53 protein-coding genes and 1 riboswitch (1 of these 54 cut by a window edge) are annotated in these 56,236 nt (G+C 73.8%); of the genes, 8 read left to right on the top strand and 45 right to left on the bottom strand.

Annotated features, from left to right (window positions below; genetic code table 11):
- From argB to FXF52_RS21110, 13 genes are all read right to left on the bottom strand, one after another.
- On the bottom strand, positions 1-295 hold the beginning of the coding sequence (gene argB, locus FXF52_RS21170) for an acetylglutamate kinase (protein WP_148799206.1). 593 nt of this gene lie to the left of the window's left edge; the window shows 295 of its 888 coding nt (coding positions 1-295); its start codon is at positions 293-295; its stop codon lies off the left edge, out of view.
- Positions 292-1,464: a bifunctional glutamate N-acetyltransferase/amino-acid acetyltransferase ArgJ gene (gene argJ / locus FXF52_RS21165; protein WP_148799204.1), complete on the bottom strand. Its 1,173-nt coding sequence runs from the start codon at positions 1,462-1,464 to the stop codon at positions 292-294. Before argJ ends, argB begins: the two co-directional genes overlap by 4 nt.
- Positions 1,465-1,519: 55 nt before the next feature.
- Positions 1,520-2,521 (bottom strand): N-acetyl-gamma-glutamyl-phosphate reductase, encoded by a 1,002-nt coding sequence (gene argC, locus FXF52_RS21160; RefSeq protein ID WP_148799202.1) that lies wholly within the window; start codon positions 2,519-2,521, stop codon positions 1,520-1,522.
- A gap of 87 nt (positions 2,522-2,608) precedes the next feature.
- Complete coding sequence (locus FXF52_RS21155) at positions 2,609-3,805, bottom strand: low temperature requirement protein A (protein WP_148799200.1); 1,197 nt, start codon at positions 3,803-3,805, stop codon at positions 2,609-2,611.
- 59 nt (positions 3,806-3,864) lie between these two features.
- Positions 3,865-5,088 (bottom strand): M50 family metallopeptidase, encoded by a 1,224-nt coding sequence (locus FXF52_RS21150; protein ID WP_148799198.1) that lies wholly within the window; start codon positions 5,086-5,088, stop codon positions 3,865-3,867.
- A complete protein-coding gene (locus FXF52_RS21145; protein WP_148799196.1) occupies positions 5,085-6,134 on the bottom strand; it encodes a thiopeptide-type bacteriocin biosynthesis protein in 1,050 nt (349 codons plus the stop codon). The genes FXF52_RS21150 and FXF52_RS21145 overlap by 4 nt, the downstream gene beginning before the upstream one ends.
- Positions 6,131-8,908 (bottom strand): lantibiotic dehydratase, encoded by a 2,778-nt coding sequence (locus FXF52_RS21140; RefSeq protein WP_148799195.1) that lies wholly within the window; start codon positions 8,906-8,908, stop codon positions 6,131-6,133. The genes FXF52_RS21145 and FXF52_RS21140 overlap by 4 nt, the downstream gene beginning before the upstream one ends.
- A gap of 38 nt (positions 8,909-8,946) precedes the next feature.
- Positions 8,947-10,632: a nitroreductase family protein gene (locus tag FXF52_RS21135; RefSeq protein ID WP_148799192.1), complete on the bottom strand. Its 1,686-nt coding sequence runs from the start codon at positions 10,630-10,632 to the stop codon at positions 8,947-8,949.
- Between the two features lie 10 nt (positions 10,633-10,642).
- Positions 10,643-12,610, bottom strand: a complete 1,968-nt coding sequence (locus tag FXF52_RS21130; protein ID WP_148799190.1) for a TOMM precursor leader peptide-binding protein — start codon at positions 12,608-12,610, stop codon at positions 10,643-10,645.
- Between the two features lie 100 nt (positions 12,611-12,710).
- The gene (locus FXF52_RS21125) at positions 12,711-12,896 is read right to left on the bottom strand and encodes a thiazolylpeptide-type bacteriocin (protein WP_046564718.1); all 186 of its coding nucleotides are present in this window, start codon (positions 12,894-12,896) and stop codon (positions 12,711-12,713) included.
- A gap of 76 nt (positions 12,897-12,972) precedes the next feature.
- Positions 12,973-13,191 carry a thiazolylpeptide-type bacteriocin gene (locus tag FXF52_RS21120; RefSeq protein ID WP_255472186.1) on the bottom strand — a complete coding sequence of 73 codons (219 nt, stop codon included), beginning with the start codon at positions 13,189-13,191 and terminating at the stop codon, positions 12,973-12,975.
- Between the two features lie 186 nt (positions 13,192-13,377).
- Entirely contained in the window at positions 13,378-13,560 is a 183-nt protein-coding gene (locus FXF52_RS21115; RefSeq protein WP_046564715.1) for a hypothetical protein, read from the bottom strand.
- A gap of 54 nt (positions 13,561-13,614) precedes the next feature.
- A complete protein-coding gene (locus FXF52_RS21110; RefSeq protein ID WP_148799188.1) occupies positions 13,615-15,714 on the bottom strand; it encodes a TOMM precursor leader peptide-binding protein in 2,100 nt (699 codons plus the stop codon).
- Positions 15,715-16,239: 525 nt separating this feature from the next.
- On the opposite strand from FXF52_RS21110, the gene FXF52_RS21105 reads away from it, so the two are divergent.
- From FXF52_RS21105 to FXF52_RS41740, 3 genes are read left to right on the top strand one after another with little or no spacing between them, the layout of a single operon-like run.
- Positions 16,240-17,160: an ABC transporter ATP-binding protein gene (locus tag FXF52_RS21105; RefSeq protein ID WP_255472185.1), complete on the top strand. Its 921-nt coding sequence runs from the start codon at positions 16,240-16,242 to the stop codon at positions 17,158-17,160.
- Positions 17,157-17,999, top strand: coding sequence for an ABC transporter permease (locus FXF52_RS21100; RefSeq protein ID WP_148799184.1), 843 nt, complete (start codon positions 17,157-17,159; stop codon positions 17,997-17,999). Before FXF52_RS21105 ends, FXF52_RS21100 begins: the two co-directional genes overlap by 4 nt.
- 22 nt (positions 18,000-18,021) lie before the next feature.
- Positions 18,022-18,255: a hypothetical protein gene (locus tag FXF52_RS41740; protein ID WP_187413612.1), complete on the top strand. Its 234-nt coding sequence runs from the start codon at positions 18,022-18,024 to the stop codon at positions 18,253-18,255.
- Positions 18,256-18,384: 129 nt separating this feature from the next.
- On the opposite strand, the gene pheT is transcribed toward FXF52_RS41740, so the two are convergent.
- From pheT to FXF52_RS21050, 10 genes are all read right to left on the bottom strand, one after another.
- Entirely contained in the window at positions 18,385-20,934 is a 2,550-nt protein-coding gene (gene pheT, locus FXF52_RS21095; protein ID WP_148799182.1) for a phenylalanine--tRNA ligase subunit beta, read from the bottom strand.
- A gap of 37 nt (positions 20,935-20,971) precedes the next feature.
- Entirely contained in the window at positions 20,972-22,060 is a 1,089-nt protein-coding gene (gene pheS / locus FXF52_RS21090) for a phenylalanine--tRNA ligase subunit alpha (protein WP_148799180.1), read from the bottom strand.
- A gap of 179 nt (positions 22,061-22,239) precedes the next feature.
- Complete coding sequence (locus FXF52_RS21085; protein ID WP_148799179.1) at positions 22,240-23,115, bottom strand: RNA methyltransferase; 876 nt, start codon at positions 23,113-23,115, stop codon at positions 22,240-22,242.
- Between the two features lie 32 nt (positions 23,116-23,147).
- Positions 23,148-23,540, bottom strand: a complete 393-nt coding sequence (gene rplT, locus FXF52_RS21080) for a 50S ribosomal protein L20 (RefSeq protein ID WP_046564689.1) — start codon at positions 23,538-23,540, stop codon at positions 23,148-23,150.
- A gap of 32 nt (positions 23,541-23,572) precedes the next feature.
- Entirely contained in the window at positions 23,573-23,767 is a 195-nt protein-coding gene (gene rpmI / locus FXF52_RS21075; RefSeq protein ID WP_148799177.1) for a 50S ribosomal protein L35, read from the bottom strand.
- A 19-nt stretch (positions 23,768-23,786) separates the two neighbouring features.
- On the bottom strand, positions 23,787-24,392 hold the full coding sequence (gene infC, locus FXF52_RS21070) for a translation initiation factor IF-3 (RefSeq protein ID WP_148799175.1): 606 nt from the start codon (positions 24,390-24,392) through the stop codon (positions 23,787-23,789).
- 403 nt (positions 24,393-24,795) lie between these two features.
- Positions 24,796-25,260 (bottom strand): PH domain-containing protein, encoded by a 465-nt coding sequence (locus FXF52_RS21065; RefSeq protein WP_187413611.1) that lies wholly within the window; start codon positions 25,258-25,260, stop codon positions 24,796-24,798.
- 76 nt (positions 25,261-25,336) lie between these two features.
- Positions 25,337-26,308, bottom strand: coding sequence for a DMT family transporter (locus FXF52_RS21060; protein WP_255472183.1), 972 nt, complete (start codon positions 26,306-26,308; stop codon positions 25,337-25,339).
- Positions 26,296-27,141 (bottom strand): ATP phosphoribosyltransferase, encoded by an 846-nt coding sequence (gene hisG, locus FXF52_RS21055; protein ID WP_148799173.1) that lies wholly within the window; start codon positions 27,139-27,141, stop codon positions 26,296-26,298. Before hisG ends, FXF52_RS21060 begins: the two co-directional genes overlap by 13 nt.
- 46 nt (positions 27,142-27,187) lie before the next feature.
- The gene (locus tag FXF52_RS21050) at positions 27,188-27,511 is read right to left on the bottom strand and encodes a phosphoribosyl-ATP diphosphatase (protein ID WP_222870599.1); all 324 of its coding nucleotides are present in this window, start codon (positions 27,509-27,511) and stop codon (positions 27,188-27,190) included.
- Positions 27,512-27,613: 102 nt separating this feature from the next.
- On the opposite strand from FXF52_RS21050, the gene FXF52_RS21045 reads away from it, so the two are divergent.
- The 3 genes from FXF52_RS21045 to FXF52_RS21035 are packed head-to-tail and all read left to right on the top strand — an operon-like array spanning position 27,614 to position 30,079.
- A complete protein-coding gene (locus tag FXF52_RS21045) occupies positions 27,614-28,492 on the top strand; it encodes an ABC transporter substrate-binding protein (protein ID WP_148799169.1) in 879 nt (292 codons plus the stop codon).
- Positions 28,489-29,334 (top strand): amino acid ABC transporter permease, encoded by an 846-nt coding sequence (locus FXF52_RS21040; protein WP_148799167.1) that lies wholly within the window; start codon positions 28,489-28,491, stop codon positions 29,332-29,334. The genes FXF52_RS21045 and FXF52_RS21040 overlap by 4 nt, the downstream gene beginning before the upstream one ends.
- Before the next feature lies 1 nt (position 29,335).
- Positions 29,336-30,079 carry an amino acid ABC transporter ATP-binding protein gene (locus tag FXF52_RS21035; RefSeq protein ID WP_148799164.1) on the top strand — a complete coding sequence of 248 codons (744 nt, stop codon included), beginning with the start codon at positions 29,336-29,338 and terminating at the stop codon, positions 30,077-30,079.
- Positions 30,080-30,194: 115 nt separating this feature from the next.
- Here the strand turns inward: FXF52_RS21035 and ribH are convergent, their stop codons facing one another.
- From ribH to rpe, 7 genes are all read right to left on the bottom strand, one after another.
- Positions 30,195-30,695, bottom strand: coding sequence for a 6,7-dimethyl-8-ribityllumazine synthase (gene ribH, locus FXF52_RS21030; protein WP_148799162.1), 501 nt, complete (start codon positions 30,693-30,695; stop codon positions 30,195-30,197).
- A 2-nt stretch (positions 30,696-30,697) separates the two neighbouring features.
- Positions 30,698-31,963: a bifunctional 3,4-dihydroxy-2-butanone-4-phosphate synthase/GTP cyclohydrolase II gene (locus FXF52_RS21025; RefSeq protein WP_148799160.1), complete on the bottom strand. Its 1,266-nt coding sequence runs from the start codon at positions 31,961-31,963 to the stop codon at positions 30,698-30,700.
- Entirely contained in the window at positions 31,960-32,655 is a 696-nt protein-coding gene (gene pnuC / locus FXF52_RS21020) for a nicotinamide riboside transporter PnuC (RefSeq protein ID WP_148799158.1), read from the bottom strand. Before pnuC ends, FXF52_RS21025 begins: the two co-directional genes overlap by 4 nt.
- Entirely contained in the window at positions 32,655-33,272 is a 618-nt protein-coding gene (locus FXF52_RS21015) for a riboflavin synthase (RefSeq protein ID WP_148799156.1), read from the bottom strand. Before FXF52_RS21015 ends, pnuC begins: the two co-directional genes overlap by 1 nt.
- Positions 33,273-34,334 (bottom strand): bifunctional diaminohydroxyphosphoribosylaminopyrimidine deaminase/5-amino-6-(5-phosphoribosylamino)uracil reductase RibD, encoded by a 1,062-nt coding sequence (ribD, locus tag FXF52_RS21010; protein ID WP_148799154.1) that lies wholly within the window; start codon positions 34,332-34,334, stop codon positions 33,273-33,275.
- A 166-nt stretch (positions 34,335-34,500) separates the two neighbouring features.
- Positions 34,501-34,672, bottom strand: a riboswitch (FMN riboswitch).
- 81 nt (positions 34,673-34,753) lie between these two features.
- Positions 34,754-35,818, bottom strand: coding sequence for a response regulator (locus FXF52_RS21005; protein ID WP_187413610.1), 1,065 nt, complete (start codon positions 35,816-35,818; stop codon positions 34,754-34,756).
- Positions 35,712-36,392: a ribulose-phosphate 3-epimerase gene (gene rpe, locus FXF52_RS21000; RefSeq protein ID WP_148799149.1), complete on the bottom strand. Its 681-nt coding sequence runs from the start codon at positions 36,390-36,392 to the stop codon at positions 35,712-35,714. The genes FXF52_RS21005 and rpe overlap by 107 nt, the downstream gene beginning before the upstream one ends.
- 424 nt (positions 36,393-36,816) lie before the next feature.
- Between rpe and FXF52_RS20995 the strand changes: the two genes are divergently transcribed.
- Positions 36,817-37,704, top strand: coding sequence for a septum formation family protein (locus FXF52_RS20995; protein WP_148799147.1), 888 nt, complete (start codon positions 36,817-36,819; stop codon positions 37,702-37,704).
- A gap of 52 nt (positions 37,705-37,756) precedes the next feature.
- On the opposite strand, the gene FXF52_RS20990 is transcribed toward FXF52_RS20995, so the two are convergent.
- From FXF52_RS20990 to FXF52_RS20970, 5 genes are all read right to left on the bottom strand, one after another.
- On the bottom strand, positions 37,757-39,493 hold the full coding sequence (locus FXF52_RS20990; protein ID WP_148799145.1) for a M28 family peptidase: 1,737 nt from the start codon (positions 39,491-39,493) through the stop codon (positions 37,757-37,759).
- A 271-nt stretch (positions 39,494-39,764) separates the two neighbouring features.
- Complete coding sequence (locus FXF52_RS20985) at positions 39,765-41,441, bottom strand: RsmB/NOP family class I SAM-dependent RNA methyltransferase (RefSeq protein WP_255472181.1); 1,677 nt, start codon at positions 41,439-41,441, stop codon at positions 39,765-39,767.
- Positions 41,438-42,364 carry a methionyl-tRNA formyltransferase gene (fmt, locus tag FXF52_RS20980; RefSeq protein ID WP_148799144.1) on the bottom strand — a complete coding sequence of 309 codons (927 nt, stop codon included), beginning with the start codon at positions 42,362-42,364 and terminating at the stop codon, positions 41,438-41,440. The genes FXF52_RS20985 and fmt overlap by 4 nt, the downstream gene beginning before the upstream one ends.
- A 4-nt stretch (positions 42,365-42,368) precedes the next feature.
- On the bottom strand, positions 42,369-42,929 hold the full coding sequence (def, locus tag FXF52_RS20975; RefSeq protein WP_148799141.1) for a peptide deformylase: 561 nt from the start codon (positions 42,927-42,929) through the stop codon (positions 42,369-42,371).
- Between the two features lie 193 nt (positions 42,930-43,122).
- Positions 43,123-44,106 carry an AAA family ATPase gene (locus tag FXF52_RS20970; RefSeq protein WP_148799139.1) on the bottom strand — a complete coding sequence of 328 codons (984 nt, stop codon included), beginning with the start codon at positions 44,104-44,106 and terminating at the stop codon, positions 43,123-43,125.
- A 28-nt stretch (positions 44,107-44,134) separates the two neighbouring features.
- On the opposite strand from FXF52_RS20970, the gene FXF52_RS41735 reads away from it, so the two are divergent.
- A complete protein-coding gene (locus tag FXF52_RS41735) occupies positions 44,135-44,278 on the top strand; it encodes a hypothetical protein (RefSeq protein ID WP_187413609.1) in 144 nt (47 codons plus the stop codon).
- A 113-nt stretch (positions 44,279-44,391) separates the two neighbouring features.
- Here the strand turns inward: FXF52_RS41735 and FXF52_RS20965 are convergent, their stop codons facing one another.
- From FXF52_RS20965 to carB, 10 genes are all read right to left on the bottom strand, one after another.
- A complete protein-coding gene (locus FXF52_RS20965) occupies positions 44,392-46,533 on the bottom strand; it encodes a primosomal protein N' (protein ID WP_148799137.1) in 2,142 nt (713 codons plus the stop codon).
- Positions 46,534-46,592: 59 nt separating this feature from the next.
- The gene (gene metK, locus FXF52_RS20960; protein WP_148799135.1) at positions 46,593-47,798 is read right to left on the bottom strand and encodes a methionine adenosyltransferase; all 1,206 of its coding nucleotides are present in this window, start codon (positions 47,796-47,798) and stop codon (positions 46,593-46,595) included.
- Between the two features lie 85 nt (positions 47,799-47,883).
- A complete protein-coding gene (coaBC, locus tag FXF52_RS20955) occupies positions 47,884-49,092 on the bottom strand; it encodes a bifunctional phosphopantothenoylcysteine decarboxylase/phosphopantothenate--cysteine ligase CoaBC (RefSeq protein ID WP_148799133.1) in 1,209 nt (402 codons plus the stop codon).
- Positions 49,093-49,107: 15 nt separating this feature from the next.
- The gene (gene rpoZ / locus FXF52_RS20950) at positions 49,108-49,374 is read right to left on the bottom strand and encodes a DNA-directed RNA polymerase subunit omega (protein ID WP_013285517.1); all 267 of its coding nucleotides are present in this window, start codon (positions 49,372-49,374) and stop codon (positions 49,108-49,110) included.
- 45 nt (positions 49,375-49,419) lie between these two features.
- Entirely contained in the window at positions 49,420-49,953 is a 534-nt protein-coding gene (locus tag FXF52_RS20945) for a guanylate kinase (RefSeq protein WP_148799131.1), read from the bottom strand.
- A gap of 24 nt (positions 49,954-49,977) precedes the next feature.
- A complete protein-coding gene (mihF, locus tag FXF52_RS20940) occupies positions 49,978-50,295 on the bottom strand; it encodes an integration host factor, actinobacterial type (protein ID WP_046564635.1) in 318 nt (105 codons plus the stop codon).
- 179 nt (positions 50,296-50,474) lie between these two features.
- On the bottom strand, positions 50,475-51,311 hold the full coding sequence (gene pyrF / locus FXF52_RS20935) for an orotidine-5'-phosphate decarboxylase (protein WP_148799129.1): 837 nt from the start codon (positions 51,309-51,311) through the stop codon (positions 50,475-50,477).
- Between the two features lie 75 nt (positions 51,312-51,386).
- Positions 51,387-52,661, bottom strand: coding sequence for an adenosylmethionine--8-amino-7-oxononanoate transaminase (locus tag FXF52_RS20930; protein ID WP_148799127.1), 1,275 nt, complete (start codon positions 52,659-52,661; stop codon positions 51,387-51,389).
- 124 nt (positions 52,662-52,785) lie between these two features.
- Positions 52,786-53,805, bottom strand: a complete 1,020-nt coding sequence (locus FXF52_RS20925) for a quinone-dependent dihydroorotate dehydrogenase (RefSeq protein ID WP_148799125.1) — start codon at positions 53,803-53,805, stop codon at positions 52,786-52,788.
- A gap of 102 nt (positions 53,806-53,907) precedes the next feature.
- Positions 53,908-56,236, bottom strand: a 2,329-nt coding sequence (gene carB / locus FXF52_RS20920) for a carbamoyl-phosphate synthase large subunit (RefSeq protein ID WP_148799123.1), incomplete at its 5' end; no start/stop codon positions are given.

Raw genomic sequence — 56,236 nt, 5'->3', positions numbered from 1 at the left:
TCGCCTCCGGGGTGGTGACCCGCAGGCCGCCCTTGAACTCGCTGGCGATGCCGAGCCGGCCCAGCATGGCGGAGATCTGCGGCCCGCCGCCGTGCACGACGACCGGCTTGAGGCCGGCGTAGCGAAGGAAAACCATGTCGGCAGCGAAGGCGCGCTGCAGCTCAGGGTCGACCATGGCGTTGCCGCCGTACTTGACCACGATGGTGGCGCCGGAGAAGCGGGCCAGCCAGGGCAGGGCCTCGATCAACGTCTCGGCCTTGGCCTGGGCCCGGGTGAGGTCCGCGGTGAGGCTCATGTCGAGTACGCCGAGTTCTCGTGCACGTACGCGTGCGACAGGTCGTTGGTCCAGATGGTCGCGGCGGCGTCGCCGGCGTGCAGGTCGATCCGGATGGTGACGTCCCGGCCGGTGAGGTCCACCTTGGCGCGGTCCTCGGCGGCGGCGCCGCCCCGGCACACCCACACCCCGTTGACCGCGACGTCGACCCCGTCCGGCTCGAACGCGGCGGCGGTGGTGCCGACCGCGGCGAGGATCCGCCCCCAGTTGGGGTCGTTGCCGAAGAGCGCGGTCTTGACCAGGTTGTTCCGGGCCACCGACCGGCCGACCTCGACCGCGTCGTCCTCGGTCGCGGCGCCGACCACGTCGATGGCGATCTGCTTGGTGGCGCCCTCCGCGTCAGCGATGAGCTGCTGGGCCAGGTCGTGGCAGGCGGCGGTGACCGCGGCGGTCAGCTCCGCCGCGGTGGGCGCGATGCCGGACGCGCCGCTGGCCAGCAGCAGCACCGTGTCGTTGGTGCTCATGCAGCCGTCCGAGTCGATCCGGTCGAAGGTGACCCGGGTGGCGGCCCGCAGCGCGGCGTCGAGGGTCTCCGGCCCGGCCACCGCGTCGGTGGTGAGCACGCAGAGCATGGTGGCCATCGCCGGGGCGAGCATGCCGGCGCCCTTGGCCATGCCGCCGACGGTCCAGCCGCTGCCGGCGGCCACCGTGGTCTTGGGTCGGGTGTCGGTCGTCATGATCGCTCCGGCGGCCGGCTGCCCGCCGTCGCGTGACAGGCCGCGCACGGCGTTGCGTACGCCGGGCAGGAGCTTGTCCATGGGGAGCCGCTCGCCGATCAGGCCGGTGGAGCAGACCGCGACCTCACCGGCGCCGAGCATCAGTCGGGGGCTGCCCGCGGTGAGCGCGGCGGCGGTGTGCTCGGCGGTGGCGTGGGTGTCCTGGAAGCCGGCTGGACCGGTGCAGGCGTTCGCCCCGCCGGAGTTGAGCACCACGGCGCGGACCACGCCGCCCCGGACGACCTGCTGGGTCCAGAGCACCGGGGCGGCCTTGACCCGGTTGGCGGTGAAGACACCGGCCACCCCGGCGTCGGGGCCGTCGTTGACGACCAGGGCGACGTCGCCGGCGCCACTGGCCTTAAGCCCGGCGGCGACACCGGCGGCGCGGAAGCCTCGGGGGGTGGTGACGGTCACGGTGCCGTCCTTTCGTTCGCGACTGCGGGGCTCCGCTTCGCTGCGCTCCTCGCGCTCACGGTGCCACGCCAAACACGGAGAGTCCGGTGGTCTCGGGGAGACCGAGCATCAGGTTGGCGTTCTGCACGGCCTGGCCGGCCGCGCCCTTGCCCAGGTTGTCGATGGCGCTGACCACGATCACCCGGCCGGAGTCGACGTCGACGGTGGCCTGGAGGTGGCACGAGTTCGAGCCGGCGGTGGCGGCGGTGTGCGGCCACGCCCCCTCGGGCAGCACGTGCACGAAGGGTGCGTCCGCGTACGCCCGCGCCAGCACGTCGCGGGGGTCGGCGTCGCCGGTGGGTACGGCGGTGACCGTGGCGAGGATGCCTCGGGGCATGGGGGCGAGCACCGGGGTGAAGGAGAGGCTGGTCGCCCCGGTGGCCTGCTTGATCTCGGGCACGTGTTGGTGGGCGCCGACCTTGTAGGGCGACAGGTCGCCCATCACCTCGCTGCCGAGCAGGTGGGCCTTCGCGGCCCGGCCGGCGCCGGAGGTGCCGGAGGCCGCGACCACCACCACGTCGGTGGGGTGGACCGCGCCGGCGGCGATCAGCGGGGCGAGCGCCAGCGTGGTGGCCACCGCGTAGCAGCCGGTGTTGGCCACCCGGCTCGCCGCGGCGATCGCGGCCCGCTGGCCGGGCAGCTCCGGCAGGCCGTACGTCCAGGCCCCGGCGTGCGGGCCGCCGTAGTACCGGGACCAGGCGTCCGCGTCACCCAGCCGGTGGTCGGCGCCGAGGTCGACCACCTTGACGGTCGCGGGGAGGGCCACGGCGAGGGCCGCCGACGCACCGTGCGGCAGGGCCAGGAAGACCAGGTCCGCGTCGGCCAGGGCGGCCGGGTCGGTCGCCCCGAACACCAGGTCCAGCCCGGCGAGCTGCGGGTGTACGGCGGCGACGGGCCGGCCGGCCTGCGAGTGGGCGGTGGCCGCGACGAGGTCGAACTCGGGGTGCCCGGCGAGCAGGCGCAGCAGCTCACCACCGGCGTACCCACTCGCCCCAGCGACCGCAACCCGGATACCCATACTCACCTCCGCATGACTATGCAAAGAAGGCTAGCAGGATCGACGGTGCCGCTGCAAGTTCATACAGGCGACTGCATGAACCTTCCCTCATGCCCTCGGCGGCTGTTGAGGCGGCGCCGCCTCCCTCGGGTACAGCCGCCAGCTGATCACGTTGGCGGTGGCGATGCCGGCCAGCACCAGGGCAGCGGCCAGGGCCACCAGCAGGGGCGGCAACGCGTGGGCCACCGGGATCAGGACCGCGAGCAGCACCAGCCCGATCGGCCGCGACCAGGAGACGCGACTGAAGGCGGCGTAGTCGAGCATCGCCCGGCCGGCCAGGAACAGCGCCGGCCCGCCGAGGATGACCAGGATCCGCGACAGCTTGGTCTCGCCGAAGGGTTCCGCGATGATCAGCCGGTCACCCACGGCGCTGACCGCGACGCCGATCACCATGAGCAGGTGCGCGTACGACGCGAGCTCACCGACGTAGGCCGGGGCCCGGGACGACGCGATGGCGGCGGGGAGCATCTCGCCCGCCCGGTAGTAGTAGATCTGCCAGAGCAGCACGGTGATCAGGAACGCCACCAGCAGCGCGGCCGTCCGCTCGCGCTGGAAGCCGAACGGGCTGATCTGGATGCCGGAGGTCAGGATGGTTTCGCCGAAGGCGATGATGAGCACCTGCCGGTAGCGCTCCGTCAGGTGCTCCTCGGCGATCGGCTGGCCCCGCAGGCCGGCGCGGCCCAACCAGGGGGTCGGGAAGTCGAGCAGCCCGCCGGCGTAGTCGATGAGGACCGCCACGGTCCACCAGGCCAGTCGCGGGCCGTCCTGGGCGACGATCCCGGCGAGCCACGGGACCGCCGAGATGCATGCCCAGAAGAGGATCCGGATGCTGACCCCCCGCGCGTAACCGTCCCCGGCGAACAGCACGAGCCAGAGATGCCGAAACACCTGGACGGCGACGTAGACCCCCGCGAAGACGGCCCCGTAGGCCTCGAAGGCCGTCGGCAACGCGGCGGCCATCAACAGCGCGCCGAGCATGGTCACGATGACCATGACCTGGATCATCGGGCGGGTGGGGTCGTACCGGTTGGTCGTCCAGGCCATGCGGTACCAGAGCCACCAGATGGCCAGGGTGAGCACCAGCGCCGAGTAGAAGCCGTGCCAGTCAAGTTGATGGACCAGCCGGTCGGAGAGGCGGGTGAGGGCGAAGACGAGCACCACGTCGAAGAGCAGTTCGACGAAGCCGGCCCGCTGCGGGGGCTGACGGCTCCCCGGCAGCTCAGCCGCCCCACCCCGGATGGCCATATAGATCTGCCCTACTTTTCCCCTTTGGGGCAGTATTCCACGTCGTGGTGCAGGGGGCGTCAGGTCGGGGGATTCCGTGGGCGCCGGCGGGCCACCCGGGCGGCCAGGGCCAGCAGCACCACCGCCTCCGCGACCAGGATGGCGACGGCCCACCCGGGGCCGACCCAGCGGGCCAGCGAGACGTACCAGTAGTGCACCAGCAGCGCCAGCACCGTCACCGCGAACGCCAGGGAGGCCAGCCCGTAGAGGGCGTACGCCACCCGGTCGCGGGGACGGTAGCCCCGCACCGCGCCGGGCCCGTGCCGCAGCAGCCGACCGTAGAACCGGTAGCTGTCGGCCCGCAGGTCGCCGAGGTTCAGCGCGTGGCTGAGCATGTAGTAGCCGTCGAGCCGGAGGAAGGGCACCAGGTTGAGCGTGGCGGTCGCGGTGCCGAAGAGCAGCATCGTGCCGGCCAGGTCGGACAGCGCCCCGGGCGGACCCCAGAGCCGGATGGCGGCGAACGGCACCAGGGCCAGCATGCTGACGAACACCCCGGCGAACGCGGTGGCCACCCGCCGGCGCGGCGTGAACAGCACGATGTCGTCGACCTTGCAGTACGGGGCGAGCAGCGGGAAGCGCCACATCACCCCGATCTCGGTGCCGTGCCCGCCGAAGTGCCGGCAGGTCAGCCCGTGGGCGCACTCGTGCAGGAGGACGATCACCCAGGTGATCACCACCGCGGCCAGGATCGCGGCGAGCGGGCGGTCGCCGCGGGCCACCACGGCGAGCAGCGCCGGCAGGTGCAGCGCCACGTACCCGGCGACCGCGAGCACCAGCAGCAGCGCCGGCAGGACGAACCACCAGGTGAACAGCGGGGCCAGCCGGGGCAGCAGCCGGTCGAAGAACCGGTCCGGGTCGTACAGCGGCCAGCGGGCCGACAGCGGACCCCGCCGGGACTTCGCCGCGCCGTCGGCGGCCGCCGCGGTGAGCCGGGCGATGGCCGCCGGATCGGTGGCGCCGTCGAGCAGTTGCCGCTTGTGCAGCATGCCGAAGAGCTGCTGCCAGTTCTCCGGCCCGAGCCGCCGCCGGAACGCGGCGGCGTACTCGGTGGCCAGGTCGTCCAGCGTCCGGGTGCCGTCCATCCGGGACAGCAGGAAGTGCTCGCGCGGCCCGATCCGGTAGTACCAGCCGGTCTCCGGGTCCTTGACGTGGTGGACGAGCTTCTCCCCCCGCCACTGACCCGCGCCGAGCACGACCCCGGCCCGCAGCCGGGGCCGCGTCCAGGTCGCGTCCACGGTGGTCATCGCGGGCCGGCCGGGGCGAGGTCGTCGAGCAGCGCGGTGCGCATCACGTACGACAGGTAGATCTCGTCGAGGATGCTCACGCCGAGCCGGTTGTTGGTCATGTGCACGTACGAGCTGAGCAGGATGGGCAGCGCGACGGCCAGGTCGCGGACCGGGGTGGGCTCGCCGCCGCCGCGCTGGAACACCAGGTCACCCCGGTCGACCGCGGCGGCGACCCGGTCCCGCAGCTCCCGGCAGTGCGCCGACCAGCGGCCCTCCACGCCGCCAGGCCGGACGTCGGCCCGGTCCCCGGCGGCCGCGCGGATCTGGGCCAGGCGCCCGCGCAACGCGGCGTCCATCCGCCGGTAGCTGGTGTCAAAGCTGGCGTGGTATTCGTCGCTCGGCTCCGAGTAGGAGACCTCCCAGAACCGGCGGTACTCGTCGAGGAAGTCGGCGATCCGCCGGTCGTCGCCGAGGAAGACCGCGCACATCATCATGCTGAGCTGGGCGGAGAGCCCGAGCAGCACCGGGCGGACGTGCACGTTGGTGGTGGCCAGCAGGTCCAGCACCACGTCGCTGGAGTGCTCGAAGTGCCACTCGGCGAGCTCGATCCCCGCCGGTCCGCCGTAGCGGCCGTACTCCCGCTCGTAGGGGATGTGGTGCCAGCTGTTGTTCGCCCGCATCGGCATCACGCCGTCCGGCCCGTACTCCTCGTCCCACCGCTGCCGGCCGTACTCGGCGAGGAACATCTGCTTGTAGAGGTCGCCCAGCCCCTCGCTGTCCACCTCGTAGAGAGCGGGGCGACGGCGCAGGAACGCCTCGATCGCCTCGTCCACCCGCGCCCGCACCACCGCCGGATCGACGCCGGGCGCCGGCAACACCCGCAGCCGCACGTGCGGCCCCTCCATCCAGTACTTGATGAAGAAGTACCGGCTGATCAGCCCCTCGGCCCGCAGCTCGTCCACCAGCGGCCGGACGCCCTCGACGAGCATCGGGTTGGCGTTGCTGGCGTAGAAGACGTGGACGCTGAGCCAGCCGTGCGCCACCGGGGAGGGGAAGTCCGTCATCGGTCCACCTTTCCGGCGCGGACGCCGTTGAGTTCCACGGTCAGTTCGGTGACGTGGGTGCCGGCCGGGCCGCGGAGCACCTGCTCGTCGCGGTCCGGGAGCATCTCGGTGAGCACCAGGCGGCTGCCCGCACCCCGTCCGGTCGCCTCCAGCAACTGCAGGCAGAAGTGGCTGTCGAAGTCGACGTAGAGCGGCTTGTGGTCCGGCCGGCCGCCCGCCGCGGGCTGGCCGGCGTCGTCGCCGGCGGCCGGGGTGAGCCGGGTGCCTTCCGGCGTGGCGAAGACCCGCCGGGGCAGGCCGTTGTCGCGCCGCCACCGCTGCCAGCGCAGGAACCAGTCGGCGTCGCTCTGCTCCGGGGTACGTGCCGGCGGCAGGTGGTCCGGGTGCAGCTTCCACATCCGCCGCTGCAGCACCAGGTCGCCGTGCACGATCCGCGGGTACCCGGCGATGCCGCGGCCGGGCAGCGGCACGGTGGTGCCGGCCCACAGGTCCGGCTGGGCCATGCCCAGGTAGGCGAAGGTGAGCAGCACCTGCTGCACCTCGGGCAGCGCCATCGGCAGCAGGAAGCCCAGGTAGACCGGGATGACCTCGGCGTCGAGCCGGCGCGAGCGCAGCAGCAGCCGATCGGCCACCGGGTCGTGTTCGACGCTGAGGTCGTCCATGTGGATCTGCTCGCCGGCCGGCCGGAAGCTGATCTCCCCCGGGCAGACCAGCTCGTACGGGGTGACCGCCGGGTGCAGGTTCAGGTTGGTGGCGTCGTACCCGCCCTTGAGCTCGGCGAGCACCGCGCCCGGCGGCTGGAGCCGGGCCAGCTCGGCGCGGAGCGTGCCGGCGAGGTCCTGGTCGCCGAAGAGGTGGGCGAAGCGGGAGAACAGCAGCGTCATGCCGGAGTAGATCCGGTTGACCACCACCCGGTGCCGGTCACCCTGGTCGGCGAGCTGGAGGAAGAAGGACCGGGGATCGAGCGTGCCGAGCGTCTCCGGCACCATGGCGGCGATGTCGGCCATGAAGTCGTCGTCCAGGCGCAGCTCCTCGGCGTCGGCCGGCAGCCGGTCGTACGCCTCGTTCATCCGCCGGGCCACCTCGATCCGGGCGTCGTCCAGGGCGGTGATCTCCGCCTGCCGGAACCAGTTCTCCTGCCGCACGTACGCGTTGTCCGCGTCGAACGCCCGGCGGCGCATCATCCGCCCGCTGTAGTGCTCGAAGAAGTCCTGCTGGAACTCGTGCGCGAAGGTGAGCAGGTCGTCGCAGCGTCCACCGGCCCCGTAGCGGGCCCGGAAGAAGCCCTTGGTGGCCAGCCGGCGCGGCAGGTTGATGTCGAACACCGGCATGATCCGGGCCAGCGCCCGCAGGCCGGGCAGGACGTCCCGCTCCCAGCGGCCTCGGTCGGCGGTGACCGGCACCCGGGTGCGCAGGGTGGCGTCCTCGTACAGCAGGGTCCGGGGGGCCGGGACGTCGGCGCGGCCGAGGTCCGCGTGGGCCGCGGCCAGCTCCCGCCGGATGTCGGCGAGCACCCGGCGGCGGCCGGCCACGTCGTGGTCGGGATAGCCGGCGGCGAGGCGGTTGACGGTGTCGACCCGCGCGGCGAGCCGGTCGGCCCAGTCCCGGCCGATCTCCCGCAGCGCCCGCCGGTAGCCGTCGACCGGATCGTCGGCATGGATGTCCAGGTGCAGGTTCGGCACCACCAGCAGGCCCACCCGCAGCAGGTGGTGCAGGTACTGCTCGATCTCCGCCGCCGGGCGGTCGTCGGTGGCCAGTTCGGTGACCAGGTCGGCCATCCGCCGGACCCGGTCGCCGTCGAGCGCGGCCAGGATGTCGTGCAGCACCCGACCGGTGGGCAGCACGAACAGTGACTCGTGGATCGACTCCAGGGTGATCGCGGCGTCGCCGTCCTCCGAGCTGGTCCGCCGTCGGCGCAGGTAGCGCAGCCGGCCGCGTTCGATGCGCCAGCCGGTGGTGAGGGCCACCGGCAGGTCCGCGCGCAGCGCCTCGTCGGCGAGCACGATGGCCGACAACCGACCCAGCGCGGCCAGGTTCAGCCGGGCCGCGCCCCGCTTCGCCTCCCCGGTCCGGTCGGTCACCGGCACCACGTCGAGCAGCGCGCCGCCGCCGGGGCCGAAGGTGCCGACGTTGACCGTGGTCAGCCGGCTGAACGGGCTGGTCTTCGCGGCGGTGCGCAGCGCGTACTCCAGCAGCGACCGCTCCACCCGCCGGGCCCGCTTGCCGAGCCGGCCGGGCGTGGCGAGGTACGCGGGCAGGTACTGGTCCAGCGATGGGGACGCGAGCAGGATGCCGCCGCGCAGGTCGGGGTCCTCGGCCAGCTCGTGCAGCACCGCCCGGCGTTCCGCCAATTCCCCGTGCAGCACCGCCGCGCCGTCGGCCAACTCCCGCTGGTACGCGGCGAAGGTCTCCAGCCAGTCGACCAGCAGCCGGTGTGTGTCCTCGCCCAGGGGGCCGGCCGGCCAGGCCGCGGGGTCGGCGGGATCGGGCCGGCGGAGGTTCCACACGTCCCGGCGCAGCCGGATCAGCCGCCGCCGCAGCCGGTCGTCGTCGAGGTTGCGGGCCACCGCCTCCTGCAGCGCGTCGGCCAGCGGCGGCCCGGTGGCCCGCAGCCGGTCCTCCAGGTCGAGGGCGCGGCGGGCCCACGCGGCGCTGCGGTCGAAGGCGAGCCGGTCGGCGACCTCCAGCGGCAGGCCGGCGGTGCGGAGCATGAACACCTCCGGCATCCGCCAGGTCAGCTCGGTGACCGCTGGTGCGGGCAGGGACACCGTCACGGGTCTCTCCTTCGTCGACGTCTTCGCGATGCGGGTGGTCACAGCCGGTACACCAGGTCGGCGGTCCCGTCCGGGTGCCGCCCGAGCAGGAGGAACAACACGGTCCGTTCGTCGGTCCCGGTGAGGCCGAGGGCCTCGTCCATGGCGACGTTGTCGAAGCCCAGCACCGCGCCGCAGCCCAGGCGTTGCGCCGTGGCGGCGCAGTAGGCCCGCTGGGCGACGGCGCCGATCTCGGCGTTGAGGATGCGGTAGCCGCGCGGGCCTACGGCGTCGAGCACGGCGTCCAGCCGGCCGGCGATGGCCAGCACCGCCCCGACCTGTCCCATCGTGTAGTTGGTGAGGAAGTACTGCTGTTGCAGGAAGGCGGACATGCCGCCGTCGGGTTCGGCCGCGGCGGGCAGCAGCGCGTGCCGTCCGGAGCAGTAGGCGTAGGTGCCGGCGGCGAGACCCTCGACGTGGTTCGCGAAGACCCAGAGTCGGGTGAGGGCCGGCGCGTCACCGGGCGGCCCGACGTCGGCCGGGTGGTGCCGGCCGGCGGTGGCGAAGGCGAGGGTGGTGCCGAGCTCCGCGGCGGTCAGCTCGGGCGGCCGGCGGAACCGGCCGAAGCTGCTGGATCGGGTCGCCAGCACCGTCGACAGGGGACGCGCCAGCCGCTCCAGCTGCGGCGCGGGCAGGTCCAGCGGGTCGCCGGGCAGCTCGCGGGGTGCGGCGTTCGCCAGGGCGTCCGGGGCGGGAGCGGCGGGGGCCGCCGCCGCCCGGTGCACTTCGGTCACGGCCGGGAACTCCCGCAGCCGGCGGGACCGCTCGAAGGCCGGGTACCGGACCCGGATCTCCGTGCCCGGCCGCTCGCCGGCCGTTCCGTGCCCGACCGAGCGGCCGCCGCCGTCCAGGTCGGTGCCGCCGTCCGGGCCGGTGCCGCCGTCCGCGGCCGGGTCGCCGTCCGGGTGGGCGCCGGCCCAGTGCAGGGGTACGACCGCGAAGGCGCTCTCCCGGTCGCTGTCGAAGCCGAGCAGCCGGTCCACCGGTGCGGGGTCGAAGCCGAGCAGCCGGGGCAGCGGCACGCCGAGCGCGCGGGCGAGCAGGTCCCAGGAGCCGAGCAGGGCGCCGAGGTCCTGGGTGACCACGTGGTAGCAGAAGCTGTTGTACTTGAACGAGTTCTTCCAGAACCGGATGCTCGCCACCAGGAAGCTGTCCGCGTCGCCCGCCGGGTCGCCGACGGCGGCGCGAACCGTGTCGCTGACGTCGCCGAGCACCAGCCGCTCCAGCACGTGCTGGCCGGTGCCGTAGTGGTAGACGCCGGGCAGCAGCGGCGCGGAGGGGCCGGCGACCAGGAAGAGCTCCACCGGGTACATGCCGCCGCCGGAGGCGGTGCCCCGCCCCCAGACGGCGTGCTCGAAATGCGCCCGCTTGGCCAGGTCCTGGTTCCAGTTCACCGTGAGCCGCCGGTCGAGCACCCCGTACGACAGGCGCAGCAGGGTGGCCAGGCTGTCCAGCGACCATCCCCCGGGCGGCGGCAGGTGCTCCCCGGTGAACAGGTCACGCAGGGTGGGCAGGTCGGGCAGCGCCACCGGCAGCGGCACCCGGGGGGCGCCCGGGTAGCTGGTGTGCCGGGAGGGCTGGTCGGCCCAGTCCACCTCGTAGTTGAGCGGTTCCATCGGGACCCGGGCCCGGCGGAACACCGCCTGCGCGTACTCCCGGACGACCTCGAGGGCCTCCTGCTGCATGTCGGTGCTCCTACGGGAAGGGGTGCGGGTGGGGGTTGCGGCCGGTGGCGCCGAGCCGGTCGGGTCCCTGCGCGCCCCGGGCCAGGTGGCGCTCCAGCCGGTCGCTCCAGAGCACCCGCTGCCGCTGCCAGCCGAAGTCGATGGGGACCAGGGCGGGTGCCACCACGGCCATCGTGTGCACTCCGGCGATCTCCTGCTCCGGGCAGGTCTGGTCGACCGCGACGACGTCGCCGCCGAGCCCGGCGATCAGCCCGCTGAGATACTCCACGTCGGCGCGCAGGTCGTCGTGGGTCGGGCGGACCGACAGCCAGTCGCCGTACAGCTCGGTCATCGACCGCAGCGGCGGGTCGTCGAAGAGGAACGCGGCGTGGCGGGTCATCTCCGGCAGCCCGTACAGCAGCGCGTGGTGGCTCAGCTCGGTGACCTTGGTGTAGTCCCGGGTCATCTCGCGCAGCTCCGGCTCGCTGGCGGCGACCCGTTCGTCGAAGCCGGGCACGTAGGAGGCGGTCTCGCAGACCGCGGCGCGGACCGCGTCGTCCGGGTCGAGGCTGGCGCCGGCGGCGAAGCAGAGCTGGCCGAGCCCGTCGCCGCGCTTGACCGCGACCGCGGTGACCACCGGCACGGGCAGGTCCGCGCGGGTGTCGAACAGCCGGATGTCGTACCCGAGCAGGTCCACCCGGTCGAGCATGAAGTGCACCCGCTCGTCCCGGCAGGTGGCCGGGTCGATCTCGGCCAGCCGGGCGGAGCCGTACCAGGCGAGCAGGAAGGCGTCCCGCTCGATCAGTTCGAGCATGCCGTGCAGCAGCGCCTCCTCCGGGCAGCTGCCGCTGGCGCAGCCGTTGGAGCACTCCTGGACGAACTTGCGGTGGTCGGTGCGGCGGTCCAGGTAGTAGACGAGCTGCTCGGGGACGAGACGGGGGGTGTGGTCACGCAGCGACCATCCCCAGACCCACGGCATCGGCTCGTCCGGCGAGTACGGGGCGTAGTAGAGCCCGTGCCCATGGTAAAAGGCCGGGTGGTAGCCCAGACCGGCCGGGTCAAGGGCGTCCGGGGCCAGGTTGGCGTAGCTGTCGACGACCGTGGTCCGCCGCGCCCGGGGGAACTGGCCGGCATACCGCTCCAGCCCCTCCAGCAGCGCGTAGGTCTCGCTGCTGCCGTAGCTGTTGGCGTGCCCGCTCCACCACATCTCGTGCAGGTCGTAGCGGCTGCGGATCCGGAAGTAGCCGGTCACCGGCGCGGTGGCGGTGGCGTTGTACGCGCGCAGCGCGCTGCCGCCCAGCGCCCCGGCGACCGGGTTCGCCAGCGCGGCGACCGGGAGGTCCAGCTCGCCGGCCGACCGCAGCCGGTACGCGGACGGGTCCGGCTTGGGCCGGCTGGTGATCGGGATGACCGCGGCCTGGGCGGTGTCGGGGCGGACGGTCGCGCACGCCGGGCACTCGGAGTCGGCCAGCACCTCGACCACGGTGGTCTCCAGGGTGTCCATCCGCAGCTGCCGCAGGCGTCCGACACCGGGCCGCTCGGTCCGGGGGCGGCAGGCGTCCAGGAGGAGCTGCCACAGCGCGTCGACCGCGAACGGCGTCAGGTGGGGCAGCGGCGCCACGGTGCCGACCCGGGCCTGGTGCTCCAGGGCGTGCCGCTCGTCGCGTACCCGGATTGCCTGCCAGCGCCGTTGCACGCAGAGCGGGCACGGGCCGGGCCGATCGGCCGCCGCGTCGTCGGCGCCCGTCCAGCGGGGTCCGACCAGCGCGGTCGCGCCGTGCAGCCAGATCGGCACCACGTCGCCGGTGAGGCCGTCGCCGCCGTCGGCGTACGCGTCGGTCAGGCCGAGGGCGGCGATGCGCACGGTGACCCCGTCGAGCGGCGCGGTGGGGCGGGCCGGCTGCCGCGCCCGGTCCTGGCGTCGCTCGTGGAACGCCTCGCCGAGCTGTTTGAGGCTGCTGTCCCACCCGGTGGAGGTGGTCCGGACATCGACGATCATGCGGTTCACCTGTCTGCGGTCGCTACCTGTGCTGATGGGAGGGGACCGGCGCCCCGCCGACGTGGCTCGCCGGCGGGGACGGTCACGGCGGTCGGCTCGGTCAGCCGCCGCCGCATCCGGTGCTGGTGCTGCTGCTGCAGCAGCTCGATGTGCTGCAGCTGCAGCAGCTGGAGCAGGAGCAGCTGGAGCTGGACCAGTCCATGACCATCGCGTCGATGGCGTCGACGTCCTCGATCTCGAACGTCTCCGTCTCCAACGCGCGGAGTTCCTCAGTCAGTTCCGGCATTTCCTTCCACCTCCCCTCAGGGCGATCAGGGCCGCGGTGCCGGCCGGGCGTCCGGACCGACCGGCGGCGCCGTGGCTCAGCTGGTGCTGCTGCAACTCGACGAGGTGCAGCTGCAACAACTGGACGTGCTGCAGCTGGAGCAGCTCGACGTGCTCGTGCTGCTGCTGCAGATGTCCATCAGGTCGGCGGACAGCTCAGCGATGTCCTCGACCTCGAACGTCTCGGTCTGCAGGTCGCGCAGCTCGCTGCGGACCGAGTCGGGCAGTACGCCGGATGTCGGGGGTCGTGTCGGCACGGGCCTCTCCTTGAGCCGCGGTCGCGCCAGTCATCGGTGGGTGCGCGTCGCACCACCACGGTGGATCCAGCGGAGGCACGCAGGGGCTACTCGCCGGTGTGGGCCGGCGGCGATGGTGCGTCGTTCGTGCGGCGTCCCACCGGGGACTGGAAGTCGTCAGCGTCGGGGGCAACCCCGTTCACCCGGTCAGCCGCAGCTGGAGGTGCTGGTACTGGTGCTGCAGCAGCTCGACGTGCTGCAGCTGCAGCAGCTCGAGCAGGAGCAGCTGGAGCTCGTCGCGGCGAGCGCCTCGCCGCCGTCCTCGACCTCCTCGATCTCGAAGGTCTCGGTCTCCAGCTCGCGGAGCTCGTCGTTCAGGGTGATCGGCATATTTTCCACCTCCCTCCGTGGTGCGTGCCTCGCCGAAACCACTGACGTGGTGGCTCAGTCGGCCGCCGGGGCGGGCCGGCGCAGCAGGACCACCCCGCTGCGGAAGGCCCCGGTGGCCCGAACGTCCCGGGTGGTCGTCTCGACCAGCAGGGCGCTCATCCCGTGCGCGTCGAGCGCGGCCAGCACGGCCGCCCGGTCGGTGGCCGCTCCCGCCGGGCCGGCAGCGGTGGCGCCGGCGGCGAGCGTGGCCGGGTCGAGGTCGCGCAGCACCGGGTCGCCGAGGTCGGCCACGGCGTCCTCGAAGTGCCGCACCTGGACGCGTCCGACCGCGTCCCGGACGGCCGCCAGCCGGGTGGCGACCGGGTCGAACCCGCCGGCCAGCACCCAGTCCCGGTCACCGCCGCCCGGCGGCTCGGCGACGGCGAGCACGGCGGTCGCCGGCTCGGCTCCGGCCAGCGCGAACACCGACAGCCGGCGGCCGAACCGGTGGGCGGCCTTGACCACGAAGGCGGTGTCGTCGTCGCCGACCAGGTCCTCCTCGCTCACCGGGATCAGCTCGCCGCGGCCGCGCAGCGCGGCGGTCAGCGCCCGGTAGGCCAGCGCGTCCGCCAACCCCTGGTCGATGACCTCGTCGAGGGTCCCGGCAGCGGCCGCGCCGGCCACCGTCGGCTCGGCCCAGCCCTCGGCGTTGAACGCGGAGGTGGGCAGCGCCAGCGCGGCCGGCACCCACCCGGACTCCGCCCGCCCCAGCCCCACGGCCGGCAGCCAGCGGATCGGCCGCCGGTCGTCGGGCGCGACGGTCGCCGACGTCAGTTCCGTCCAGGGCACCGGGTGCTCGCCCCGCTCGCGCAGCTCGACCGCCGACGCGGTGACCGCCGCGGCCAGGTCCGGGTACCGGGCGGCGTGGTCGCGGACCGCGGCCCGGTAGGCGGCCAGTCGGGCGCCCATCACGGTGTGCACGTCGAATGCGGTCACCTCGCGCGGCCCGCGCCGGCCGGGCAGCCGCAGCCGCGCCGTCTTCAGTGGTGCCTGCTCCAGCGGGTCGTCGACGAACCGGGTGAACACGCCGGCGTTCGGCGACACCAGCGCCTCGGCCCGCTGGTAGGTCTCGTCGTCGGACGCCGCCGGCGGCCCCGGCTCGGTCACCTCGACGTCCCGGCAGACCGGGCACCCGGGGTGCGGCAGCACCCGCTCCCGGCTGGACTCCAGGGTGGACGCGTCGAGCAGCAGCACCCCGCCGGCGGTGTCCGGGGCGACCGCGCCGGTGAGGGCCCGGAACAGCTCGAAGGCGGCGGCGTTGCCGAGCATCCGCGCGGTCACCTCGGGCAGCGCCGCCGCGGCGCCGGGGTCGCCGACGGCCAACTGCCGCCAGAACTCCGCGGCCGCCGCCGGGTCGTCGCCGGCCGCGAGCCGGAGCTGGGCGCAGTGCCAGCAGGGGGTCCGTCCCGCGCCGACGGTCGGCCCGACCACCGCCCGCCGGTCGTCCCAGAGCACCGGCACGAGCAGCGGACCGTCCCGGTGACAGGCGCGGGCCAGTTCGGCCAGGTGAGCCAGACCGGCGGGGCCGGCGCAGTGGACCACCGCGTCCACCGCGCGGAGGTCGGGCGCCCCGCCGGGGAAGTGGACCTCCGCGGCCAGGCCGTCGGCGCGCAGATCCGCCAGCTCGGGTCGCAGCGCCTCGGCGTACCGGCCGGGGTCGTCGTCCGGGTGGAGGTCCAGCCGCACGCAGCCGTTGCGGAGCAGGCCGCTCGCCGCGGCGAGCAACGCCTCTCCCCCGCCGCAGAGCGCCACCCGGGCGGTGTGGAAACGCTGGAACCGGCCGGTGGGGTCGTCCGCGAAGTGGTCGATGAACTCGATCTGGGCGGCGAACCGGCGGGCCACGGGCTCCGGCAACTCGGTGCGGTCCCCCGCGTCCTTGGCGAACCCGCGGGAGATCAGGGCCCGGACCAGGGTGAGCACGGTCTGCCGCTGCCCCGGGTCGAGGGCCGCGGTGAGCTGCCCGAGCGTGTGCTCGCCGGTCAGGTAGGGGCTCAGCGACGTCAGCCAGCGAAAGGCCGACTTGCCCTTGATCAGGAATGCGCTGTCCGGGCCGCGCAGGTACGCGCCGGCCGGGGCATCCAGGAAGACCACGTCGTGCCGCAGCTTGGGACGCATTTCCAGGCTTGTTCCACCGTCCGACGGCTGGTTCATGCGTCCCCCACGGCAACGACTTAGACAGTCCCGAAAGTGTCTTCATGCTGCCCAAGATCAAGTATTAAGTCAACAGAATGTTTCGCCCCGGACAGTGGCGCAAGTGAATTCATGGGCATTGAGCTGCGGCTAAGACAAAAACTCGTCCCCGCGCCCACGAGCCACCTTCCGGAGCCGATCAACCTCCGCTAGTCTGTGGGCGCCGTCCACGCCACCGCAGGTCAGAAGGCCTTTCATGACGGCAGAGCTGGCCGCTGGCGACGGCGGGTAACGGCGACACGATCGGGGGCCAAACCGGTCGCCATCGACCCACGCTGCCCAAAACCAGCAGATAATTGACGGCACACAATTAACCCTGTGGCGCGGTCGGGAATTCGAAGGACTGCGGATGAACGCAAAGGAAAATCCGGTCGGCCATCGCGCCGCTCAGCATCGCACGATTGCGGTACCACGGTGAGGAATGACCGTTTTGCCATTGAAGTCCATGAGGTGACCAAGCGTTATCCCGGCGGGGTCACCGCGGTCGACGGCCTTGACCTGCGGGTACGCGAGGGCGAGGTCCTCGGCTTCCTCGGCCCCAACGGGGCCGGCAAGACCACCACCATGCGCATGCTGGTCGGGCTCGTCCGGCCGACCAGCGGCTCGATCCGGGTGCTGGGCCGCTCGCCGGGCCACCCAGAGCAGTTGGCGAGGGTGGGAGCGCTCATCGAGTCACCCGCCTTCTATCCGCACCTGTCCGGCCGCGACAACCTGCGGCTGGCCGCCCGGTACGCGGGCGTGCCGGACACCGCCGCCGACCGGGTGCTGGCCGAGGTCGGGCTGACCGACCGGGCGGGATCGAAGTTCCGGACCTACTCCCTCGGCATGAAGCAGCGTCTCGGGGTGGCCGCCGCCCTGCTCAAGGAGCCGAGCCTGCTGATCCTGGACGAGCCGACCAACGGCCTCGACCCGGCCGGGGTGACCGACATCCGCGAGCTGCTCCGGGCGCTCGGCCGGGACGGGCGGACCGTGCTGCTCTCCAGCCACGTCCTCGGCGAGGTGGAGCAGATCTGCCACCGCATCGTGGTCATCGACGGCGGCCGGGTGATCGCCGACGGCACGCCCGACGAGCTGCGCGGGACGCTGGGCCAGGCGGTGCTGCTGATCGACGCCGACCCGATGGACGAAGCGGCGGCCTGCCTGCGCGCGCACGACCGGGTCCGGGCGGTGGACGCGGTCGACGGGCGGCTGCGGGTCACCACGGACCCGGCGCTCGCCGGGGCACTCAACCGGCGGCTGGTCGAGGCCGGAATCGACGTACGGGAACTGCGCCCGCTGCGCCACTCGCTGGAGGAGGCGTTCCTGGAACTGACCGCGCCTGAGCGACACACCCGCCAGGAGCAGACGATCACGACGGGAGGCACCCGATGATGGCCTCGGTGCGGGCGGCCTGGTTCGCCGACCGGAAACGGCCGGCGGTCTGGACGGTCACCGCGACCTGGGCCGCCCTCGCGCTGGTCTTCGGCATCGGCGTCCCGTACCTCGTGCACCTGGCCCTCGCCGGTGATCCCAAGGAGACGGACGCCGCCGAGTCGCTGCTGGCCAGCGTCCTGCCGGGTCAGCTCGTGCCCACCGGGATCGGGTTGTTCCCGCTCTTCGGCGGCGCCATCGTGGTCATCCTCGGCGCGCTGGTCGTGGGCAACGAATACCGCTGGGGGACGTGGAACCTGCTCTTCACCCAGCGGCCCCGGCGCGGGCAGGTGATGGCCGGGCACGCCGTCGTCCTGTGCGGCCTGGCCCTGCTGATCGCCGTGCTCACCTTCGGCCTGCTGGCGGTGACCACCGGGTCGCTGGCCGCCGTCGAGGGACGGGACGCCGAGTGGCCGCCCGTCGCCGACCTCGCCGGTGCGGTGGCCGCCGCCTGGCTGATCTGCACCGCCCACGCCAGCGTCGGCTGGTTCCTGGCGATCGCGTTCCGCAGCGCCACCACCGCGATCGCCGTCGGTCTGATCTGGACGCTGGTCCTGGAGAACGCGATCAGCGGGCTCGCGCTCGTGCTGAGCCCGCTGACGGCGGTGCAGAAGGTGCTGCTGGCACCGAGTTCCGGCGCGCTGGCCGGCGCGCTCGGCGCGCGGTCGCAGTTCGACGGAGGCACCCCCGGCGTGATCGAGTCCGCCAGCGCGCTGGTGCCGACTGTCGTGCTGCTGGGTTACGTACTGCTGATGTTCGGGCTGGGCAGCTGGCTGGCGGCACGCCGGGACGTCGGTTGACCGGGCGGAGGAGAATAATGAGATGGACTTCCTGCTCGCCTTCGCGGTGACCGGGCTGGCGGCCTCGGGCGGCTGGATCGCCTGGGCCGCCGTCCGGAGCTGGTCCCGCATCCGCGACCGTCGGCACGAGCTACGGCTGGCCCGCGCCCGGGCGGCGGCCGACATCCGCCGGGCCGAACTGGCCGCGCAGGTCCGCGAGATCGAACTCGCCAACGAGACCTACCAGGACTTCGTCCGGCGCCACCCCGAACGCTGAGCGCCGAGCCCGGAGCCCGACCGGGCGCCACCCGGCACGTCCGAGACGCGGTCAGCGGACACTCCACTCCTGGCAAAGGTCAAAGGGGTCCCTTCTCCACAGGGTGGCGAAGGGACCCCTTCCTGATCCTCAGGCGCCGCGGAGCGTGGCGCCGAAGCGGCGCCCCGCCTCAGCCACCGCCGCGTCCCGCGCGGCCACCGCCTCCTCGACGGTGAGCGTCCGGTCCGGCGCCCGGAACGTCAGCTTGTACGCCAGCGACTTGCGGCCCGCGCCGAGCTGGTCGGAAACGTACACGTCGAAGAGCCGCACGTCCTCCAGCAGGTCGCCGGACCCCGCCACGAGGGCCCGCTCGACCTCGTCCGCCGGCACCGCATCGTCCACCACCAGCGCCACGTCGATCAGCGCGGGCGGGAAGGTGGAGATGGCCGGGCCGGCCACCATCGGCGCCGGGGGCAGCGCGTCCAGGTCCAGCTCCATGACGCTGGTTCGGCGCGGCAGCTCCAGCGCCGCCACCACGGCCGGGTGCAGCTCACCGGCGTGCCCGACGACCGTGCCGTCCACCAGCAGTTCGGCGCAGCGACCGGGGTGCCAGGGGGCGTACTCGGCGGCCCGGACGGTGACCCGGTCGGCCGGGATGCCGGCGGCGTCCAGGACGGCCCGGCCGGCCGCCACGGCGTCCGCCCAGCCGGCCGCCCGACCCGGGCCCCACCAGCCGGCCGGCTCGATCTCGCCGGTGAGCGCCACGGCGACGTGCCGCGGCTGGTCCGGCACCACCGCGTCGGCGGCGGCGAACTCCTCGTCGGTCGGCCGTCGGTCCACGCCCATCGCCGGCGGGGTGCCGGCGCCGGGACGCGGGTGGAACACCGTGCCGATCTCATAGATCGCCACGTCGCGCAGGCCCCGGCTCACGTTGCGCTTGAGGATGCCGAGCAGCGGGCCGAGCAGCGTGGTGCGCAGCAGCGGCTGCTCCTCGGACAGCGGGTTCGAGACCCGCACCGCCCGGCGGCGCGGGTCGTCGGCGGGCAGACCGAGCTGGTCGGCGAGCTCCCCGGCGACGAACGGGTGGGCGAGCACCTCCACGTACCCGCGCTCGGCGAGCGACCGAGCGACCGCCCGGCGGCGCTGCTGCGGCGCGGTGAGGCCGCGGCCGGGTGGTGCGGTGGGCAGCACCGACGGCACCCGGTCGTACCCGTCGAGGCGGACCACCTCCTCGACCAGGTCGGCCGGGTCGGTGAGGTCGGGCCGCCAGCTCGGCGGCGTCACGGTGAGCACCTCGCTCCGGCCGGCGGCGGCCACCCCGGCCTCGCCCGGGTCCTCGCCGAGCCGGTCGGCGCCCCGGGTGACCGTGCAGCCGACCTGCTCCAGCAGCTCGACCACCCGCTCCGGGGCGTACGTCACCCCGACCCGCCGGGACGCCAGGTCCGCCGGCAGGGTGACCGGGGTACGCGGCCGGACGTGGTCGATGTCCAGGATCTCCGCGCCGACCGTGCCGCCCGCGTGCTCGGTGAGCAGCCGGACCGCCTTCTCCAGCGCGACCAGCGGCAGGGCTGGGTCGACGCCCCGCTCCCAGCGCTTCGCCGCCTCGCTGAACAACTTGTGCCGGCGGGCGGTGCGGCCGACCATGGCCGGGTCCCAGTGCGCCGCCTCGAAGAGCACGTCGGTGGTGGAGGCCACCACCTCGCTGGTCTCGCCGCCCATCACGGCGGCGAGCGAGATCGGACCCGTCTCGTCGCAGATCACCATGTCCTCGGCGGACAGGGTGCGCTCGACGCCGTCCAGGGTGGTCAGCTTCTCCCCCGGCTCGGCCCGGCGGACCACCAGCGGGCCGCGGATCCGGTCCGCGTCGAAGGCGTGCATCGGCTGGCCGAGTTCGAGCATCAGGTAGTTGGTGATGTCGACCGGCAGCGAGATGCTGCGGACGCCGGCGACGGTGAGCCGCTGCTGCATCCAGCCGGGCGTCTGCGCGGTCGGGTCGACGCCGCGCACCATCCGGGCGGCGAACCGGTCGCAGCCGACCGGGTCCCGCACGTCGACCGGGTACGCCGGCTCGGCGGTGGCGCCGGGCGCCGGGACGTCGGCCGGGTCGCGGAACGGCACCCCGAGGGCGTGCGACAGCTCCCGGGCGATGCCGCGCACGCTGAGCGCGTACCCGCGGTCGGGGGTGATCTCCATCTCGACCACGACGTCGTCGAGGCCGACCACCGGCCGGGCGTCGTCGCCCGGCTTGGCCGGGGTGTCCTCGGGCAGCACGATGATGCCCGCGTGGTCGTCGCCCAGGCCCAGCTCCTTCGCGGAGCAGATCATGCCGTTGGAGTTGCGCCCGTACGTCTTGCGCGCGCCGATGGCGAAGTTGCCGGGCAGCACGCCGCCGGGGAGGATCACCACCACCCGGTCGCCGGGGGCGAAGTTGCGCGCCCCGCAGACGATCTCCTGCGGCTCGCCGGTGCCGTTGGCGGCGCCGACGTCGACCTTGCAGAACCGGATCGGCTTCTTGAAGCCGGTCAGCTCCTCGATCTCCAGGACCTCACCGACCACCAGCGGGCCCTGGACGGTCTCCCGCAGGTCCACGATGGAGTCGACCTCGATGCCCAGGTCGACCAGCGCCTGCTCTAGGTCGCCGGCGGGCAGGTCGGCGGGGAGGTCGACGTACTCCCGCAGCCAACTGACAGAAACTCGCATGACTGTTAACCACCGTCTCCGTAGCTCGTGGCGCCGATCAGGCCCCGAACGCGCGGGTGAACCGCACGTCACCCTCGGCCATGTCCCGCATGTCGCTGACCCCGTGCCGGACCATCACGGTCCGGTCGATGCCCATGCCGAAGGCGAATCCGGAGTAGACCTCCGGGTCGATGCCGCAGGCGCGCAGCACCCGCGGGTTGACCATGCCGCAGCCGCCCCACTCGACCCACTGCGGCCCGTCCCGGTGCTCCGGGAACCAGACGTCGAACTCGGCCGACGGCTCGGTGAACGGGAAGTAGTGCGGCCGCCAGCGGGTCTTCGCGCCCTCGCCGAACATCGCCTGGGCGAAGTGGTCCAGCGTGCCGCGCAGGTGCGCCATGGTGATGCCCTTGTCCACCACCAGGCCCTCGACCTGGTGGAAGACCGGCGCGTGGGTGGCGTCCAGCTCGTCGGTGCGGTAGACCCGGCCGGGCACGACCACATAGATCGGCGGCTTGCGGGTGAGCATGGTGCGCGCCTGCACCGGTGAGGTGTGGGTGCGAAGAACAAGGCCGGAGCTCGCTTCGCCGGCGGCGACGGAGCCCTCCTGCGGGGCGATGTGGAAGGTGTCCATCAGGCCGCGCGCCGGGTGGTCGGCGGGGATGTTGAGCGCGTCGAAGTTGGTCCACTCCAGCTCGACCTCGGGACCCTCGGCGATCTCGTAGCCCATCCCGATGAACAGGTCGCTGATCTGCTCCATCAGCACGGTCAGCGGGTGGCGGGCGCCGCGCGGCCGGCGGTCGTAGGGCAGGGTCACGTCGACCCGCTCCTCGACCAGCACCCGCTCGGCCTGCTCCCGCTCCAGCGTCTCCTGCCGGGCGGCGTACGCGGTCTCGATGGCGCGACGGGCCTCGTTGACCCGCTTGCCGGCGTCGGCCTTCGCGGCCGGCGGCAGCGCGCCGATCTCCCGGCGGGCGAGCGAGACCGGGGCCCGGTCGCCGAGGTGCGCGGGGCGCAACGCGTGCAGCGCGTCCGGGTCGGTGGCGGTGGCGAACGCCTTCTCGGCCTCGGCCACGGCCTCGGCCAGGGCGTCCGGGTCGAGCAGGGCGACCTGCTTCGGGTCGTACGGATCGTTGCGGTAGCTCATGGCGTACGGGCACTCCCTCACGGCGGCGCCGGCCCTCACGGGCGGCTAGGCGAGTCTACGGACGCGCGGCTTCGCCGCAGCCCGCCGGTGGGAGGTACGCAGGAGGAAGGGTCACGCCCGCCGCCCGCCGACACCGGCGGGCTGGCTAAACGAACGCCGTGGCGCGTTCATCATCCGGACTACTCCCCTGCTGTGTGACCACGCGGACCTGAGGGTCGGCGCAGTGCTCTCGCTGAAGCGTACAGGCACACGGCCGCGGCCGCAGCCAGGTTCAGGCTCTCGGCGCGCCCGTGCAGCGGCACCCGGACCCGGGCGTCGGCCGCCTCGGTCAGCTGCCGGGGCAGGCCGTGCGCCTCGGACCCGAAGAGCCAGGCGGTGGGGGTGGCGAGCCGACCGGCGTCGGCCAGGTCGTCGAGGTCGGTGTCGCCGTACCCGGTGGTGGCCAGCACGGTCAGGCCGGCGGCCCGCAGCGCGTCGACCGCCTGGGCCGGGTCGGGGGCGCGCACCACGTCGACGTGGAAGAGACTGCCGGCGGAGGCCCGCACGCACTTGCCGTTGTACGGGTCGACCGCGTCCCCGGCGAAGACCACCGCGCCCGCGCCGGCCGCGTCGGCGGTCCGCAGCACGGTGCCGGCGTTGCCCGGGTCGCGGATCTCGGCGAGCACCGCGACCAGGCGTGGCCCGCGCGCGAGGGCTTGGTCGAGGGGTACGTCGAGATGCCGGCAGACGGCGACCAGGCCCTGCGGGGCGACGGTCTCGGCGAGCGCCGCGAGGGCCTCCTCGGTGACCTCGGACACGGGCACGTCGGCCCGGGCGGCCTCGGCGGCGAGGTCGGCGTACCGGTCGAGGGCGGCCGGCGTGCCGAACAGCTCGACGACCGTGCCGGCGCGGCCCAGGCCCTCCCGGACGGCCTGCGGACCCTCGGCCAGGAACCGGCCGGTGGCCTCGCGGTCCCGGCGGCGCTGGAGCCGGCGGGCGGCGACGACGCGGGGGGTACGCGGGGTGAACGGGCCGGGAACAGCGTCGAGGCGCCTCCCGCGCGACGGTGACTGCATGGGAGACGCCTCGATCTGCTGGTGCGGGTGGGTCAGGCGGCCTGGGCCGCGGCGCCACCGGTGCCCTCGGCCGCCACGGCGGCGCGGGCCAGCTCGACGATCGCGGCGAACGCCGCGGCGTCGTTGACGGCCAGGTCGGCCAGGATCTTGCGGTCGACCTCGATGCCGGCCAGGCGCAGGCCCTGGATCAGCCGGTTGTAGGTCAGGCCGTTAGCCCGGGCGCCGGCGTTGATCCGCTGGATCCAGAGCTGCCGGAAGTCGCCCTTGCGGTCGCGACGGTCCCGGTAGGCGTACTGCATCGAGTGCAGCACCTGCTCCTTGGCCTTGCGGTAGAGGCGGGAGCGCTGACCGCGGTAGCCGCTCGCGGTCTCCAGCAGGGTACGACGCTTCTTCTGGGCGTTCACAGCCCGCTTGACGCGTGCCATCTCAACTCCTTCTTCGGTTCAGGTGGCGCGCGTCAGCGGCCGAGCAGCTTCTTGATTCGCTTCACGTCGGCCTTGGCCAGCTCGACGGTGCCGGTCAGCCGGCGGGTACGGGTGGAGGCCTTCTTCTCCAGGTTGTGCCGCATGCCGGCCTGCTGGGCAACGACCTTGCCCTTGCCGGTCACCCGGACCCGCTTGCCCATCCCCGTGTGGCTCTTCATCTTCGGCATTGGAACGTCTTCTCCCCTGTTACTCGCCGGTGGTCCCGGCGGGCCCGGCCGCCTCGGCCGGAGGCGCCTCGGCGGCGCCCGTCTCCCGCTCGCGCGGCGCACCACCGCGGGCCGCCGTGGCGGAGGCCTTCACGGCGCGGTGCGGCGCGAGCACCATGATCATGTTGCGGCCGTCCTGCTTCGGGGCGGCCTCGACGTACCCCAGCTCCGAGATCTCGGACTCGAGCCGGCGCAGGAGCCGGTAACCCAGCTCCGGGCGGCTCTGTTCGCGACCGCGGAACATGATCGTCACCTTGACCTTGTCGCCGGCCTTGAGGAACCGCACCACGTGACCCTTCTTGGTCTCGTAGTCGTGCGGGTCGATCTTCGGCCGGAGCTTCATCTCCTTGATGACGGTCTGCTGCTGGTTACGCCGCGCTTCGCGCGCCTTCAGTGCGCTCTCGTACTTGAACTTGCCGAAGTCCATGAGCTTGCACACCGGCGGGCGCGCCATCGGCGCAACCTCGACCAGGTCCAGGTCGACGTCCGCGGCCAGCTGAAGGGCGCGCTCCAGCGGGACGATGCCCACCTGCTCACCCTCAGGGCCGACCAGTCGGACCTCACGTGCCCGGATCTGCTCGTTCACGCGTGGTTCGACGCTGATGGGGCCTCCTCGAGTCGAGTCTCCTACGGTGCCGACTCCGCGGGCTCCCGGGCGGGAGCCGACCCGGAAAGCAGAAGGCCCTGGCACATGCCAGGGCCCGCTCGACCGGTCGGCACGATCACATGATCGCGCATCCGGCGCCGGGACGTGCCCGGAACCGGTGACCGGACCCGGCCGCCGCGTGGCGACTCGGGTGGGAGCAGGCGCTCCGCTTCGGGACCACCCGTGCGTCAGGGACGGGGGCAGTCTGGTCGACTCAGCAACACTACACCCTCGCCCCACCCGTCCCCAAACCCGCCCCGGGCTGGTCGGATCGGCACGCGACCCACTCATTCCGGGCAGGAGCGCCCAACCGGGAATCCGCGGTCTCGATCCCGACGCCGGGTCAGCGGGGGGTATGGGTGAGGGCGGCCAGGTGGTCCTGGTGCAGGCGGCGCAGGGCACGCACTCCCTCGACCGCCCGCTCCTTGTCGGCGGCCTGCAGGGCGACCATCGGCAGCAGGTCGTCGTCGTGCAGCTCCAGGCTCGCCCAGGGAGCGCCCCGGTCGAAGCGGACCCCGCGGACCACCTCCCAGGGCAGCTCGTACGAGCCGATCACGTTGCGCACCCGCACGCCCTTTGCGTCGGCCACCACCCGGGGGCGGGTGAACAGCAGGATGCCCAGGGCCCCGAGGACGCCCAGCCCGATCATGGCCAACTGGTCGCCGCGCTGGAACGAGCCGTAGCCGTCGCCGGTGGCGCCGGTGAGGGAGGTGGCCACCAGGCTGAACACCACCAGCAGGGTGGCCGCCGACGCCCAGCACACCACCCGGATCCGCCGCGGCCGCACGGTCACCACCGAATCGCTCACGCCGCCGCCTCGCTCCGCTCCGCAGCGGCGCGAGGCGCCACGCTACTGAGCCTGATGGTTCGCTCGCTCCGCTCGCTCACGTGACCAGTCTGCCATCCGGCTCGGGCGAGCGGTCCGCTGCCACACGGGTCGGTGTCCGCCGTCGTACGCCCGCCAGCAGCACCGCCACGGCGGTGAGCGCCGCGCCGGCCAGCACCGGCAGCCGCGTGCCGGCCCCGCCGGGCAGCGCCACGTCCAGCACCAGAGCACCGCCGAGCTGCCCGGCGACCAGCGCCAGGCCGGTCCGCAGCACCCCGGCCGCCCGGACGCCCACCAGCAGGGCGAGCACGATGCCGACCCCGAGCAGGCCGCCGACGTAGAGCCACCACTGCCCGGGCCAGGCGGGTCGGACGGCGAACGCCCCGACCACGACCGCGACCGCCAGGATCACCGGCGTGCTGACGGCGAAGTTGACCGCGAGCCCCGCCGCGGTGCTGCTCGCGGCGGAGACCCGGCCGTTGAGCGCGGACTGCAGCGCCACCGCCAGGCCACCGGCGACCGCGAGCAGCACCAGCCCGACGGCCAGGTCGCCGACCGGGCGGCCCAGCTGGGCGAGGGTCACCGCACTGACGCCGAGCAGCGCCCCGGCGACCCGGGGCAGGGTGAGCGGCAGCCGCCCCGCCGGGGACAGCCCGACCCGGTCCACGCCCAGGCCACCGAGGCTGCCGCCGGCGACCTGGGCGATGGTGAACACGGCCACCCCGAGCACCGGCACCAGGTACGTGCCGATCACCACGATCGCCGCGCCGCCGAGCCCGCCCAGGTAGGCCCACCAGGGCAGGCCGCCGCGCCGCAGCGCGGCCAGCCCGGCCCGCATCGACGGGACGGCGAACAGCCCGACCAGGATCAGCAGGCAGCCGCCGAGGTTGTTGACCACCGCGCCGAGCACCGGGTTGCCGGCCCGCGCCCCCAGCTCGGAGTTGACCACGCCCTGCGCGGCCGAGGCCACTCCGCCGAGGACGACCACGCACAGGGCGGCCGGCGCCGGCAGCGCCCTCACAGTCGGCACGCGTGGATGTTGGTGACCAGGATGGCCCGGGCGCCCAGCTCGTACAGCTCGTCCATGATCCGGTGCACGTCGTCGCGCTGGACCATGGCCTGCACGGCCACCCAGCCCTCCCGGTGCAGCGGGGAGACGGTCGGCGACTCGATGCCGGGGGTCAGCGTGCTGGCCCGGTCGAGCAGGCCGGCCGGCACGTCGTAGGCGAGCATCACGTAGCGCCGGGCGACCAGCACCCCGTGCAGCCGGCGCAGCAGCTGCTCCTGCTGCGCGGAGCCGGGCGCGCCGGCCCGGCGGACCAGCACCGCCGATGAGCGCAGCAGCGGCTCGCCGAAGACCACCAGGCCCGCCTGACGCAGGGTGGCGCCGGTCTCCACCACGTCGGCGACCACGTCGGCCACGCCGAGGCGGATGGCGTTCTCCACCGCGCCGTCCAGGCGGATCACCTCGGCCTTGACGCCCAGCTCGGCCAGGTGCCGCTCCACCAGCCCGGGGTACGCGGTGGCGATCCGGTGCCCGCCGAGCTGCTGGACGGAGGCCACGTCGTCGGGGCGGGCGGCGAAGCGGAAGGTGGCCCGGCCGAAGTTCAGGTCGACGACCTCCTCGGCCGGCGCGCCGGAGTCGACCAGCAGGTCCCGCCCGGTGATGCCGACGTCGAGGTCACCGGAGCCGACGTAGGTGGCGATGTCCTTGGGGCGGAGGTAGAAGAACTCGATGTCGTTGGGCTCGTCCCGGCAGACCAGGTCCTTCGGGTCGGTGCGCTGGCGGTAGCCCGCCTCGCGCAGCATCTGGGCGGCCGACTCGGCCAGGGCGCCCTTGTTCGGTACGGCGACACGCAGCATGACGGAGTGCTCCTTCGATCGATCAGGTGATCAGCGGACGGGGCACTCACAGATGTCGGTAGACGTCCCTGAGCTCGAGACCGGTGGCGAGCATCAGCACCTGGGCCTGGTAGAGCAGCTGGGAGATCTCCTCGGCGGCCCGCTCCGGCCCCTCGTGCTCGGCGGCCATCCACGACTCGGCCGCCTCTTCGACCACCTTCTTGCCGATGAAGTGCACCCCCTTCTCGAGCGCGGCGACCGTGCCCGAGCCCGGGGTGCCGGCGGCGGCCTTGGCCTGCAGCTCGGCGAACAACTCCTCGAACGTCTTCACGGAAGGCGATTCTTCCAGCCGCCCCGGGTGACCACGCGCGCCGGGGCCGCGTCGTCCCATCCCCCGGCCGTCGGCGAGCGCGGCGGCGACCTGCGCGGATTCCCCATCTGACTGGTGGGACACCCTTCGGGGGAACGCGAGGGACTCTCTACGCTGTCGGCCATGGCCAGCAGCAGCCCACGGGGCATCGCGCTCACCCTCGCCGCCGTCACCGCCGTCGCGGTGACCGGCTGCGCGCCCCAGGACGACGGAAAGACCACCACCGCCACCCCCACCGGCAGCGCCGCGGCGTCCTGCGCCAAGGGGAGCCTGCCCACGCGGACGCCGGGCAAGCTCACCATCGCGACCGACGAGCCGGCGTACGAGCCGTGGTTCCGCGAGAACAAGCCGGAGAGCGGCGAGGGCTTCGAGTCCGCCGTCGCGTACGCGGTGGCGCAGCAGCTCGGGTACGCCCGTGAGGACGTCACCTGGGCCCGGGTGAAGTTCGACACGGCGATCGCCCCCGGCCCGAAGAACTTCGACTTCGACATCAACCAGTTCTCCGTCACCGAGGAGCGCAAGCGGGCGGTGGACTTCTCCACGCCCTACTACCTGGTCCGGCAGACGGTGATCGCGCTCAAGTCGTCGAAGATCGCCGGGAAGAAGACGCTGGCCGACCTGAAGGACGCCACCCTCGGCGCACAGGTCGGCACCACCAGCTACCAGGCGATCACCGACGTGATCAAGCCGACTCGGCAGCCGCGCGTCTACAACAGCAACGACGACGCCAAGAAGGCGCTGCAGAACGGCCAGCTCGACGGCCTGGTGGTGGACCTGCCGACCGCCTTCTACATCACCGGGGCCGAGCTCACCGACGCCACCATCGTGGGTCAGGTGCCGCAGGTCGGCGCGCCGGAGGCGTTCGGCCTGCTGCTCGACAAGAACTCCCCGCTCACCCCCTGCGTCAACGCGGCGGTCGACCAGCTCGGCGACGCCGGCACGCTCAAGCAGTTGGAGCAGAAGTGGCTCGCCCAGGTGGCGGGAGCGGCCGAGCTGACGTGAGCCTGGCGCAGCACACCCCGTCACCGGCGCAGCAGCGGCGGGCCGCGTACCGGCGCCGCCAGACGATCCGGAGCGTGCTGGTCGCCGCCTCCTCCACGGCGGCGCTCGGCACGCTCCTGGTCCTCGCCGTCACCGGCGCGCCCGGCTGGGACCGGGTCCGCGAGTCGTTCCTGGACCCCGGGATCGCCCGGGACGCCCTGCCGGCGGTGCTGTCCGGGCTGTGGCTGAACATCCGGCTGCTGGTCTGCTGCGCCGCCGGCGCGCTGCTGCTCGGCCTGCTGATCGCGCTGCTGCGGACGCTGCGCGGCCCGGTCTTCTTCCCGGTACGCGCGCTCGCCGCCGGCTACACGTACACCTTCCGCGGGCTGCCGCTGATCATCGTGCTGTACGTGCTCACCCTCGGCGTGCCCGGGTTGCGTCTGCAGGGGATGCCGTCGGTGCTGGTGCTCGGCGGGCTCGCGCTGGTGCTCACCTACGGCGGCTACCTGGCGGAGGTGTTCCGGGCCGGCATCGAGTCGATCCACCCGAGCCAGCTCGCCGCCGCCCGGTCGCTCGGCCTGACCTACCGGCAGACCATGCGGCACGTGGTGCTGCCGCAGGCCGTGCGGCGGGTCGCCCCGCCCCTGCTCAACGACGTGGTGGCGCTGCAGAAGGACGTCGGCCTGGTCTCCCTGGCCGGGCCGATCGACGCGGTCCGGGCCGCCCAGATCTCCACCGCGGAAACCTTCAACTACACCCCGTACATCCTGGCCGGGGTGCTGTTCGTGCTGATGGCCATCCCGCTGATCGCGGTCACCGACTGGGTGACGCTGCGCTCGGCCCGACGCCAGTCCGGAGGCTGAGATGCCCGTGCTGACCTGCCGCGGACTGCGCAAGGAGTTCGGCGACCACGTGGTGCTCGACGGGCTCGACCTGACCGTCGAGGAACACCAGGTGGTGGCGCTGATCGGGGCGTCCGGGTCGGGCAAGTCGACCCTGCTGCGCTGCGTCAACCTGCTGGAGGAGCTGGACGACGGGATCATCGAGCTGGACGGGGAGGAGATCTCCGACCCTCGGGTCGACCCCGACCTGGTGCGCCGCCGGATCGGGATGGTCTTCCAGTCGTACAACCTCTTCCCGCATCTGACCGTGCTGGAGAACGTCACGCTCGCCCCGCGCAAGGTGCACCGGCGGGTCCGGGCCGAGGCCGAGGCGCAGGCCCGGGAGCTGCTCGACCGGGTGGGGCTGGGCGCGAAGGCGGGCGCCTATCCGGACCGGCTCTCCGGCGGGCAGCAGCAGCGGGTGGCGATCGTGCGGGCGCTGGCCAACTCCCCCCGGCTGATGCTGCTCGACGAGGTCACCTCGGCGCTGGATCCGGAGCTGGTCGGTGAGGTGCTGGCGATGATCCGGGACCTGAAGGCGGACGGGATGACCATGGTGCTGGCCACCCACGAGATGGGTTTCGCCCGCGAGGTCGCCGACCAGGTGTGCTTCCTGGACGGGGGCACGGTGGTGGAGGCCGGGCCACCGGCGCAGGTGCTCGGCGAGCCGACCCAGCCGCGTACCCGACAGTTCCTCCACCGGATCATCGAGGCCGGCCGGCTCTGACCGCCGGCCAGGTCGGCTCCAACTCGCCGATGTGGCGGTGTCGGGTGATGCCGTACACCGCCACCTCGGCGACTCGGAGTCGATCAACCGCGGCCGACCACGCGACCCGGGCGGGTCAGGCGCCGAAGCCGAGCCGGTGGCCGTTGATCGCGTCGAGGCCACGGATGGCCAGGGCGGCGTCCAGCGCCGCGACCGTGGCCGCCCAGCCCTTGTCCTCCGCGGAGCCGGGCAGCCCGGCCCGGTCCCGCGCCTGCTCGATGGTCTCCACGGTGAGCACCCCGTGTGCCACCGGCTTGCCCTCGTCGAGCGCGACCCGGGTCAGCCCCTCGGTCACCGACTTGCAGACGTAGTCGAAGTGGGCCGTGGCGCCCCGGACCACCACGCCGAGGGCGACCACCACGTCGTACCGGCGAGCCATCGCCTGGGCCACCACGGGCAGCTCCACCGAACCGGCCACCCGGGCCACCACGGCCCGCGCGCCGCACGCCTCGGCGGCGGCGACCGCCCGGTCGACCATGTGGTCGGTGAGGTCGCCGTGCCAGCGCGCGGCCACCACACCGACGGTCAGCCCGGCCGCGTCCACCGAGGTGACGCCCGGTTCCCCGAAACCCGCCATGTCTACGCTCCGATCTCGTCGCCGGCGACCGGGCGGCCCATCGGCGCCTCGGTCACCTCGTCCAGCCCCTCCAGGAGGTGGCCCATCCGGTCCCGCTTGGTCCGCAGGTAGCGCACGTTCTCCGGGTTCGACCGCACGGGCAGCCCCTCGCGGCCGCTCACGGTGAGGCCGTACCCCTCCAGGCCGGCCCGCTTGGCCGGGTTGTTGGTCAGCAGCCGCATCGAGCGCACGCCGAGGTCGTAGAGGATCTGCGCGCCGGTGCCGTAGTCCCGGGCGTCGGCGGGCAGCCCCAGGTCGAGGTTCGCGTCCACGGTGTCCCGGCCCTGGTCCTGGAGCTGGTACGCCCGCAGCTTGTGCAGCAGGCCGATGCCGCGCCCCTCGTGCCCGCGCACGTAGAGCACCACCCCGCGGCCCTCCTGGGCCACCCGGGCCAGGGCGGCCTGCAACTGCGGGCCGCAGTCGCAGCGCAGCGAGCCGAAGACGTCCCCGGTGAGGCACTCGGAGTGCACCCGGACCAGCACGTCCCGCCCGTCGCCGAGGTCGCCCATGACCAGCGCGACGTGCTCGGCCGGGTCGTGTTCGCTGCGGTAGCCGAGCGCCCGGAACACCCCGTACGGGGTGGGCATCCGCGCCTCGGCGACCTGCTCCACCTGCTTCTCGGTGCGCCTCCGGTAGGCGATCAGGTCGGCGATGGTGACCAGGGTCAGCCCGTGCTCGGCGCAGAACTTCTCCAGGTCGGGCAGGCGCATCATGGTGCCGTCGTCGTTGACCAGCTCACACAGCACCCCGGCCGGGCGCAGCCCGGCCAGCCGGGTCAGGTCGACCGCCGCCTCGGTGTGCCCGGGCCGGCGCAGCACCCCGCCCTCCCGGGCCCGCAGCGGCACCACGTGCCCGGGACGGGCCAGGTCGGTCGGGTCGGTCGCCGGGTCGGCGAGCAGCCGGATGGTGTGCGACCGGTCGGCGGCGGAGATCCCCGTGCTGACCCCCTCCCGGGCGTCCACGGTCACCGTGTACGCGGTGCCCCGCCGGTCCTGGTTGGTGTGGTGCATGGGCGGCAGGTCCAGCCGGTCGCACTCGCTCTCGGTCAGCGGCGCGCAGATGTAGCCGGACGTGTAGCGGACCATGAACGCGACCAGTTCCGGGGTGGCCAGCTCGGCCGCGAAGATCAGGTCGCCCTCGTTCTCCCGGTCCTCGTCGTCGACCACGACGACGGGCCGACCGGCGGCGATGTCCGCCACCGCCTGCTCGATGGAACCAAAGCTGGTCATGCCACGGCCTCCGAGTACGTCGGCGGGATCTCACTGCGGGCGGGCGGGGTGGCCCGGGAGGCGCGCCACCAGGCGGCCAGGCCGGCCACGCAGAACCCGCCGTAGACCAGGTACATGGCGGCCGACGGGTAGAAGCCGCCGCGCAGCAGCAACGGCACGCCCACCGCGTCGACGGCGATCCAGACCAGCCAGAACTCCACCCAGCCGCGGGCCATGCCGTAGGTGGCGAGCAGGCTGCCGACCAGGATCCAGGCGTCCGGAAGCGGCCCCCACGAGCCGAGCGCGGCCAGCAACGGGTACGCGGCCGCGGTGCCGGCCACCGCGGCGGCGAGCAGGCCGAGCCGCTCCGGCCAGGTGGCCCAGCGCGGGTCGACCGCGGGCTGCTCCCCACCGCCGGCGCGACGGTTGCGGGACCAGCGCCACCAGCCGTAGAGGCTCACCGCGAAGAAGAAGACCTGCCGGCCGGCCTGGCCGTAGAGGTCGCGCGCCTGCGGCGTGGCGAAGACGCCGCCGAGGAAGACGGTGAACAGCAGTGCGTTGCCGATCATGCCGATCGGCCAGGCCCAGACCAGCCGCCGCAGCCCGAACAGCGCCGAGGCGAGGCCGAAGACGTTGCCGACGATCTCCCGGACCAGCACCGGCGAACCGGCGAGGAGGACCTGGGCGTCGAGCAGCCAGCCGAGCGGGCCCATCAGCGGTCACCGCCCGGGCCGGTCGCGCCCCCGGCGAGCAGCCGCTCGACGTACTTGGCCAGCACGTCCACCTCGAGGTTCACCGGGTCGCCGGGCCCCTTGGCACCGAGCGTGGTGAGCTTGAGGGTGGTGGGGATCAGCCCGACGGCGAACCAGTCCTCGCCGACGTCGGCGACGGTCAGCGAGACGCCGTCGACGGTGATCGAGCCCTTCTCCACCACGTACCGGGACAGCGCGGCGGGGAGCCGGAAGCGGACCGTCTCCCACTGGGCGGCCGGCTCCCGGGAGATGATCTCGCCGACCCCGTCGACGTGCCCCTGCACCAGGTGCCCGCCGAGCCGGCTGCCGAGCGCGGCGGCCCGTTCCAGGTTGACCGGCTCGCCCGGGCGCAGCGCGCCGAGCGCGGTGCGCCGCAGGGTCTCCCCCATCACGTCGGCGGTGAAGACGCCGCCGTCGACGTCGACCACGGTCAGACAGACCCCGTTGACGGCGATGGAGTCGCCGTGTCGGGCGTCCGAGGTGACCAGCGGGCCACGGATGGCGACCAGCGCGGAGTCGCCCCCGGTCTCAGTGGTCCGGACGACCTCGCCCAGCTCCTCGACGATGCCGGTGAACATTCAGCCCTCCCTCTTTCGGGGCAGCGCGGTGATCCGCAGGTCGGGGCCGACCTGCGTAACGTCGGTGATCTCCAGATCGATGGCGTCGGCGATGGTGGTCACGCCCGCGTCGAGCAGCGCGGTCGGGCCGGCGCCGAGCAGCTTCGGCGCGACGTACCCGACGACCTTGTCGACCAGGCCGGCGGCGAGGAACGCGCCGGCCAGCCGCGGACCGCCCTCCAGCAGGGCGGCCCGCACGCCGCGGTGGTGCAGCTCGGCGAGCAGCGCCGGCAGGTCGACCCGGCCGTCCGGGCCGGCCCCGACCTCCGCGGCGGTGGCGATCCAGGTCCGGGCGGCGCCGTCGCGGACCCGGGCGTCGGCCGGGGTACGCCCCGAGCTGTCCACCACCACCCGCAGCGGCTGCCGGATGGCCAGGGTGCCGTCGCGCAGGTTGCGGGCGGTGAGCCGGGGGTCGTCGGCGAGCACGGTGCCCACCCCGGCGATCACCGCGTCGACGGTGCCGCGCAGCGCGTGCACGTCGATCCGGGCGGCCTCCGAGGTGATCCACATGCTGGTGCCGTCGGCGGCGGCGGAGCGCCCGTCCAGGGTGGCGGCGTACTTCCAGATCAGGTAGGGCCAGCCGCGGCGCATCGAGGTGAGCCAGGCGATGTTGCCGGCCTCGGCCTCCTCGGCGCGTACCCCGACCTCGACCTCGATCCCGGCGGCGCGCAGGGTGGCCGCGCCGCCGGAGGCGACCGGGTTGGGGTCCGGGACGGCGACCACCACGCGGGCGACGCCGGCCGCGATGAGCGCGTGGCTGCAGGGGCCGGTGCGGCCGGTGTGGTCGCAGGGCTCCAGGGTGACCACGGCGGTGCCGCCGCGGGCCCGGGTGCCGGCCTGGGCGAGGGCGACGATCTCGGCGTGCGGGCCGCCGGCGTACGCGTGGAATCCCTCGCCGACGATCTCGCCGTCGGGATCGAGGAGCACGCAGCCGACCACCGGGTTGGGGCTGGTGGTGCCGAGACCCCGGGCGGCCAGCGCGATCGCGCGACGCATCGCCTCGTCGACGGAGACGCTCGCCATCGCCTGCCCCTGCCCTCTCACTCGCCGGTCGCGCGCGGGCGGGGCTGGGAGTCGGCACGGATGCCGCGGACACGCGGCGGCGGAGATCCGGGGACGGCGCAGCCGACCCCGGGAAGCCCGCGCGGCGGCTGAGGGTGTCAGCGGCCGGCAGGGGCCTCCCCGTCCCGCGCGCTGTCTCCCATCCGGACTGTCTGGGGGCGGACGAGCCGCACCCCAACCGTCGGCCCCGGATTCTCACCAGGTCCACCGGGCGGCACAGCCGTCCGGGTCGCGGGCTTACCACGGTCGGACCGTGGATCACCGCCGGTTCGGAATTTCACCGAGCCCCGCCAGCGCGTGGTGGGTACATCGGAAGTCTTACACGCCGGGTGGGGGGCCGCGCCACAGAGGCGAGGTACCTCACAGCGAAGACCGCACGATCACGTAACTCCACGCCTGCGGTCGACCGCGACGTACGACCCGGGTTGGCTCTTGGCGACCGACTTCATCTCGGAGGCGACGGCGATCGCCTCCAGGGGGTTGGTGAACCGCTTGCCGGGATCGGAGAGGGAGACCCCGATGGAGAGGGTGACCAGGGCGGCCCGGCGGATGTTGCCCCGCCGGTCCTTCAGCTCGACGAAGCCGCGTTCCCGGTCGATCGGGTCGTAGAGCGCGTCGGCCGACTTCTCGAAGTCCTCCACCGCCCGGAAGGTCAGCGGACGCACCTGCTCGGGGGTGCAGACGATGACGAAGTCGTCGCCGCCGACGTGGCCGAGGAAGGCCGGCGGCAGGCCGATCGAGACGACCGCCCGGTGCAGGCTGCGGGCCAGGGCGGAGATGAACTCGTCGCCACGGCTGAAGCCGTACCGGTCGTTCACGCTCTTGAACCGGTCGATGTCGATGTATCCGACGGCGTAGTCGGCGCCGTTGCGCACCCGGTCGCTGATCTCCCGCCGGATCCGGCTGTTGCCGGGCAACCCGGTCAGCGGGGAGACCTCGCGGAACTCCTTGTTGCGCCGCAGCGTGGAGCTGACCCGGGCGACCAGTTCGGCGGTGTCGAAGGGTTTGACCAGGTAGTCGTCGGCGCCGGCGCTGAGGCCGTTGACCTTGTCGGAGGTCATCCCCTTGGCGGTCAGCATGATCACCGGCAGGGCCGAGGTCATCGGGTCGGCGCGCAGCCGCCGGGTCAGCTCCAGGCCGTCGATCCGGGGCATCATCAGGTCGACCACGGCCAGGTCGGGGCGCTGCTGCTCGATGACGTCCAAGGCCTCCTGGCCGTCGCTGGCGTGCAGCACCTCGAAACCGTGCAGGCGCAGGTTGAACTCGACGAAACGGGCGATGTCCTCGTCGTCGTCGACGACCAGGATGATGTCGGGTCGCTCGCCGGCCGGGTCCACGTCAGGCCCCGGAGGCCGCGCGTTCCGCCAGCGAGCGCAGGCGGCGTACCGCCTCGGCGGGGTCGTCGGCGCCGTAGACCGCGGTGCCGGCGACGAAGGCGTCGGCACCCGCCGCGGCGGCCTGCTCGATGGTGTCGGCCGCGATCCCGCCGTCGACCTCGATCCGCAACTCCAGGTGACCGCTGTCGACGTGCCGCCGCGCGGTGCGCACCTTGTCGAGCAGTTGCGGGATGAACCGCTGGCCACCGAAGCCGGCCTTGATCGTCATGATCAGCAACGTGTCGAAGCTGGGCAACAGCTCCAGGTACGGCTCGATCGGGGTGTCCCGGTCGATCGCCAGCCCCGCCTTCGCGCCGGCCGAGCGGAGGTCCTTGGCCAGCGCCACCGGGTCGTCGCACGCCTCGGCGTGGAAGGTGACGTTGTACGCGCCGGCGTCGGCGTACCCGGGCGCCCACCGGCGCGGGTCCTCGATCATCAGGTGCACGTCGAAGGGCAACTCCGTCGCCGCGCGCAGGCTCTGCACCACCGGCAGCCCGATGGTCAGGTTCGGCACGAAGTGGTTGTCCATCACGTCCACGTGCAACCAGTCGGCGGCGTGCTCGACGGCGCGGACCTCGTCGGCGAGGCGGGCGAAATCGGCGGCCAGGATGCTGGGCGCGACGATCGGCGGCGGTACGGTCACCGGGCCAGTGTACGAACGCGGTCACCCGCCGTCCGCAGCGCGGCACCGACGGAGACTCGGCGTGATCCGACGGTGACCGCTGGTGCCGCATCGGCCCGCCCCGCGCGGGAATCCGGCACGAAAGCCATTCGCCATTGGCCGAACGACCGACAGGCGGCGACACTCCAACCGGGACGGTCACCGGAACCGCACGCCCGATGGCGGTGGCTCCGCACGGCTGCGGCGACTGACCCGCTCGATGCGCGGGGGTCGGCCCGGAGGGACTACCCGTCAGCTGAGCCCCGTTGCCGTATGCTGCACCGCCGTGGCGTGAGGTGTGAGAAGGGTCCCTCCTTGACGCCTCCGGTGGAGAAGGATCCCCTTCTCACCAGCACGCGACGGTCGGCACCCGAGCCGACCACGACGACGGGGAGGTCGGTGCGCGATGCGGCGATGGGGGACGGCGCTCGCCGTCGGCGTGACGGCGGCGCTGGCGCTGGCCGGGTGCGGTACGGCCGGGGTGGACGGGGACCTGGCCGACGACTGGTCGGCCTTTCCGGCCGCCAAGGCCTTCGTGCCCGAGGCCGGGGTGTGCCACCCCACGATCCAGGACGTCGGATACCTCAGCGGCTACAACCCGGTCGACTGCACCGCCTCGCACCGCAGCGAGACCCTGCACGTGGGCACGCTGACCGGCCCGGACGCCGACCGGGGCGCGCCCCCGCGCGTCGGGTCGGCGGGGATGCGGACCGCGCACGCGGAGTGTGACCGGCAGGTCAGCAAGGCGGTCGGGGCCGATTGGCGGTCCGGGCGGCTCCAACTCGCCGTCGTCTTCCCCTCGGCGCTGGCCTGGACCGGCGGGGCTCGCTGGTTCCGCTGCGACCTGGCCGAGGTGGCCAGCCTGGACGACCGCAGCGTGACGGCCCGCTCCGCCAGCCTGCGCGACGCCCTCGCGACGGGATCCCCACTGGCCCTCGGCTGCTACAACCCGAAGCTCGCCAAGGACGACATCGAGGAGATGCTTCCGGTCGCCTGCACGGCCAAGCACCACGCCGAGTTCGTCGGGGTCTACCAGTTCCCCGACATCACGTACGCCGAGTTCAAGCGCACCTCGCTGCGCGCGCACAAGGCGTGCCAGGGGCTGATCGCGAAGTACGTCAAGGTGCCGAACAACAACGACATGCAGTACCGGGCTGGCACGATCATCTACCACCCCTTCGAGGAGGAGTGGTCGAACGGTGACCGGGGCGTGCAGTGCTTCCTGTGGGTGTCGGACCGCACGCTGACGAAGTCGCTGAAGGGCGCGGGCAGCAAGGCCCTGCCGGTCCGGTGAGCCGGGCGGGGCGGGGCCGACCCGGTCGGTCGGCCCCGCCCCCGTCGGCCGGTCAGCCGACCTGCAGCGTCACGTCGTCGAGGACGAAGCTGGTCTGCAGCGAGACGTCCTCCACACCGGTCCACTTCAGCGTCACCGTCTGCCCGGCGTACGCGGCCAGGTTGAAGGTGCGCTGCTGGTAGCCGGCGGCGGCGTTCAGGTTCGAGTACGTCGCCAGCGTGGTCGTGCCGACCTGCACGGTCAGCTTGTCGTACGCCGTCGACGTCGTGGTCTCGGCGGTGTCGATGTGCAGCCAGAACGCGAGGGTGTAGCTGGCGCACCCGGCCGGGAGGGTCACCGACTGCGACAGGGTGTCGGTGTGGCTGCTGCCGTACCCGTCCAGCCACGCCTTGTACGACCCGGTGCGGGCCGCCTGGCCCGACGAACTGGTGATCACGCCGGAGGTGGCGGTCCACGGGCTGGTGCCGGACTCGAAGCTGCTGTTGCCGATGAGCTGCCCGCCGGCGCAGCCGCCGGTGCCGGTCACGGTGAGGCTGTAGCTGGTGCTGTGGGTGACCGAGCCGGTGCCGGTCACCGTGATGGTCCAGGTGCCGGTGGCGGCGGTCGACGAGGTGGTGACGGTCATCGTGGCCGAGCCGCCCGAGGTGACCGAAGACGGGCTGAAGCTCACCGTCACGCCGCTCGGCGCGCCGGAGGCCGACAGGCTGACCGGCTGGGCGCTGCCGCTGGTGGTGGCGGTGCTGACGGTTGCGGTGGTGGAGCCGCCCCGGGCCACGGTGCCCGAGGTCGGGCTCACCGAGACGGAGAAGTCGTTGGTCGGGGTGCCGCCGACCGCGAGCTGCCAGATCGCGTACGCGACGCCGTCCGCGCTGCGGTTGAGGATCGTCGCGTTGATGTTGCCGGTGGTGTCGCAGGAGCGGTGGTAGCAGCCGTCGTACGCCGCGCCCGCGGTGCCGCCCCACTTGCTGGCCTGCGCCGTGGTCTTGGTGTAGCTGGCGCCGGCGGCGTAGCCAGAGGTGGGGATGCCGGCGTTGGCGAACGAGTAGTCGTCGGACCGGCCCTGCCCCTCGGTGTTCTCCTCCGGCTGCAGGTTGAGCGAGTCCCAGTACGCCTTCAGCGGGGCGGCCGTGGTGGAGGTCACCCGGTTGATGAAGTAACCGCCGTTGGGCGAGGCGACCATGTCGAAGTTGTAGTAGCCCTTGATGTAGCCCCGCTGGGTGGCGCTGAGCTGGTTGACGTAGAACGTGGAGCCCTGCAGGCCCTGTTCCTCGCCGTTCCACCAGGCGAACCGGACCCGCTTGGTCATGGTCGGGTTCTGCGCGGCGAGCACCAGCGCGTTCTCCAGCAGGGTCGCCGAGCCGGAGCCGTTGTCGTTGATGCCGGGCCCGGCGGAGACGCTGTCCAGGTGGGCGCCGAACATGACCACCTGGTCGGCGGGGCCCTGCGGCCACTCGGCGATCAGGTTGCTGCCGGGGTAGGTGCAGGTGGTGCAGGTCTGTTCGGTGACCGTGTAGCCGGCGGCCTGGAGCTTGCCCTTCACGTAGGCGACCGAGGCGCTGTAGCCGGCCGAACCGGCCCGCCGGTTGCCCCCGTTGTTGGTGGCGATGGTGTTGAGCTGGGTGAGGTGGGCCTGCACGTTGGTCACCGAGATGTCCGGCGCGGCGAGGGCGAGGGCCGGTGCGGCGGCCACCGGCGCGGGGGCGGCGGAGGCGGGCGCGCCGGCCAGGGTCGCCGTCATGGCGGCGAAGAGGGCGAGCGCGAGGCCCGCGGTCGGGGTGCGGCGTCTCATGAGGACTCCTCGTGGGGGTCGGGGCGAGCGGGCGGGGTGGCACGACCGGTGGGCTCCGGTGGGAGCGCCGACGTCGACGGACCGGTGACGGGAACAGTGACACGCGTCAATGAATGAAGTCAACGGGGTGTCACAACCGGTGGACGTTCGCCCTCTTTAGCACCTGCCGGCGGAACGGTCGTACCGGCCGACGGGGTACCCCAGGACGGCGCGACCCGGGGCACGCTCGGCGTGCCCCGGGTCGGCGGGGGTGGCGACGGTCCGCGCGGGCTCAGCCCTTGCGCAGCACCGCCAGGAACATCGCGTCGGTGCCGTGCCGCTGCGGCCAGAGCTGCACCGTCGGCCCGTCCCCGAGCCCCGGCATACCAGCGGGCAGCAGCGACCGGGCATCGACGAAGTCGACCGGGAACCCGGCCCGGCGGGACGCCTCGGTCACCGTCACGTGCGTCTCCACCGTGTGCGGCGAGCAGGTCACATAGGCGACCAGCCCGCCCGGACGGACCGCGCGCAGCGCCGCGGCGAGCAGTTCCCGCTGCAGGCGGGTCAGCGGCGGCAGGTCCGACGGCTGCCGGCGCCAGCGGGACTCGGGCCGCCGGCGCAACGAACCGAGCCCGGTGCACGGGGCGTCGACCAACACCCGGTCGAAGTGGCCCTCCGGCAACTTCGGATCCGAGCCGACCGTCCGCCCGTCGGTGTTCAGCACGGTCACCGGCAGACCCCGGGTGGCCTGCGCGACCAGCCGGGCCCGGTGCTCGGCCACCTCCACCGCGGTGAGCCGGGCGCCGCGCTGCGCGGCGAGGGCGCCGAGCAGGCCGGCCTTGCCACCGGGCCCGGCGCACAGGTCCAGCCAGCGCCCGTCCGGGCCGTCCAGCGGCGCCACCGCGAGGGCGTTCGCCACCAGCTGGGAACCCTCGTCCTGGACGTGCGCGCGCCCCTCGGCCACCGCCGGCAACTCCCCCGGCGCCCCACCGGGCAGATAGACGGCGTACGGCGAGAAGGCGCCGGGCGCCCCGCCGACCTCGTCGGCCAACTCGACCGGGTCGGCCAGGCCCGGCCGGGCGCACAGGTGCACCGGCGGGCGCTCGTTGTCCTCGATGAGCAGCCGCGCCGTCTCCCCCAGGTCACCGCCGAGCGCCTCGGCGAACGCCCGGACGATCCACTGCGGATGGCTGTACGCCAGCGCCAGGTGGCCGATCGGGTCCGTCTGCTCCGACGGGGCCAGCTTCGCCACCCAGCCGTCGACGTCGCGGGTGGCCATCTCACGGAGCACCGCGTTGGCGAAGCCGGTGGCGCCCGGGCCGACCGCCCGGACCAGGTCCACGGTCGAGGAGACCGCCGCGTGCGCCGGAACCCGAGTGTGCAGCAGCTGGTACGCCCCGAGCCGCAGCGCGTCCCGCACCGGCGGATCGATCCGCTGCACGTCCCGGCCGGCGGCGTCGGTGATGATCGCGTCCAGGGTGCCGGTGTGCCGCAGCGTGCCGTAGGTCAGCTCGGTGGCGAACGCCGCGTCCCGGCCGGTCAGCCCCTCGTCGCGCAGCATGGCCGGCAGCACCAGGTTGGCGTACGCGTCGTCCCGGTGCACCGCCGCGATCGCCTGGTACGCCACGTGCCGCGGCAGGTCGACGGCCGGTCGGCCGGGGCGGCGGCCGGCCCGCCGGTCGGCGCCGAAGCGCCCCTCGCGCGGCCGGGCCGGGCGCTCGGCCCGCTCGCCGCCGACCGGCCGGCGGCCTTCCCGGGACCGCTCGGGACCGGCGTACCGCCCGTCGCCGCGCCCACCGCCGGAGCGGCCGGCGTCGTCGGACGCGGACCGCGGACCGCGCTCGCCCCCGGCAGCGCGGTCGCCGTCGCGGGGTCGTCCCGCGCGGTCTCCGGCGGACGGCCGGGCCGACCCGCCGCGCGGACCGGCGGCGGAGAAGCGCTCCTCGCGGGGCTCCGACGGCCCCGTCACGCGAACTCCTCGCCGGCGGCGACCCGGGCGCCGCGCGCCCAGTCGCTCGCCGACATGGCCTTCTTGCCGGCCGCCCGCACCTCGCCGAGCCGCACCGGCACGGTGGCCGTGCCGGCGAGGACTCGGGACTTCTCGACCAGCAGCTCGCCCGGCTTCAGCTCCGGGCCGTCGGCCACCGGGGTGGCCGGGCCGAGCTTCACCCGGTCGCCGCGGAACGTGGTCCACGGGCCGGGGGCCGGGGTGCAGGCCCGGATCCGCCGGTCCACGGCGAACGCCGGATCGGTCCAGCGGACCCGGGCGTCCTCGACGGTCAGCTTTGGCGCCAGGGACACCCCGTCGGCTGGCTGCGGCTCGGCCCGGGCGGTGCCCTCCTCGATCGCGTCGAGGACGGCCACCAGCAGGCCCGCGCCCGCGTGGGCGAGCCGCTCCAGCAGGTCACCGGAGGTGTCGGTGGCGCGGATCTCGTCGGTGAGCGTGCCGTACACCGGGCCGGTGTCCAGCCCCGCTTCCAGCTGGAAGACGCTGGCGCCGGTCACCTCGTCGCCGTGCAGCACCGCGTGCTGCACGGGGGCCGCGCCGCGCCAGGCGGGCAGCAGCGAGAAGTGCAGGTTGATCCAGCCGGCCCGGGGGATCTCCAGCGCCACCGGCGGCACCAGCGCGCCGTACGCGACCACCGGCACGCAGTCCGGGGCCAGCTCACGGAGCCGGTCCAGGAACTCGGGCTCGCGCGGTCTCGCCGGGGTGAGCACCTCGACGCCGTGCGCGTCGGCCCAGGCGCCGACCGGCGAACGGACCAGGCCCCGGCCGCGCCCGGCGGGGGCGTCGGGACGGGTCACCACGGCCAGCAGCTCGTGGCGGGACGCGGCGATGGCGTCCAGGGCGGGGACGGCGACGGCCGGCGTGCCGGCGAAGATCAGGCGCACCCGGTCACCGCCCCAGACCGAACGGGTTGCCGGCCGCGTGCGGGCTCAGCTTGACGGTCGGCGGGGTGGCCGGGTCGTACCAGTCGGCCTGGCGGATCGCCTTCATGGCCGCCTTCCGGCCGGCCGGGTCGAGGCGGTCGACGAAGAGCACCCCGTCGAGGTGGTCGGTCTCGTGCTGCACGCACCGGGCCATCAGGCCGGTGCCGACGATCTGCAGCGGGTCCCCGTAGCCGTTGAAACCCTTGGCGATGACGTTCTGCCGGCGCTTGGTGTCGAAGTAGAGCCCCGGGATGGACAGGCAGCCCTCCGGGCCGTCCTGCTCCTCCTCGTCGGGGAACTCCAGCACCGGGTTGACCAGGTGCCCGAGGACGTCGTCGACGTCGAAGGTGAACACCCGCAGGCCCACCCCGAGCTGCGGCGCGGCCAGGCCGGCACCGCTCTGCTCGCGCATCGTGTCGGTCAGATCGGCGATCAGCTTGCGCAGCTCGGCGTCGAAGTCGACCACCGGGTCGGCCGGCGTGCGCAGCACCGGATCCCCGAACAGACGGATGGGCTGAACGGTCACGCGGAGTGGCTCCTTGTCTGAAACGAGTGGTGCCGCACCAGTCTACGGAGTCGCCACCGGCGCCCCGGCCGGCGTACCGCGATCGGTGCGCGGCGACACGTCGCCCTCCGTGACGGCGTCACCGAGGGCCACGGGCGGGTCGCGTGGCCGCGCAGGGTGAGCCGGACCCGGCGCTCGGGCGACCCGGCCAGGCTCAGGCGCCGGCGCCCGGCTCCCCGGCCAGCACCGCGTCCCCGCCGAGCAGGGCGTGCTCGGGCAGCGGCAGCGCGATGCCGTGGGCGGCCGCCCAGTCGTGGATCAGGCTGGGGTTGACCTGGGCGGCGAAGTAGTCGACCGCGCTCATCCCGCCGACGACCGGCTCGTCCACCTCGGCGACCAGCCGGGCGGGCACCAGCGGGAAGCCGCTCTGCAGGGCGGCGCTGAGCCGGCGGTGCCCGTCGACCACGAAGAAGTACTCCCCCGTGTAGCCGATGGTCAGCGGTTCCAGCGCCTCGTCGCCGGCCACGGCCACGTCACCGACGAACTCCGAGTCCCAGAGGCCCCGCAGGGTGGCGATGTCCTCGGTCGGGTAGACCCGGGCCGGGTCGAGCAGCAGCAGCGGGGGGGCCTCGCGCAGCAGGTCCTCGCCAAGCCGTCCCTCGTACACGTCGATGACGTGCTGGATCACCTGCTCGGGGGTGGCCCGGGTGGTGTCGCAGATCACGTCGTAGTTGCGCAGCCGGGCCTTGTCGACGCCGTACCGGACCAGGAACCGGCCGCGCTCGCTCTCGCTGCGCTCCCGGAGCTTGGCCCGCGCCTCCGCCAGCGAGGTGTAGCTCTCGGCCGGGCCGGACGGGCGGGCCAGCACCCGCCGGGCCGCCTCGCTCGGCTCGGTGATCATGTGCACCTTGAGCGCGTCGGTGAAGAAGTGCCAGGCCAGCCGGGAGTCCATCACCAGGCTCTCGCCGGAGGCGGCGATGTCCCGCTGGAGCTGGTCGACGTATCCGTCGACGGCCTGGTCCAGCTCGGCGTGCAGGTTGAGCTGGAGCGCGGTCATCTGGCGCTCCTGGGCCATCTGCCGGTAGAGGTCGCCGACGCTGACCCGGCGCAGCCCCAGTCGCTTGGCGATCTCGACGGAGACGGTGCTCTTGCCGCTGCCGAGGTCACCGTTGAAGACGATCGACTGACGAACGGTCACGACTGGTCCACCCCTGATCGCCGGCTGATTGACATCATCGATTTGGCGCCTCGACCGCTCCAGCGCGGCACGGCTGACGCCGCACCCCGACCTGGCGCAGTCGTCCGGCCACCCCAGCTTCGCGCGGCTGGCGCCGCGTCGCGACCTGGAGCAGTCGTACGCCCGGGCATGACGGGCGATGCTACCACTCAGTCTCTACCCATTTGCCGCACGAGGTGTGCGACAAGGCCCTGGTCAACACCGTCGGCGACGAATCCGGTGCGCGACGTCACCCGGCGGCCGGGGTCAGAAGAGGCTGAGCGGGTCGACCTGGAGGCGGACCGGATCGACCGCCTTGCGGGCGCTGCGTTGCCCGGCGGCCGCGTGCAGCGCCTCGGCCAACGCGGCTGCCCGGGCCCGGGGCACCCGGACCAGCATCCGCTCCCGCCCCTCGTCGGCGGGGACCGGGCCGAGCACCTCCGCCCCGTCCGGCAGCCGGGCCCCGGCGAGCAGGTCCGCCACCGCGTCCGCCGCGCCGGTGACGCTGGCCATCCGTACCGCCGGCGGGAAACCCAGCTCACGGCGCTCGGCCAGTTCCCGGGCGGCGAACCAGGCCGCGTCCCAGCGCAGCAGCGCCTGCACCGGCGCCAGGGCGCCGTCGGCGACCACCACCACCCGGCCGCCCGCCGCGCCCGGCCGGGCCAGGGCGGCCGCGGCCTGCCAGCGGCGCAGCGCCTCCTCCCCGGCCCGCAGGTCGGCCCGGGTGAGCAGGGCCCACGAGTCGAGCAGCAGCACCGCGCCGTAGCCGCCCTCGGCGACCGGCTCCGCGCCAGGCGTGGCGATCACCAGGCCGGCCCCGCCCGGCACCGTGCTCAGCACCTCCTCCCGCCCCGAGGTGCGGACCGGCACCCCCGGGAAGGCACGCCCCAGCTCCTCGGCGGTCCGCCGGGCGCCGGTGACCGCGGCGCGCAGCCGCCGTCCACCGCACTCCGGGCAGGCGTACGCCGCGGCGACCCGGCCGCACCAGCGGCAGGCGGGCACCCCGTCGGCGGCCGGCAACGCGAGCGGGCCGGCGCAGTGCGCGCAGCGGGCCGGCGTACGGCAGTCGGCGCAGGCGACCGAGGGCAGATAGCCCCGGCGGGGCACCTGCACCAGCACCGGAAGGTCGGCGCGGAGCGCGTCCCGGGCGGTGGTCCAGGCCAGGCTGGGCAGCCGGGCGGAGGCCGCGCCGGGGTCCCGGGCCAGGTGCGGGTCGTCCCCGGCCGGCGCGATCGCCGGCATCCGGGCCCGTACGGTCGCCCGGTCGGCCACCACCTCGCGGGCCCACCCGGTCTCCACCAGCAGCTGGGCCTCGGCCGTACGTGCGTACCCGCCGACCAGCGCGGCCGCGCCGGCGAGCTGGGCCCGGGTGAGCAGCACCTCCCGGGCGTGCGGGTAGGGCGCCCGCGGCTCGGCGTGCAGGTCGTCGCCGTCGTCCCAGATCGCCACCAGGCCGAGCCGGTGGGCCGGGGCGAACATCGCCGCCCGGGTGCCGATCACCACGGGCACGTCGCCCCCCAGGGCGGCCAGGAAGGCCCGGTAGCGCCGGGCCGGGCCGAGCGCGGCGGAGAGGCAGACGTGCCGCCCCGGCCCGAGCAAGCCGGTCAGGGCGGCGTCGAGGCGGTCCAGGTCCCGGGCGTCGGCCACCACGACCACCGCGCCCCGGCCACCGACCACGGTGGCGGCGACCGCGTCGGCGTAGCGGGCCGCCCAGTCCTCCCCGGGCAGCGCGGACCAGACCGCGCGCGGCGCCCGCCCGTCGGCGAGCGCCCGCAGGAGGGCCAGCCCGGCCGGGTAGTCCCGCCACCCGCGCGGGCCGACCGCGCCCGGCGCGTGGTCCCCCACGGGAGCCGGTGCGTGGTCAACGCGGGGAGCCGGTGCGGCGGGCCCGCCGGGAGCCGGCGCGACATCCCCGGCGGGAGCCGCCGCGGCAGACCCGTCGGCGGCAGGCGCGGCGTCCCCGTCGGCGGCAGGCGCGGCAGACCCGTCGGCGGCAGGCGCGGCGTCCCCGTCGGCGGCAGGCGCGGCAGACCCGTCGGCGGCGGGCGCGGCAGACCCGTCGGCGGCGGGCGCGGCGGGCTCGGCGGCGGTGACGTCCTTCTCCACCCGCGCGTGCCGGGGTGGCACGGCGAGCCGGAGCACGTCGGCGAGGCTGCCCGCGTACCGGTCGGCGACCGCGCGGGCCAGTCGGGCCACCTCCGGCGCCAGCACCGGCACCGGGGAGACCACCTTCTCCAGGTACGCCAGCCGGGGGTGGTCGGACTCCGCCACCCGCTCCAGCAGCCAACCGTCGACGAGCTGGCCGGCGAAGCGCACCTTCACCCGCACCCCGGGAAGCGCCTGGGCGTCCAGCTCGGCGGGGACCAGGTAGTCGAAGGGCCGGTCGAGGTGGGCCAGGGGCAGGTCCACGCAGACGCGAGCGACCGGCGACCCGTCGGCGGGTCGCCGGTCGCTGCGCCTGGTCGCGGTCAGGCTCCCGCAGCCGACTTGAGGTCGGCGGCCCGGTCGGTACCCTCCCAGGTCAGATCCGGCAGCTCCCGGCCGAAGTGGCCGTACGCGGCGGTCTGCTGGTAGATCGGGCGGAGCAGGTTGAGGTCCCGGATGATCGCGGCCGGGCGCAGGTCGAACACCTCGGCGACGGCCTTCTCGATCGAGGCGACCGGCACGGTCTCGGTGCCGAAGGTCTCGATGAAGAGGCTGACCGGGTGCGCCTTGCCGATCGCGTACGCGACCTGCGCCTCGCAGCGCTCGGCGAGGCCGGCGGCCACCACGTTCTTGGCCACCCAACGCATCGCGTACGCGGCCGAGCGGTCCACCTTGGACGGGTCCTTGCCGGAGAAGGCGCCGCCACCGTGCCGGGCGTAGCCGCCGTAGGTGTCGACGATGATCTTGCGGCCGGTGAGGCCGGCGTCGCCCATCGGGCCACCGATCTCGAAGCGCCCGGTCGGGTTGACCAGCAGCCGGTAGCCCTCGGTGTCCAGGCCAAGGCCCTCCAGCTCGGGCGTGATCACGTGATCCCGGACGTCCGGGGTGAGCAGCGAGTCGAGCGAGATGTCCGCCGCGTGCTGGCTGGACACCACGACGGTGTCGAGCCGGACCGGCCGCAGCCCGTCGTACTCGATGGTCACCTGGGTCTTGCCGTCCGGCCGCAGGTACGGGATGGTGCCGTCCTTGCGCACGGCGGCGAGGCGGCGGGCGAGCCGGTGGGCGAGCGCGATCGGCAGCGGCATCAGCTCGGGCGTCTCCGAGCAGGCGAAGCCGAACATCATGCCCTGGTCGCCGGCGCCCTGCGCGTCGAGCGCGCTCTCCGACGAGCCGGTACGCAACTCGAACGCGTTGTCCACGCCCTGCGCGATGTCCGGCGACTGGGCGCCGATGGAGACGCTGACGCCGCAGGAGGCGCCGTCGAAGCCCTTCTTCGACGAGTCGTACCCGATCCCCAGGATGGTGTCCCGGACGATGGTCGGGATGTCCGCGTACGCCTTGGTGGTCACCTCACCGGCGACGTGGACCTGGCCCGTGGTGATCAGGGTCTCGACCGCGACCCGGCTGTGCGGGTCCTGGGCGAGCAGCGCGTCGAGAATGCCGTCACTGATCTGGTCGGCGATCTTGTCCGGGTGGCCTTCCGTGACCGATTCGGACGTGAAGAGACGTGTCACGGCACTCCTAAGCATGTGAAAACTCTTTGAAAAGGTCGCTCGGCGGCAGTTTAGTCACCGTCCTCCCAGGGTGACCCAAGGAATGCACGGTGACCAATCGTCAGGATTGCTCAATCAGCCGGGCGACCACGAGGTCCCAGACCGCGTCGGCCAGGTCCTCCTTGGGTTGCTCGGGCAACCGGTGCACCGCACCGTCCGACCCGATCACCGTGGCGGCGTTGGTCTCGGCGCCGAAGACCTTGTCCACGCCCACCTCGTTGATGACGATCAGGTCGGCCCGCTTGCGCGCGAGCTTGGCCCGGCCGTTGGCCTCGGCGTCGCCGGTCTCGGCGGCGAAGACGACGAGCACCTGCTCCGGCCGGCGACGCCGGCCCAGCTCCGCCGCGATGTCGGGGTTGGTGACCAGCTCGATGGTGGGCGCGCTGCCGTCGTCCGCCTTCTTGATCTTTCCGGGCGCGTACGTCGCCGGCCGGAAGTCGGCGGGGGCCGCCGCCATCACCACGGCGTCCGCGTCCGCGGCCGCCTCGAGGGTCGCCTTGCGCAACTCCTCGGTGGTGCCGACCCGGACCAGGTCCACGCCGGCCGGCTCGGCGAGCGCGACGTTGGCGGAGACCAGGGTGACCCGGGCGCCCCGGGCGACGGCGGCGCGGGCGAACGCGTACCCCTGCTTGCCCGAGGAGCGGTTGCCGAGGAAGCGGACCGGGTCGAGCGGCTCGCGGGTGCCGCCGGCGGTGACCACCACGTGCCGGCCGGCCAGGTCGGCCGGCGCGGCGACGCCCCGGGCGAGGGCCCGCCGGGCGACCGCGAAGATCTCCGCCGGGTCGGGCAGCCGGCCCTTGCCGGTGTCCTTGCCGGTGAGCCGGCCGACCGCCGGCTCGATCACCCGCACGCCCCGCGACCGCAGGGTCGCCACGTTGGCGACAGTGGCCGGATGCTCCCACATCTCGGTGTGCATGGCCGGGGCGAGCACCACCGGGCAGCGGGCGGTCAGCAGGGTGTTGGTGAGCAGGTCATCGGCGAGGCCGTGGGCGGCCTTGGCGAGCAGGTCGGCGGTCGCGGGAGCCACCACGACCAGGTCGGCGTGCTGGCCGAGCCGCACGTGCGGCACCTCGTGCACGTCCGACCAGACGTCGTCGGCGACGGGTTGGCCGGAGAGCGCGGCCCAGGTCGGCGCACCGACGAACCGGAGCGCCGACGCGGTCGGCACGACGCGGACCCGGTGACCCGACTCGGTGAAGAGCCGGAGCAGCTCACAGGCCTTGTAGGCGGCGATGCCGCCGCCGACCCCGAGGACGATCTCGGCGGACATCGACGCGGGCGGGTATTACGGCTGGTCGGTCGGCTCGGCGGTGAGCAGACCCGCGTTGATCTCGCGCATGGCGATGGAGAGCGGCTTCTCCTGGGGGGTGGTCTCCACGAGCGGACCGACGTACTCCAGCAGGCCCTCACCGAGCTGGCTGTAGTAGGCGTTGACCTGGCGCGCGCGCTTGGCGGCGAAGATCACCAGCGCGTACTTCGAGGTCGTCTTCTCGAGGAGCTCGTCGATCGGCGGGTTGGTGATGCCCTCGGGGTTGGTGGCGATGGATCCCACGAATAAACCTCTGCGTCTTGTGCACCGCCCGGAGGCGGTGGCCTCTCAACCGCTCAGGCGCGGTCGGGCCGGAGCCAGGAAGGAAGAACCGAGCAAGCCTACCAGCTCCTCCGCCGCACGCTCGGTCCGGTCGTGCCGCACGGCGTGTGTGAAGGCGGCCGCGACGGCCGGGTCCGGCCGGTGTCCGGGCGGGGCGAGGAGCACCAGCTGCGGGTCCGGCACGGCGGCCCGGACGGCGAGCGCGCCGGGCAGGTCCAGCGGGAGCAGCACCGGCCGACCCTCGGCGAGCCGGGACCGGACGGGCTCGCGTGGCACGCCCCGCCGATACGGCCCCATCCGGCTCCACTCCAGCAGCCCGTCGGCGGCGATCAGCCGGTCGAAACCGGCCGGGTCGAGGAAGAGCCGGTCGACGCCGTCCACCTCGCCGGGGCACGGCGGTCGGGTGGTGGCGACCACCGGCACCCACACCAACGGAAAGCGCGCCCGGACCTGCTCGACGACACTGCGCCGGCCGGCCCCTGAAGGGCCGGCCAGGACAGTGAGCCGAGCCGCCGGGCGCGCCTCGTCATCCGTGCTCACCGCTTGTTTCTACACGGCGGGCGGTCAGTTCGCGGCGAACTCTCCAAGCAGAGCCTTGCGCTGCTGCTCGCCCAGGCCGCGCAGGCGACGGCTGTCGGCGATCTTGAGCTTCTCCATGATCTGGGTGGCCCGGATCTTGCCGATGCCCGGCATCGCCTGGAGGACGGCCGACACCTTCAGCTTGCCGACGACGTCGTCAGACTCGGCCTGCTCGAGGACGGTGGCAAGGCTGGTCTTGCCCTGCTTGAGGTCCTCCTTCAGCTTGGCACGGGCCTTGCGGATCTCCGCGGCCTTCTCCAGCGCGGCAGCGCGCTGCTCGGGGGTCAGTGACGGGAGCGGCACCAGTTCTCCTCAGGTCCCTAGCGCGACGGGCGGAGCGCACCGTCGCTTCTGTGAAACGTGGTGTCGCTGGCAACCAAAGGGGTCCGTGGTTCCCAGCGCGGGGAAAACTAGCGGTCAACGGAGTTTTCGGCAACGTGGGCGCGCGAAGATCAACGTAAAGTGACCGAGCCGTCAGTCAGTCACGAGGTGGCCAGCGCCGTCCGGCACTGCGCCAGCACCCGCTCGGCGGCGGCCCGCAGGGCGGCCACGTCGGGCCCGGCGTGCAGCACCTCGCGGGAGTACGACGGCAGCACCGAGGGCAGGCTGGAGCCGAAGACGGTGCGCAGGTCGGCCGCGGTGGCACCCTGCGCGCCGAGCCCCGGGGCGAGCAGCGGACCGTGCACGGCGGAGAGGTCGTGGCCGGTCTCGCCGATCGTCGCGCCGACCACCAGCCCGAGGCTGCCGAGCGGCTCGGCACCCCGGTTGAGCTGGGAAATCTCGTCGATCACGGTCTGCGCCACGGTCCGCCCATCGGCCCCGACGGCCCGCTGCACGGCGGCGCCCTCCGGGTTCGAAGTGAGCGCCAGGACGAAGACGCCGCCACCGTGCGCGGCGGCCAGTTCGAACATCGGCGCGAGCGAACCTACTCCCAGGTAGGGGCTCGCCGTCACCGCATCGACATACATCGGGCTGGATGGATCGAGGTACGCCGCGGCGTACGCGCTGACCGTCGAACCGATGTCGCCACGCTTGACGTCGAGGAGAACGAGCGCGCCGGCTTCACGCAACTGTCGGATAGTTGACTCAAGGACCGCGATTCCTCGCGACCCGAAGCGCTCGAAGAAGGCCGACTGCGGCTTGACGACCGCCACCCGGTCACCGATCGCCTCCACCACCGTCCGGCTGAACCGGTCGAGGCCCTCGACGTCGTCAGACAGCCCCCAGCGGGCCAACAGTCCGGGATGGGGGTCGATACCCACGCAGAGCGGTCCCCGCTCCGCCACGGCCCGGTACAGGCGGGCGCCGAAGGTCTCCATCGCGTCTCTTCCTCTCCGTCACGCGGCCTCGCGCCGCGGCATGCCTGGGTCATCCTGTCGCCGCCGGGGGCCGGCTCAGCCCGCCTTGGCCGCCGCCTCGACACCGGCCGCGATCCGCGCCACGTCCGCGTCGTCGGTGACGTACGGCGGCATGGTGTAGACGAGGTCCCGGAACGGGCGCAGCCACACGCCCTGCGCCGCCGCGGCGGCGGTCGCCCGGGGGATGTCCACCTCGTGGTCGAGCTGGACCACGCCGATCGCGCCGAGCACCCGGACGTCGGCCACGCCCGGTGCGTCGCGCAGCGGCGCCAGGCCGGCCCGCAGCCCCGCGGAGATCCTCGCCACCTGCCCGGCCCAGTCCCCGGCCGCCAGCAGGCCCAGGGAGGCGTTGGCGACCGCGCAGGCGAGCGGGTTGCCCATGAAGGTCGGGCCGTGCGCCAGCACCCCGTCGGCCGAGATGCCGCGGGCCACCTCGGGCGTGCAGAGCGCCGCGGCCAGGGTGAGGTAGCCGCCGGTGAGCGCCTTGCCGACGCAGAGCACGTCCGGGGCGACCCCGGCGTGCTCGGCGGCGAACATCGTCCCGGTCCGGCCGAAGCCGGTGGCGATCTCGTCGAAGACCAGCAGGATGCCGTGCGCCCGGGTCACCTCGCGCAGCACCCGCAGGTAGTGCGGGTGGTGGAACCGCATCCCGCCGGCACCCTGGACCACCGGCTCCACGATCACCGCGGCGAGTTCGTCGGCGTGCCGTTCCACGGCGTCGACCAGGGCCGCCTCGTACGCCGGGTCCGGCGGGGTGTCGAAGCCGCCGGGCGGCACCGGCGCGAACACCTGCCGGGGCAGCACGTCCCCCCAGAGGTGGTGCATGCCGCCCTCCGGGTCGCAGACGCTCATCGGGTGGAACGTGTCGCCGTGGTAGCCGCCCCGCCAGGTGCCCAGCCGGCGGCGCTGCGGCCGCCCGGTGGCCCGCTGCCACTGGAGGCACATCTTCACCGCCACCTCGACGCTGACCGAGCCGGAGTCGGCCAGGAAGACGTGCTCCAGGCCCTCCGGGGCCAGCTCGACCAGGGTCCGCGCGAGGCGTACCGCGGGCTCGTGGGTGAGGCCGCCGAACATCACGTGGCTCATCCGGCCGAGCTGGTCGGTGACCGCGGCGTCCAGCACCGGGTGCCGGTAGCCGTGGATCGCCGCCCACCAGGACGACATCCCGTCCACCAGCTCCCGCCCGTCGGCCAGCCGCAGCCGTACGCCCTGGGCGCTCTCCACCAGGTAGGGCGGGCTGGCCGGCGGCAGCGCGGCGTACGGGTGCCAGACGTGCCGGCGGTCGGCGGCGAGGATCTCCTCGGGCGTCATCGGCTCTCCTTCGTCTCCGCGCGGCCGGGCCGCGCACCGGGCCGGGCGGATTCCGCCCGGCCCTCGCCTCACCGGTGGCCGGCGGGCACGGGCGCCCGCCCGACGGTCCGGTTCTCCGCCGACGTCATGGGGCTGCCGGTGCTGCCCGGGCGACAGACCGGACCAGGGCCGGACCCCGGTAGATGAAGCCGGTGTAGAGCTGGACCAGGCTCGCGCCGGCGTCGAACATCCGGGTGGCGTCGTCCGGGTCGAGGATGCCGCCGACGCCGATCACCGGCAGCCGGCCGCCGGTCTCCCGGTGCACGAAGGCGACCACCTCCCGGGCCCGCCCGGCCAGCGGACGGCCGGACAGGCCACCGGTCTGCGCGCCCCGCGCCCGGTCGGCCGGGGCAAGCCCGTCGCGGGCGAGGGTGGTGTTGGTGGCGATCACCCCGGCCGCGCCCCGGTCGAGGCAGACCTCCAGCAGCTCAGCGACGGCCGGCTCGGTCAGGTCGGGGGCGATCTTCACGAGCACCGGCTTCTCCCCCACCAGGGCCGCCAGCAGCGCGTCCAGGTGGGACCGGTCCTGAAGGGACCGCAGGCCCGGGGTGTTCGGCGAGGACACGTTGACCGCGAAGTAGTCGCCGTGCCCCTGCAGCGCCCGGTAGGACGCCAGGTAGTCCTCGACGGCCTCGTCCAGCGGGGTCACCTTGGACTTCCCGAGCGAGATCCCCAGGGGTACGCCGATCGGGCGCGGCAGCGCCGCCAGCCGGGCCGCGAGGGCCTCGGCGCCGGCGTTGTTGAAGCCCATCCGGTTGACCACCGCCTCGCTGTCCCGCAGCCGGAACAGCCGGGGCCGGGGGTTGCCCGGCTGGGCGTGCGCGGTGACCGTGCCGACCTCGACGAAGCCGAAGCCGAGCGCCGGCCAGGCCGGCAGCGCGACGCCGTTCTTGTCCATCCCGGCCGCCAGCCCGACCGGGTTCGGGAAGTCCACCCCGAACACGGTGCGCGGCGCGGACCGGAGGTATCGCGCCCGCAGCGCCGCCAGCACGGCCGGCCGCCGGGACACCGAGGCCAGCCGGGCGAGGGTCCACTCGTGCGCCGCCTCCGCGTCCCCACCCCCGATCCGGAACAACCGCGGCCGCACCACCCGCTCAAAGATCACGCCCGACCTCCCCGCCCCGGGTCCCGTCGATCATGAGGCTGACGGCGATGTCGATCTCCTCGACCGCCGCCAACCTCATGATCAACGCGTGGGTGCCGGCGGTCACTCCCCGGCTCGCAGGGCGGCGTGGAGTTCCTGGAGGGGGCGGACGCGCATGTCGCCACGGATCCTCGCCTCAATGCCCATGACGGCGGCAGCCGCGCCGGGGACCGTGGTGATGCAGGGGATGTCCGCGGTCACCGCAGCGCTGCGGATCTCGTACCCGTCGGAGCGGGCGCTCGCGCCCGAGCCCTGCGGGGTGTTCACCACCAGGGCCACGTCGCCGCCGAGGATGAGCGACACGGCGTCCTCGCCCTCGCCGGCCTCGTAGTGCTTGCGGATCTGCTCGCAGGCGATCCCGTGCCGGCGCAGCACCTCGGCGGTGCCGGTGGTGGCGACGATCTCGAAGCCCAGGTCGGCCAGGCGCTTGATCGGGAAGATCATGCCGCGCTTGTCCCGGTTCGCCACCGAGACGAAGATCTTGCCAGCGGTCGGCAGCGACCCGTACGCGGCCGCCTGCGACTTGGCGAAGGCCTGGCCGAATCCGGTGTCGATGCCCATCACCTCGCCGGTGGACTTCATCTCCGGGCCGAGCAGCACGTCGATCCCCTTGCCGGCCGGCGTGCGGAACCGCTTGAACGGCAGCACCGCCTCCTTGACCGCGATCGGGGCGTCGGCTGGCATCGTGCCGCCGTCCCCGGTGGGCGGCAGCATCCCCTCCGCGCGCAGCTCGGCGATGGTGGCGCCGAGCGCGATCCGGGCCGCCGCCTTGGCCAGCGGCACCGCGGTCGCCTTGGAGACGAACGGGACCGTCCGGGACGCCCGCGGGTTCGCCTCCAGCACGTAGAGCATGTCGCCCTGCAGGGCGTACTGGACGTTGAGCAGGCCGCGCACGCCGACCCCGCGGGCGATCGCCTCGGTGTAGCGGCGTACCTGGGCCAGGTGGGAGCCGGCCAGGGTGATCGGCGGCAGCGCGCAGGACGAGTCGCCGGAGTGGATGCCGGCCTCCTCGATGTGCTCCATCACGCCGCCCAGGTAGACCTCGCCGTCGGCGTCGCAGAGCGCGTCCACGTCGATCTCGATGGCGTCGTCGAGGAAGCGGTCCACCAGCACCGGGTGGTCGGGCGAGATGTCGGTGGCCCGGCCGATGTAGTCGCGCAGGGTGGCGTCGTCGTAGACGATCTCCATGCCCCGCCCGCCGAGCACGTACGACGGGCGGACCAGCACCGGGTAGCCGATCTCGTCGGCGATCGCCTTCGCCTCGTCGTACGAGGTGGCCGTGCCGTGCGCCGGAGCCCGCAGCCCGGCCCGGGCCAGCACCAGCCCGAACGCGCCCCGCTCCTCGGCCAGGTGGATCGACTCCGGGGAGGTGCCGACCACCGGCACCCCGGCCTGCTTGAGCCGCCGGGCCAGCCCGAGCGGGGTCTGCCCGCCGAGCTGCACGATCACCCCGAAGACCCCCGGGCCGCCGGCCGCCTTGCCGGAGGAGTCCTCGGCGTGCCAGACCTCCAGCACGTCCTCGAAGGTCAGCGGCTCGAAGTAGAGCCGGTCCGCGGTGTCGTAGTCGGTGGAGACGGTCTCCGGGTTGCAGTTGACCATCACCGTCTCGTAGCCCACCTCCCGCAGGGCCATGACGGCGTGCACGCAGGAGTAGTCGAACTCGATGCCCTGCCCGATCCGGTTCGGCCCGGAGCCCAGGATGATCACCTTGGGCCGGTCCGAGGGCGCGACCTCGGTCTCCTGGTCGTACGTCGAGTAGTGGTAGGGCGTGGTCGCCTCGAACTCGGCGGCGCAGGTGTCCACGGTCTTGTAGACCGGGCGTACGCGCAGCCGGTGGCGCAGCGCGCGGACGCCGTCCTCGCCGGCCAGTTCGGGGCGGAGCGCGGCGAGCTGCCGGTCGGACAGGCCGGCCCGCTTGGCCCGGCGCAGCAGGTCGCCGTCGAGCACCGGGGCGTCGACGAGCTCGGCGCGCAGCTCGACCAGCGCCGCGACCTGGTCCAGGAACCACGGGTCCATCCCGCCGGACGCCTCGGCGACCTCCGCGATCGAGGCGCCGAGCCGCAGCGCCCGCTCCACCGTGTAGAGCCGGCCGTCGTGCGGCATACGCAGCGCGGCGAGGGTGTTCTCCCGGGTGGCGCCGGCCGGGTCCGGCCGGGTCCAGAATCCGCCGCCCTTGGTCTCCATCGAGCGCATCGCCTTGTTCAGCGCCTCGGTGAAGTTGCGGCCCAGGCTCATCGCCTCGCCCACCGACTTCATGGTGGTGGTCAGCTCCGGGTCCGCGCCGGGGAACTTCTCGAACGCGAACCGGGGGATCTTCACCACCACGTAGTCCAGGGTCGGCTCGAACGCCGCCGGGGTCTTCAGGGTGATGTCGTTGGGGATCTCGTCCAGG

It is taken from the genome of Micromonospora sp. MP36 (assembly GCF_008119785.1).
In the GTDB taxonomy this organism is placed as follows: domain Bacteria; phylum Actinomycetota; class Actinomycetes; order Mycobacteriales; family Micromonosporaceae; genus Micromonospora.
Note: the sequence above shows the minus strand (reverse complement) of the source record. Positions and strands in the feature narration are given on the sequence as shown.

What these genes read in the sequence shown, in the direction of transcription:
- pyrF (WP_148799129.1), bottom strand. Translation starts at nt 51,311, where the DNA reads ATGGAGACCTTCGGCGCCCGCCTGTACCGGGCCGTGGCGGAGCGGGGA.
- FXF52_RS21125 (WP_046564718.1), bottom strand. Translation starts at nt 12,896, where the DNA reads ATGCCGGAACTGACTGAGGAACTCCGCGCGTTGGAGACGGAGACGTTC.
- FXF52_RS21150 (WP_148799198.1), bottom strand. Translation starts at nt 5,088, where the DNA reads ATGACCACCGTGGACGCGACCTGGACGCGGCCCCGGCTGCGGGCCGGG.
- FXF52_RS20995 (WP_148799147.1), top strand. Translation starts at nt 36,817, where the DNA reads ATGCGGCGATGGGGGACGGCGCTCGCCGTCGGCGTGACGGCGGCGCTG.
- FXF52_RS20990 (WP_148799145.1), bottom strand. Translation starts at nt 39,493, where the DNA reads ATGAGACGCCGCACCCCGACCGCGGGCCTCGCGCTCGCCCTCTTCGCC.
- FXF52_RS21035 (WP_148799164.1), top strand. Translation starts at nt 29,336, where the DNA reads ATGCCCGTGCTGACCTGCCGCGGACTGCGCAAGGAGTTCGGCGACCAC.
- pheT (WP_148799182.1), bottom strand. Translation starts at nt 20,934, where the DNA reads ATGCGAGTTTCTGTCAGTTGGCTGCGGGAGTACGTCGACCTCCCCGCC.
- pnuC (WP_148799158.1), bottom strand. Translation starts at nt 32,655, where the DNA reads ATGGGCCCGCTCGGCTGGCTGCTCGACGCCCAGGTCCTCCTCGCCGGT.
- pheS (WP_148799180.1), bottom strand. Translation starts at nt 22,060, where the DNA reads ATGAGCTACCGCAACGATCCGTACGACCCGAAGCAGGTCGCCCTGCTC.
- FXF52_RS21050 (WP_222870599.1), bottom strand. Translation starts at nt 27,511, where the DNA reads ATGGGACGACGCGGCCCCGGCGCGCGTGGTCACCCGGGGCGGCTGGAA.
- FXF52_RS21100 (WP_148799184.1), top strand. Translation starts at nt 17,157, where the DNA reads ATGATGGCCTCGGTGCGGGCGGCCTGGTTCGCCGACCGGAAACGGCCG.
- FXF52_RS21115 (WP_046564715.1), bottom strand. Translation starts at nt 13,560, where the DNA reads ATGCCGATCACCCTGAACGACGAGCTCCGCGAGCTGGAGACCGAGACC.
- rplT (WP_046564689.1), bottom strand. Translation starts at nt 23,540, where the DNA reads ATGGCACGCGTCAAGCGGGCTGTGAACGCCCAGAAGAAGCGTCGTACC.
- metK (WP_148799135.1), bottom strand. Translation starts at nt 47,798, where the DNA reads ATGCTTAGGAGTGCCGTGACACGTCTCTTCACGTCCGAATCGGTCACG.
- hisG (WP_148799173.1), bottom strand. Translation starts at nt 27,141, where the DNA reads ATGCTGCGTGTCGCCGTACCGAACAAGGGCGCCCTGGCCGAGTCGGCC.
- FXF52_RS21110 (WP_148799188.1), bottom strand. Translation starts at nt 15,714, where the DNA reads ATGCGTCCCAAGCTGCGGCACGACGTGGTCTTCCTGGATGCCCCGGCC.
- ribD (WP_148799154.1), bottom strand. Translation starts at nt 34,334, where the DNA reads ATGGCGAGCGTCTCCGTCGACGAGGCGATGCGTCGCGCGATCGCGCTG.
- coaBC (WP_148799133.1), bottom strand. Translation starts at nt 49,092, where the DNA reads ATGTCCGCCGAGATCGTCCTCGGGGTCGGCGGCGGCATCGCCGCCTAC.
- argC (WP_148799202.1), bottom strand. Translation starts at nt 2,521, where the DNA reads ATGGGTATCCGGGTTGCGGTCGCTGGGGCGAGTGGGTACGCCGGTGGT.
- FXF52_RS21145 (WP_148799196.1), bottom strand. Translation starts at nt 6,134, where the DNA reads ATGACGGACTTCCCCTCCCCGGTGGCGCACGGCTGGCTCAGCGTCCAC.
- FXF52_RS21130 (WP_148799190.1), bottom strand. Translation starts at nt 12,610, where the DNA reads ATGATCGTCGATGTCCGGACCACCTCCACCGGGTGGGACAGCAGCCTC.
- FXF52_RS21085 (WP_148799179.1), bottom strand. Translation starts at nt 23,115, where the DNA reads ATGCAGTCACCGTCGCGCGGGAGGCGCCTCGACGCTGTTCCCGGCCCG.
- rpmI (WP_148799177.1), bottom strand. Translation starts at nt 23,767, where the DNA reads ATGCCGAAGATGAAGAGCCACACGGGGATGGGCAAGCGGGTCCGGGTG.
- FXF52_RS21155 (WP_148799200.1), bottom strand. Translation starts at nt 3,805, where the DNA reads ATGGCCATCCGGGGTGGGGCGGCTGAGCTGCCGGGGAGCCGTCAGCCC.
- FXF52_RS21025 (WP_148799160.1), bottom strand. Translation starts at nt 31,963, where the DNA reads ATGACCAGCTTTGGTTCCATCGAGCAGGCGGTGGCGGACATCGCCGCC.
- FXF52_RS21045 (WP_148799169.1), top strand. Translation starts at nt 27,614, where the DNA reads ATGGCCAGCAGCAGCCCACGGGGCATCGCGCTCACCCTCGCCGCCGTC.
- ribH (WP_148799162.1), bottom strand. Translation starts at nt 30,695, where the DNA reads ATGGCGGGTTTCGGGGAACCGGGCGTCACCTCGGTGGACGCGGCCGGG.
- FXF52_RS21135 (WP_148799192.1), bottom strand. Translation starts at nt 10,632, where the DNA reads ATGCAGCAGGAGGCCCTCGAGGTCGTCCGGGAGTACGCGCAGGCGGTG.
- FXF52_RS21015 (WP_148799156.1), bottom strand. Translation starts at nt 33,272, where the DNA reads ATGTTCACCGGCATCGTCGAGGAGCTGGGCGAGGTCGTCCGGACCACT.
- FXF52_RS20930 (WP_148799127.1), bottom strand. Translation starts at nt 52,661, where the DNA reads ATGACGCCCGAGGAGATCCTCGCCGCCGACCGCCGGCACGTCTGGCAC.
- FXF52_RS41740 (WP_187413612.1), top strand. Translation starts at nt 18,022, where the DNA reads ATGGACTTCCTGCTCGCCTTCGCGGTGACCGGGCTGGCGGCCTCGGGC.